The sequence below is a fragment of the Enterobacter sp. BIDMC93 genome (assembly GCF_001037805.1).
In the GTDB taxonomy this organism is placed as follows: Bacteria; Pseudomonadota; Gammaproteobacteria; order Enterobacterales; family Enterobacteriaceae; genus Enterobacter; species Enterobacter hormaechei_C.
Map to the genome: position 1 here is coordinate 759,391 of NZ_KQ089962.1, position 57,671 is coordinate 817,061.

The window sequence follows — 57,671 nt, forward strand, 5'->3', positions numbered from 1 at the left end:
CTATCGTGGATGCGCTCAAGGCGCAGAAGAAAGATCCGAGCGGTCCGTACGTCTGGATCACCTACGCGGCCGTGCAGTCTCTGGCCACCGCGCTGGACCGTACCGGCAGTAAAGAGCCGCTGGATCTGGTGAAAGATTTAAAAGCACACGGGGCGAACACCGTGATTGGGCCGCTGAACTGGGATGAGAAAGGCGATCTGAAGGGATTTGAGTTTGGTGTCTTTAAGTGGCACGCCGACGGGTCTTCCTCGGTCGCCAAATAATCATCCCACCGCCCGGCTCACCGGGCGGGTATAAAAAGGTTTTCTTATGTCCGAGCAGTTTCTCTACTTCTTGCAGCAGATGTTTAACGGCGTCACGCTGGGAAGCACCTACGCGCTGATCGCCATCGGCTACACGATGGTTTACGGCATTATCGGCATGATCAACTTCGCCCACGGCGAGGTGTACATGATCGGTAGCTACGTCTCCTTTATGATTATCGCCGCGCTGATGATGATGGGCATCGACAGCAGCTGGCTGCTGGTGGCCGCCGGGTTTGTCGGCGCGATTGTGATCGCCAGCGCCTACGGCTGGAGTATTGAACGGGTGGCCTACCGGCCGGTGCGCAGCTCCAAACGCCTGATCGCGCTAATCTCCGCCATCGGTATGTCCATTTTCCTGCAAAACTACGTCAGCCTGACCGAAGGTTCACGCGACGTGGCGCTGCCAAGCCTGTTTAACGGCCAGTGGATTGTAGGGGCCAGCGAAAACTTCTCTGCCACCATCACCACCATGCAGCTGGTTATCTGGGTTGTGACCTTTATTGCCATGCTGGCCCTGACCCTGTTCATCCGCTACTCCCGCATGGGACGCGCCTGCCGCGCCTGCGCGGAAGATCTGAAGATGGCGAGCCTGCTCGGGATTAACACCGACCGCGTGATTGCCCTGACCTTCGTGATCGGCGCAGCGATGGCGGCGGTGGCTGGCGTGTTGCTCGGCCAGTTCTACGGCGTAATCAACCCGTACATCGGCTTTATGGCCGGGATGAAAGCCTTCACCGCGGCGGTACTGGGCGGCATCGGCAGCATTCCGGGCGCGATGATCGGCGGCCTGATCCTGGGCGTGGCCGAAGCGCTCTCCTCGGCGTACCTGAGCACCGAATATAAAGATGTGGTGTCGTTTGCCCTGCTGATTCTGGTGCTGCTGGTCATGCCTACCGGTATTCTGGGCCGTCCGGAGGTAGAGAAAGTATGAAACCGATGCATTTTGCGATGGCGCTGCTCTCTGCCGCCATGTTCTTCGTCCTGGCGGGCGTCTTTATGGGCGTCCAGTTAGGACTGGACGGCACGAAGCTGGTGGTGGATACCGCTCCCGACATCCGCTGGCAGTGGGTGTTTATCGGCACCGCGGTGGTGTTCTTGTTCCAGCTGTTGCGTCCGCTGTTCCAGAAGACGCTGAAAAACGTCTCCGGGCCGAAATTCGTCCTGCCGGCGATCGACGGTACAACGGTGAAACAGAAGCTGTTCCTGGTGGCGCTGCTGGTGGCTGCCGTAGCGTGGCCGTTTATGGTCTCGCGCGGGACGGTGGATATTGCCACCCTGACCATGATCTACGTGATTCTGGGGCTCGGTCTGAACGTGGTGGTGGGGCTGTCTGGCCTGCTGGTGCTGGGCTACGGCGGGTTCTACGCCATCGGCGCTTACACCTTCGCGCTGCTGAACCACTATTACGGCCTCGGCTTCTGGACCTGTCTGCCGCTGGCGGGGCTGGTCTCTGCCGCGGCGGGCTTCCTGCTCGGCTTCCCGGTGCTGCGCCTGCGCGGTGACTATCTGGCGATTGTGACCTTAGGCTTCGGCGAAATCGTCCGTATTCTGCTGCTCAACAATACCGAAGTGACCGGCGGTCCGAACGGCATCAGCCAGATCCCGAAACCGACCTTCTTCGGCCTGGAGTTCAGCCGTACCGCCCGTGAAGGCGGCTGGGATACCTTCAGCAATTTCTTTGGCATCAAGTACGATCCGTCCGACCGCGTGATCTGGCTCTATCTGGTGGCGCTGCTGCTGGTGGTGATTACCCTGTTCGTGATCAACCGTCTGCTGCGCATGCCGCTGGGCCGCGCCTGGGAAGCGCTGCGCGAAGATGAAATCGCCTGCCGCTCCCTGGGCCTGAACCCGACCCGCATCAAGCTGACCGCATTTACCATCAGCGCCGCGTTTGCCGGTTTCGCCGGGACGCTGTTTGCCGCACGTCAGGGCTTCGTCAGCCCGGAATCGTTCACCTTTGCCGAATCCGCCTTTGTGCTGGCGATTGTGGTGCTCGGCGGAATGGGCTCGCAGTTCGCCGTGATCCTCGCGGCTATCCTGCTGGTGGTCTCCCGCGAGCTGATGCGCGACTTTAACGAATACAGCATGTTAATGCTGGGTGGTTTGATGGTGCTGATGATGATCTGGCGTCCGCAGGGTCTGCTGCCGATGACCCGTCCACAGCTGAAGCTGAAACGCACACAGGCGAAAGGAGAGCAGGCATGAAGCCTTTATTATCCGTTAACGGCCTGATGATGCGCTTTGGCGGCCTGCTGGCGGTCAACAATGTGAATCTGGATCTGCACAAGAAAGAGATTGTCTCCCTGATTGGCCCGAACGGCGCGGGAAAAACCACGGTCTTTAACTGTTTGACCGGCTTCTACAAGCCGACGGGCGGCACCATCATGCTGCGCGACCAGCACCTTGAAGGGCTGCCGGGCCAGCAGATTGCCCGCATGGGCGTGGTGCGCACCTTCCAGCACGTGCGCCTGTTCCGCGAGATGACGGTGATTGAGAACCTGCTGGTGGCACAGCATCAGCAGCTGAAAACCGGGCTGTTCTCCGGCCTGCTGAAAACCCCGGCCTTTCGCCGCACGCAGGAGGAGGCGCTCGACCGCGCCGCGACCTGGCTCGACCGTATCGGCCTGCTCCAGCACGCCAACCGCCAGGCGAGCAACCTCGCTTACGGGGATCAGCGTCGCCTTGAGATCGTGCGCTGCATGGTGACCCAGCCGGAGATCCTGATGCTCGACGAACCAGCGGCAGGTCTCAATCCGAAAGAGACCAAAGAGCTGGACGAGCTGATTGCCGAGCTGCGCGACCATCACGACACCACCATCCTGCTGATTGAGCATGACATGAAGCTGGTGATGGGCATTTCGGACCGTATCTACGTGGTAAACCAGGGCACGCCGCTGGCAAACGGCACGCCGGAAGAGATCCGCAACAACCCGGACGTGATCCGCGCATACCTTGGTGAGGCATAAGATGGAAAAAGCGATGTTAACGTTCGACAAGGTCAACGCGCACTACGGCAAGATCCAGGCGCTGCACGACGTCAGCCTGCACATCAATCAGGGCGAAATCGTCACCCTGATTGGCGCCAACGGCGCGGGTAAAACCACGCTGCTCGGCACCCTGTGCGGCGACCCGCGCGCCACCAGCGGGCGGATTGTGTTTGACGGCAAAGATATTACCGACTGGCAGACGGCTAAGATCATGCGTGAAGCGGTGGCGATTGTCCCGGAAGGGCGCCGCGTATTCTCCCGCATGACGGTGGAAGAGAACCTGGCGATGGGCGGTTTCTTCGCCCATCGGGATGAATTCCAGACCCGCATCAAGTGGGTGTACGAACTCTTCCCGCGCCTGTGGGAGCGTCGTATTCAGCGAGCGGGCACCATGTCCGGCGGCGAGCAGCAGATGCTGGCGATTGGCCGCGCGCTGATGAGCCAGCCGCGCCTGCTGCTGCTGGACGAGCCGTCGCTTGGTCTTGCGCCGATCATTATCCAGCAGATCTTCGACACCATCGAGCAGTTGCGTAAAGAGGGGATGACCATCTTCCTCGTCGAGCAGAACGCCAACCAGGCGCTGAAGCTCGCCGACCGTGGCTACGTGCTGGAGAACGGGCGCGTGGTGCTCTCCGATACCGGTGACGCGCTGCTGGCGAACGAGGCGGTGCGGAGTGCGTACCTGGGCGGCTGAGCCGTCTGTATTGCCCGGTGGCGCTTACGCTTACCGGGCCTACGGATACCATGTAGGCCGGGTAAGGCGCAGCCGCCACCCGGCTTTTTTCATATTAACCCCCTTCACACAACCATCATCCCCCTGACGCCTGGCTGTCACTTATCTGTAAACAAACAGTTATTTTTCTGTCATTCGAGCATGTCATGTTACCTCGCGAGCATAAAACGCGTGATATCGCGCATCCGGCACAATAAGAGAGATGACAATGACATCGTTACGACACACAGCTTTGGGTCTGGCACTGGGTCTGGCACTGGGTCTGGCTTTTGCGACGAACGCAATGGCTGTGATCACCATTCCGTTCTGGCATTCCATGGAAGGGGAGTTGGGTAAAGAGGTTGACTCCCTGGCGCAGCGTTTCAACGACACCCACCCGGATTACAAAATTGTGCCGGTGTACAAAGGCAACTACGAGCAGAGCCTGAGCGCGGGCATCGCCGCCTTCCGTACCGGTAACGCGCCTGCGCTGTTACAGGTTTATGAAGTGGGCACCGCCACCATGATGGCCTCCAAAGCCATCAAGCCGGTGTACGAGGTGTTCAAAGAGGCGGGCATTAACTTTGACGAATCCCAGTTCGTACCGACCGTAGCGGGTTACTACACCGATTCCAAAACCGGCCACCTGCTTTCTCAGCCGTTTAACAGCTCCACGCCGGTGCTGTATTACAACAAAGACGCCTTCAAAAAAGCCGGTTTAGATCCGGAGCAGCCGCCAAAAACCTGGCAGGATCTGGCGGAGTACACCGCGAAGCTGAAAGCGGCGGGGATGAAGTGCGGCTACGCCAGCGGCTGGCAGGGCTGGATCCAGATTGAAAACTTCAGCGCCTGGCACGGGCTGCCGGTTGCCACCCAAAATAACGGCTTCGACGGTACCGACGCGGTGCTGGAGTTCAACAAGCCGGAGCAGGTGAAGCACATCGCGCTGCTGGAAGCACTCGACAAGAAGGGCGACTTCAGCTACTTCGGGCGTAAAGACGAATCCACCGAGAAGTTCTACAACGGCGACTGTGCCATTACTACCGCCTCGTCCGGCTCGCTGGCGGATATACGTCACTATGCCAAATTCAACTACGGCGTGGGCATGATGCCGTACGACGCTGACGTTAAAGGCGCGCCGCAAAACGCTATCATCGGCGGGGCGAGCCTGTGGGTGATGCAGGGTAAAGACAACGGCACCTACAAAGGCGTGGCCGAGTTCCTCGACTTCCTGGCGAAGCCGGAAAACGCCGCCGAGTGGCACCAGAAGACCGGCTATCTGCCGATCACCAAAGCCGCGTACGACCTGACCCGCGAGCAGGGCTTCTACAGCAAGAACCCGGGCGCAGACATCGCGACGCGCCAGATGCTGAACAAGCCGCCGTTGCCGTTCACCAAGGGCCTGCGTCTGGGCAACATGCCGCAGATCCGCACCATCGTCGATGAAGAACTGGAAAGCGTGTGGACCGGAAAGAAAACGCCACAGCAGGCGCTGGACTCTGCGGTAGAGCGCGGGAATCAGCTGCTGCGCCGCTTTGAGCAGTCGACCAAATCGTAAAAAAATGCCCGGTGGCGCTGCGCTTACCGGGCCTACGACGTGCCCCATGTAGGCCGGGTAAGGCGTAGCCGCCACCCGGCATTGTTCAGGAACCTAATCTCAATGTCCTCATCCCGTCCGGTGTTCCGTTCCCGCTGGCTGCCGTACCTGTTGGTCGCACCGCAGCTGGTCATCACCGTTATCTTCTTTATCTGGCCTGCGGGCGAAGCGCTGTGGTACTCGGTACAAAGCGTCGATCCGTTCGGGCTTTCCAGCCAGTTTGTCGGGCTGGACAACTTTACCGCGCTGTTCCACGACAGCTACTACCTGGACTCCTTCTGGACGACGATCAAATTCAGTGCGCTGGTCACCGTGAGCGGTCTTGTCGCGTCGCTGTTTTTCGCCGCGCTGGTGGATTACGTGGTGCGCGGCAGCCGTCTGTATCAGACCCTGATGCTGCTGCCCTACGCCGTGGCTCCTGCCGTGGCCGCCGTGCTGTGGATCTTCCTGTTTAACCCAGGGCGCGGGCTGATTACCCACTTCCTGGGCGAGTTTGGCTACGACTGGAACCACGCTCAGAAAAGCGGTCAGGCGATGTTCCTGGTGGTGTTCGCCTCGGTGTGGAAGCAGATCAGCTATAACTTCCTGTTTTTCTTTGCCGCGCTACAGTCTATCCCGCGTTCGCTGGTGGAGGCCGCCGCCATCGACGGCGCAGGGCCGGTGCGCCGCTTCTTCCGCCTGTCGCTGCCGCTGATCGCCCCGGTGAGTTTCTTCCTGCTGGTGGTTAACCTCGTGTACGCCTTCTTCGATACCTTCCCGGTGATCGACGCGGCGACCGCAGGCGGTCCGGTGCAGGCGACAACGACGCTGATCTACAAGATCTACCGCGAAGGCTTTGCGGGGTTGGATCTCTCCGCTTCTGCCGCGCAGTCGGTGGTGCTGATGTTCCTCGTCATCATCCTCACGGTGGTGCAGTTCCGCTATGTCGAAAGTAAGGTGCGCTACCAATGATTGAGAACCGTCGCGGGCTGACGATTTTCAGCCATACCATGCTGATTTTAGGGATTATCGTCATCCTGTTCCCACTGTACGTGGCCTTCGTCGCCGCCACGCTGGACACCAAAGCGGTGTTCGACACGCCGATGACGCTGATCCCAGGCGGGCATCTTTTCGAGAACATGAAGACCATCTGGACCCAGGGCGTGGGCGCCAACAGCGCGCCGTTCTGGCTGATGATGCTCAACAGCTTCATCATGGCGTTTGGCATCACCGTCGGCAAAATTACGGTGTCGATGCTCTCAGCGTTCGCCATCGTCTGGTTCCGCTTTCCGCTGCGTAACCTGTTTTTCTGGATGATTTTCATCACCCTGATGCTGCCGGTAGAGGTGCGTATCTTCCCGACGGTGGAAGTGATCGCCAACCTGAAGATGCTCGATAGCTACGCGGGCTTAACCCTGCCGCTGATGGCCTCGGCGACCGCCACCTTCCTGTTCCGCCAGTTCTTTATGACTCTGCCGGACGAGCTGATTGAAGCCGCGCGCATCGACGGGGCCTCGCCGATGCGCTTCTTCCGCGACATCGTGCTGCCGCTGTCGAAAACCAACCTCGCGGCGCTGTTTGTGATCACCTTTATCTACGGCTGGAACCAGTATCTGTGGCCGTTGCTGATCGTTCAGGACGTCAACCTCGGCACCGCCGTGGCAGGCATCAAAGGCATGATCGCCACCGGCGAAGGCACCACCCTCTGGAACCAGGTGATGGCGGCGATGCTGCTCACCCTTATCCCACCCGTAGTCATTGTTTTAGCCATGCAGCGCGCGTTTGTCCGCGGCCTGGTCGATAGCGAGAAATAAGATGGCAGGTTTAAAATTACAGGCAGTTACCAAAAGCTGGGACGGTAAAACCCAGGTCATTCAGCCGCTGACGCTCGACGTGGCGGACGGGGAATTTATCGTGATGGTCGGCCCGTCCGGCTGCGGAAAATCCACCCTGCTGCGTATGGTGGCCGGGCTGGAGCGCGTAACGTCCGGGGATATCTGGATTGACCGCCAGCGCGTCACCGAGATGGAGCCCAAAGATCGCGGCATCGCGATGGTGTTCCAGAACTATGCCCTCTATCCGCACATGAGCGTGGAAGAGAACATGGCCTGGGGGCTGAAAATTCGCGGTATGGGCAAAGGTCATATCGACGAGCGCGTAAAAGAAGCCGCGCGCATTCTGGAACTTGACGGCCTGCTTAAGCGCCGCCCGCGCGAGCTCTCCGGCGGCCAGCGTCAGCGCGTGGCGATGGGGCGCGCCATCGTGCGCGACCCGGCGGTATTCCTGTTCGACGAACCGCTGTCAAACCTCGACGCCAAACTGCGCGTGCAGATGCGCCTTGAGCTACAGCAGCTGCATCGCCGCCTGAAAACCACGTCCCTCTATGTGACTCACGATCAGGTTGAAGCCATGACCCTCGCCCAGCGCGTGATGGTGATGAACAAAGGCATCGCCGAGCAGATTGGCACCCCGGTGGAGGTCTACGAAAAACCGGCCAGCCGTTTTGTGGCGAGCTTTATCGGCAGCCCGGCGATGAACCTGCTGGACGGGCGGATCAATGCGGCGGGAACCCACTTCGAGCTGGAAAGCGGGATGGCGTTGCCGATCAACTGGTACTATCGTGGCTACGCCGGGCGTAAGATGACGCTCGGTATCCGCCCGGAGCATATTGGTTTGACGTCTCAGGCGGACGGCGGCGTGCCGCTGGTGATGGATACGCTGGAGATGCTGGGCGCAGACAACCTGGCGCACGGGCGCTGGGGCGAGCAAAAGCTGGTGGTGCGCCTGCCGCATCAGGAGCGCCCGATGGCAGGCAGCACGCTGTGGCTGCATATGCCGGAAAATCACCTGCACTTATTTGACGGTGAAACAGGACAACGAGTATGAGCAACTGGCCTTACCCCCACATCGTCGCCCACCGGGGCGGCGGTAAACTGGCGCCGGAAAACACCCTGGCGGCAATTGACGTTGGCGCGCGCTACGGCCACACGATGATCGAATTCGACGCCAAGCTGTCGAAGGACGGCGAAATTTTCCTGCTGCACGACGACAACCTCGAACGCACCAGCAACGGCTGGGGCGTGGCAGGTGAACTGCCGTGGCGTGACCTGCTGAAGGTGGACGCCGGCAGCTGGTACAGCGGCGAATTTAAAGGCGAACCGCTGCCGCTGCTGGCGGAAGTGGCGGACCGCTGTCGTCAACACGGCATGATGGCCAACATCGAAATCAAACCGACCACCGGCACCGGGCCGCTGACGGGTAAAGTGATTGCCCTCGCCGCGCGCGAGCTGTGGGAAGGGATGACCCCGCCGCTGTTGTCGTCGTTTGACATCGACGCGCTGGAAGCCGCACAGGCTGCCGTACCGGAGTTGCCGCGCGGGCTGCTGCTGGATGAGTGGCGAGAAGACTGGCGCGCGCTGACGACTGGCTTAGGCTGCGTGTCGATCCACCTCAACCATAAGCTGCTGGATGAAGTGCGCGTGACGCTGTTGAAGGAGGCCGGTCTGCATATCCTGGTGTATACCGTCAATAAACCCCAGCGTGCAGCCGAGCTGCTGCGCTGGGGCGTGGACAGCATCTGTACCGATGCGATTGACCAGATCGGGCCGAACTTTATTTATTAAGCATACTGCCGTTCTGCTGGGTCGGCAGCATTTGCTGCTGACCGCTGCTTTGCGACACCCCGCCCCCTAACATCCCACCGTTTGAGTTTGGCAGCGGCTGCTCCCGCATCTGGCCCTGCTGCACGCGCTGGGTGTTGGTATTCATCTGGTTTTGCAGGTGCTGCTGCTGCACCTGGGTCTGCGTCTTTAACTGCTGATTGAGCATCCCTTTCTGCTGCTGTTGCTGGCTCATCATCTCCGTCTGCATACGCTGCTGGCTCGGAATGACGTAGCCCGGCTGGTTCGGGTTGTTCAGGGTGTTGATTGGCTGTGCGAGCGCGGCGAACGGAAGCAGCGCGGTCAGGATCAGTAATCGTTTCATGGTTATCTCCTCCTTTGAGGCTTCTCTTAAGTTTACCCTGATTCCGGCATAACGATGATTTTTTAAGAGTTGTGAACCAGGCTTAAGCGGGGAATATGGACCCCTTCACCTGGAGAACAATAATGATGAAACCAACCTTTTTGCGCTGGGTCGCCATCGCTGCGCTGATGGCAGGCGGCACATTTACCGTAGCGGCCAACCCGCCCGCCGCTCCACCGGTCTCTTACGGCGTGGAGGAGGATGTTTTTCACCCCGTGCGGGCGACGCACGGCATGGTGGCCTCGGTTGACGCGCTGGCAACGCAGGTGGGCGTCGATATTCTTAAGCAGGGCGGTAACGCGGTGGATGCGGCGGTCGCGGTGGGATATGCGCTGGCGGTGACGCATCCACAGGCGGGGAACCTGGGCGGCGGCGGGTTTATGATGCTGCGCACCAAAGACGGTAAAACCACGGCCATCGACTTCCGTGAGATGGCGCCGAATCAGGCCTCCCGCGATATGTTCCTCGACGATCAGGGCAATCCGGACAGTAAAAAATCTCTGACCTCGCACCTTGCCTCCGGCACGCCGGGCACCGTTGCGGGGTTCTCGCTGGCGCTGGAAAAATACGGCACGCTGCCTCTGAATAAAGTGGTGCAGCCTGCCATCAAGCTGGCGCGCGACGGCTTCGTCGTCAACGACGCGCTGGCGGACGACCTCAAAACCTACGGCAGCGAAGTTATTCCCAATCATGAGAACAGCAAGGCTATCTTCTGGAAAGACGGCGAGCCGCTGAAGAAGGGCGATAAGCTGGTGCAGAAGAATCTCGCAAAAAGTCTCGAACTGATTGCTGAAAACGGTCCGGACGCCTTCTATAAGGGGCCGATTGCCGATCAGATTGCCGATGAGATGCAGAAGAACGGCGGGCTGATCACCAAAGCGGATCTGGCGGAATATAAGGCGGTGGAGCGCGAGCCGATCAGCGGCACCTATCGCGGCTACGAGGTCTTCTCCATGCCGCCGCCGTCCTCCGGGGGGATTCACATCGTGCAGATCCTCAATATTCTGGAAAACTTCGATATGCACAAGTTCGGCTTCGGTAGCGCCGATGCCATGCAGGTGATGGCGGAGGCGGAGAAGCGCGCCTACGCTGACCGCTCGGAATACCTTGGCGATCCGGACTTCGTGAAGGTGCCGTGGCAGGCGCTGACCAACAAAGCCTATGCCAAATCGATTGCCGACGAGATCGACATCAACAAGGCGAAGCCGTCGAGCGAGATCCGCCCCGGCAAGCTGGCGCCGTATGAAAGTAACCAGACCACCCATTTCTCGGTGGTGGATAAAGACGGTAACGCGGTGGCGGTGACCTACACGCTTAACACCACTTTCGGCACCGGGATTGTGGCGGGCAACAGCGGTATTTTGCTGAACAACGAGATGGATGACTTCTCTGCCAAACCGGGCGTGCCGAACGTCTACGGCCTGGTCGGCGGCGATGCGAATGCGGTCGGGCCGAAGAAGCGCCCGCTGTCGTCCATGTCGCCCACCATCGTGGTGAAAGACGGCAAAACCTGGCTGGTGACCGGCAGCCCTGGCGGGAGCCGGATTATCACAACCGTGCTGCAAATGGTGGTGAACAGTATCGACTTTGGGATGAACGTCGCTGAAGCGACCAATGCGCCGCGTTTCCACCACCAGTGGCTGCCGGACGAGCTGCGCGTGGAGAAGGGCTTTAGCCCGGACACCCTCAAGCTGCTTGAGCTGCGCGGGCAGAAGGTGGCGGTGAAGGAGGCGATGGGCAGCACCCAGAGCATTATGGTCGGGCCGGACGGGGCGCTGTTTGGCGCATCGGACCCGCGTTCGGTGGATGATTTAACGGCGGGGTATTGATTTTTTTGCCCGGTGGCGCTGCGCTTACCGGGCCTACAACGGCACGAACGTAGGCCGGGTAAGGCGAAGCCGCCACCCGGCAACAAACTACTTCATACGCGCCATATAATACGCATCCACATACTCGCCGTTGCGCAGGGCGTAGCGCCTGCCGGTGCCTTCAATCTCAAACCCGTGCTTTTTGTACACCGCGATTGCCGGTTCGTTATCCACAAACACCGTTAACTCGATGCGGTCGACGCGCAGCCAGTTGTCGCACATATCGATCATGGTGCGAATCAGTGCGCTGGCCACGCCGCGGTTATGCCACTGCGCGCCAACGCAGATACCGAAATCTGCAACGTGGCTGCGGCGTGGTCGCTGGGCGACATCAATGGTGAGGTGGCCGACCACGATATCATCAATGCAGGCAACCAGCTGTTTAATGCCCGGCTGTTCGCCTAGCCGCATTTGCCACATTTCCATTGAAGGATGAGGAACCTGTAGCGTGTTGTGGTACACCTCCGGCTGGGCGTGGATCTGACGAATGGCGTCGTAATCTTTCGGTTCAGCGTGGCGTATCACTATCTCACTCATTCCTTGTTCCTCAGTCAGTTAAAAGTCCCTTCCAACATCAGTGACTTTAAAAGTTGAGTCAATCGCTATTTTTTGCAAAAAGTGTTGGACAAGTGCGAATGAGAATGATTATTATTGCTCTGCATTCAGGAAGACCTCCTACGGGAACCTGAAAGCACGACATTGCTCACATTGCTTCCAGTATTACTTTAGCCAGCTTCTCGCTGGCTTTTTTTTTGTTATGGTTAGACTCAGTAACCTTCCAAAAGGACTGAGCCATGACACTACATTGTGCATTTATTGGATTTGGCAAAAGCACCACGCGTTACCACCTTCCGTATGTTCTTAACCGAAAAGAGACCTGGCACGTGGCCCATATCTATCGCCGCCGCGCGAAGCCAGAAGAGCAGTCTCCGCAGTATTCCCATATTCATTTCACCAGCGATCTTGATGAGGTGCTTAACGACCCGCAGGTGAAGCTGGTGGTGGTCTGTACCCACGCCGACAGCCACTTTGACTACGCGAAACGCGCGCTGGAAGCAGGTAAAAACGTGCTGGTGGAAAAGCCGTTCACCCCGACCATCGCCGAAGCGAAGGAGCTGTTCGCGCTGGCGAAAAGCAAAGGGCTGACCGTCACGCCGTACCAGAACCGTCGCTTTGACAGCTGCTTCCTGACGGCAAAAAAGGCAATTGAAAGCGGCAAACTCGGCGAGATCGTGGAAATCGAAAGCCACTTCGATTACTACCGCCCGGTGGCGGAAACCCAGCCCGGACTGCCGCAGGACGGATCTTTCTACGGTCTCGGTGTGCACACCATGGACCAGATCATCTCCTTGTTTGGCCGCCCGGACCACGTGGCGTATGACATCCGCAGCCTGCGCAATAAGGCCAACCCGGACGATACCTTTGAAGCGCAGCTGTTCTACGGCGACCTGAAAGCCATCGTAAAAACCAGCCATCTGGTGAAAATCGACTACCCGAAATTTATCGTTCACGGCAAGAAAGGCTCCTTTATCAAGTACGGTATTGACCAACAGGAGACCAGCCTGAAGGCCAATATCATGCCGGGTGAACCGGGCTTTGCGGCAGATGATTCCGTGGGCGTGCTGGAGTACGTGAACGACGAGGGCCTGACGGTCAGGGAAGAGCTGAAGCCGGAAACGGGCGACTATGGACGCGTCTACGATGCGCTGTATGACACCCTCGCCACCGGCGCGCCGAATTATGTCAAGGAATCTGACGTTCTGACCAACCTGGAAATCCTTGAACGGGCCTTTGAGCAGGCTTCTCCTGCCACGGTAACCCTCGCAAAATAAGCAAAAATGGCTCCTCTGCGCTTGTTCTAAATTTTTGAACAGAGGAGTCAATTTTCACCCTCTATGATCCCAGGGCGTTTGCGTCCACACTTACTCCATCGAAACGAACTGAGGGTGAAAACAATGATCTACTTACGCAAAGCAAACGAACGTGGTCACGCGAATCATGGCTGGCTGGACTCATGGCATTCATTCTCGTTTGCCGACTACTACGACCCGAACTTTATGGGCTTCTCCGCACTGCGCGTGATTAACGACGACGTGATTGATGCAGGCCAGGGCTTCGGTACCCACCCGCACAAAGACATGGAAATCTTGACCTATGTGCTGGAAGGGGCGGTTGAGCACCAGGACAGCATGGGCAACAAAGAGCAGGTTCCGGCGGGCGAGTTCCAGATTATGAGCGCGGGTACCGGGGTGCGTCACTCTGAGTACAACCCGAGCAAAACGGAAAAACTGCACCTGTATCAAATCTGGATCATTCCAGAAGAGACCGGCATCACGCCACGCTACGAGCAGCGCCGCTTCGACGCGAAACAGGGCAAACAGCTGGTGCTGTCCCCGGATGCGCGTGAAGGTTCCCTGAAAGTGCATCAGGATATGGAGCTGTACCGCTGGGCGCTGGCGAAAGATGAACAGTCTGTACACCAGATTGCCGCTAACCGCCGCGTGTGGATCCAGGTGGTGAAAGGTGAAGTGTCCATCAACGGCACCAAAGCGACAACCGCCGATGGCCTGGCAGTCTGGGATGAGCAGGCGCTCTCCGTGCATGCCGACAGCGAAAGTGAAATTCTGCTGTTTGACCTGCCGCCGGTCTAAATAATTTCTCAACCTTCCCTTTAAACGGGGAAGGTTGAGCTTTGTCCGTGATAAACTGAGCAAATCTCTCACTTCAAGATTTCTCAGGACGATGAAAAAGAAACGCCCCGTACTTCAGGATGTCGCCGATCGCGTCGGTGTGACCAAAATGACGGTCAGCCGTTTTTTACGTAACCCGGAACAGGTTTCCGTGGCGTTGCGTGGCAAGATTGCCGCCGCCCTTGATGAACTGGGTTATATCCCCAACCGCGCGCCCGATATTCTCTCCAATGCGACCAGCCGTGCGGTGGGCGTCCTGCTTCCTTCCTTAACCAACCAGGTATTCGCCGAAGTGCTGCGTGGCATTGAAAGCGTCACCGATGCGTTTGGCTATCAGACCATGCTCGCCCACTACGGGTACAAGCCGGAACTGGAAGAGGAACGTCTTGAATCGATGCTTTCCTGGAACATCGACGGCCTGATTTTAACGGAACGTACTCACACCCCGCGCACGCTGAAAATGATTGAAGTGGCAGGCATTCCGGTGGTGGAACTGATGGACAGCCAGTCGCCGTGCCTCGACATCGCCGTGGGGTTCGATAACTTTGAAGCGGCGCGTCAGATGACGGCGGCGATCATCGCCCGCGGTCATCGCCATGTGGCCTATCTGGGTGCGCGTCTGGATGAACGTACTATCATCAAACAGAAGGGATACGAGCAGGCGATGCTCGACGCCGGTTTAACCCCGTACAGCGTGATGGTGGAGCAATCTTCTTCTTACACGTCGGGTATTGAGCTGATGCGTCAGGCGCGACGCGAGTATCCGCAACTGGACGGTATTTTCTGCACCAACGATGACCTTGCGGTCGGCGCCGCGTTTGAGTGCCAGCGTCTGGGTTTAAAAATCCCGGATGATATGGCGATTGCCGGCTTCCACGGCCACGACATTGGCCAGGTGATGGAGCCGCGTCTGGCGAGCGTCCTGACCCCGCGTGAACGCATGGGCCGCATTGGCGCAGAACGCCTGCTGGCGCGCATTCGTGGTGAGGCAGTTACCCCGAAAATGTTAGATTTAGGTTTCACCTTGTCACCGGGTGGATCTATTTAATCCGACAAATTTGAAGTAGCTCACACTTATTCACTTCGCGCACGTTTGGATATTGCTTCTCATATGCCCCGGCAGGACAATGTTACCGATAACTGTTACCCGTAACAATTGACTGAGGGACACCCTTTGAGCACGACTAATCACGATCACCACGTTTACGTCCTGATGGGCGTGTCCGGTAGCGGTAAATCTGCCGTGGCGAGCGAAGTGGCGCATCAACTCCAGGCTGCGTTTCTTGATGGTGACTTCCTCCATCCGCGCAGCAACATCATGAAAATGGCTTCCGGCGAGCCGCTGAACGACGACGACCGCAAACCATGGTTGCAGGCGCTGAATGACGCCGCGTTCGCGATGCAGCGCACCAATAAAGTCTCCCTGATCGTCTGTTCCGCACTGAAAAAAACCTATCGCGACCTGCTGCGCGACGGCAACCCGAACCTCTCTTTCATCTACCTGAAAGGTGATTTCGGGGTGATTGAAAGCCGCCTGAAGGCGCGTAAAGGCCACTTCTTCAAAACCCAAATGCTGGTAACGCAGTTCGAAGCGTTGCAGGAGCCGGGAGCTGACGAACAGGATGTCTTAGTGGTTGATATCGATCAGCCGCTGGAAGGTGTTGTTGCCAGCACCATCGAGGTTATTAATAAAAGGCAGTAAGTTTTGAGTACATTAACGCTAGTTTTGACAGCAGTGGGTTCCGTATTGCTGCTGCTGTTTTTAGTGATGAAGGCGCGTATGCACGCCTTTGTGGCTTTGATGGTGGTTTCTATTGGTGCCGGTCTCTTTTCCGGCATGCCGCTCGACAAAATCGCGGCGACGATGGAAAAAGGGATGGGCGGCACGCTCGGCTTCCTGGCCATTGTGGTGGCGCTGGGCGCGATGTTTGGCAAGATTTTGCACGAGACGGGCGCGGTCGATCAGATTGCGGTCAAGATGCTGAAATCCTTCGGGCACAGCCGTGCGCACTACGCGATTGGTCTGGCCGGTCTGATTTGCGCGCTGCCGCTGTTCTTTGAAGTGGCCGTTGTGCTGCTGATTAGCGTGGCGTTCTCCATGGCGCGGCATACTGGTACCAACCTCGTGAAGCTGGTCATTCCGCTGTTTGCGGGCGTGGCGGCGGCGGCGGCGTTCCTGCTGCCGGGGCCTGCGCCGATGCTGCTGGCCTCCCAGATGCATGCTGACTTTGGCTGGATGATCCTGATTGGCCTGTGCGCGGCAATTCCGGGGATGATTATCGCTGGTCCGCTGTGGGGCAACTTCATCAGCCGTTACGTTGAGCTGCACATTCCGGATGACATCTCCGAGCCGCACCTGGGCGAGGGCAAAATGCCGTCCTTCGGCTTCAGCCTGTCGCTGATCCTGCTGCCGCTGGTGCTGGTGGGCCTGAAAACCATCGCTGCGCGCTTTGTGCCGGTGGGGTCAACCGCTTACGAATGGTTCGAATTTATTGGTCATCCGTTCACCGCGATCCTGGTGGCGTGTCTGGTAGCAATTTACGGCCTGGCGATGCGTCAGGGCATGCCGAAAGACCGCGTGATGGAGATCTGTGGTGCCGCGCTGCAACCGGCGGGGATTATCCTGCTGGTGATCGGGGCGGGCGGCGTGTTTAAGCAGGTGCTGGTGGATTCCGGCGTTGGTCCGGCGCTGGGCGAAGCGCTGACCGGGATGGGGCTGCCGATTGCGGTCACCTGTTTCGTGCTGGCCGCGGCGGTACGTATCATTCAGGGCTCCGCGACCGTAGCGTGCTTAACCGCCGTGGGTCTGGTAATGCCGGTGATTGAACAGCTGAACTACTCCGGTGCGCAGATGGCGGCGCTCTCTATCTGTATCGCGGGTGGCTCGATTGTGGTTTCTCACGTTAACGACGCGGGCTTCTGGCTGTTCGGTAAATTTACCGGCGCAACCGAAGCGCAAACCCTGAAAACCTGGACGCTGATGGAAACCATCCTCGGCACGACGGGTGCGGTTGTCGGGATGATTGCGTTTACGCTGCTGAGCTAATCCCTGTTTTCTCCCTCTCCCTGTGGGAGAGGGCTGGGGTGAGGGCATCAGGCCGCAGAGGGCGTATTTTGTCGGGTGGCGGCTTCGCCTTACCCGACCTACAAAAACCTCAGGTCCCGTAGGCCGGGTAAGCGTAAGCGCCACCCGGCTTTTTTACAGCGGCACGATGCCTTCCTTTGTGCGCAACCAGCGCGGCGCTTTCAGCGTATCACTGTAAAACCCCACTAAATCCTGCAACAAATCTCCTGCGACTCTTTCATCGCTCGCCGAGAGCGTTCGAGCCAACAGCATTTGCGTTAGCAACTGGCAATACCGTCCTAACTGATCCACTTCCGGCTCGAAGACCGGCACGTCCAGCGGCAGGTCATCCACCGTCAGGCTGGCTTTTAGATATTCCGGAACAGGTTCAAGCAGCGTGGGCTGGAGCAGGGCGAGGCAGGCGGAAAGCCGTCCGCATAGCGCCATCTTTTGTGCTGAATCGTCACATTCAACCAGCACGTCTACGAATCGCTCGCAGTTGTCTGCCAGTTCGGTGAAATCGGTAGTGTGATCGAACGGGGTAGTAAATAAAGTGTGAGAAAAGTTAGGGGGAGTAGTCATAAGACAGCCTCTAATGAGTTGAGTTGACCATCTTTGGAGGGACCAACCTCACTGGTGATGGACTGAACGGAGTTGGTCCTACCGGCCTCATCAGCTACCGGCGCGCCTTGCGGCGCCACCGTCCAGCCCACCATTGAAGTGTAACTGACTGCGCGATAAAAAGAGATTCATCGCGGATGAGGATAACAGGGGACCAACCCTGACGCCTGATTTTGCAGGCGCGGCAAGAAGATACTGCGTTGGGGGCGGAGTGGCAAGAGAGGCTCTGGAAGGCGGCTCGCAAAACGAAATATTATTTTAGGGTGCGGCCTGATGCCCTCACCCCGGCCCTCTCCCACGGGGAGAGGGGGCAAATACTAAAAACGGCAATCTAAGATTACCGTTTTGCTTTTACCTACCCTTTCATCCATGCCCGGATCCCGTCCAGGAACATCTGCGTCGCCATCATCACCAGAATCAGCCCCATCAGGCGCTCCAGCGCGTTCACCCCTTTCTCACCCAGCAGGCGCAGGAACAGCGACGACTGCAACAGGATAATAAACGTCCCGCCCCAGGCGATCAGCAGGGCAATCACCAGATGGCTCATCTGATTTGGATACTGATGCGACAGCAGCATCAGCGTCGCCAGAATCGTTGGCCCGGCGACCAGCGGAATTGCCAGCGGCACGATAAACGGTTCTTCACCCGCAGGCAGGCCGCTGCTGCTGCCCTCCGCGCTCGGGAAAATCATCTTAATAGCAATCAGGAACAAAATGATCCCGCCGGAAATGGAGACCGTTTCGGCGCGTAAGTTCAGGAAAGCGAGGATTTTTTCACCGGCGAACAGGAAGATAAACATCACCAGCAGGGCGATGAGCAGCTCGCGGATCATGATCGCCCGGCGGCGCTTCGGCTCGGTATGCTTCAGCACCGACATGAAGATCGGCAGATTACCGAGCGGATCCATAATCAGGATCAATAAAACCGCTGCGGAAATGATTTCACTCATCTTAAATTATCCCTGATACTTATTGTGGTCATTGCGATGATTAGCACTTTTTCTGATTGCCGGGCAATCATCGATTAATTTCGCTTGCGACTTTGGCAGCATTTTGTAATGTGAAGCATATCCCAGTTCAATACTGGCTTGCACAATCAGCACACACCCCTTGCAGGAAAAAAATGCTATGAAAAAAGTTGGTTTTATCGGCTGGCGCGGTATGGTCGGCTCTGTACTCATGCAACGCATGGTTGAAGAGCGCGATTTCGACGCCATCCGCCCGGTCTTCTTCTCCACTTCCCAGCTCGGCCAGGCTGCACCGTCCTTTGGGGGTACCACAGGCACGTTGCAGGATGCTTACGATCTGGAAGCGCTGAAGGCACTCGACATTATTGTGACCTGCCAGGGCGGCGATTATACCAACGAAATCTATCCGAAGCTGCGTGAAAGCGGCTGGCAGGGCTACTGGATTGATGCGGCCTCTTCGCTTCGCATGAAAGACGATGCCATCATTATTCTTGACCCGGTTAACCAGGGCGTCATCACTGACGGCCTGAACAACGGCGTGAAAACCTTTGTTGGCGGTAACTGCACCGTCAGCCTGATGCTGATGTCCCTCGGCGGCCTGTTCGCACAGGATCTGGTGGAGTGGGGCTCCGTGGCGACCTACCAGGCGGCCTCCGGCGGCGGCGCGCGTCATATGCGTGAGCTGCTGACCCAGATGGGCCAGCTGCACCAGAGCGTCGCTGCCGAGCTGGCAGACCCGGCGTCCGCCATCCTCGACATCGAGCGTAAAGTCACTCAGCTCACCCGCAGCGGCGAGCTGCCGGTGGATAACTTTGGCGTACCGCTGGCCGGTGGCCTGATCCCGTGGATCGACAAACAGCTGGATAACGGCCAGACCCGCGAAGAGTGGAAGGGCCAGGCTGAGACCAACAAAATCCTCGGCACCGCGAACACCATTCCGGTTGACGGTCTGTGCGTGCGTATCGGCGCGCTGCGCTGCCACAGCCAGGCCTTTACCATTAAACTGAAAAAAGATGTGTCTATTCCGACCGTGGAAGAGCTGCTGGCCGCACACAACCCGTGGGCGAAAGTGGTGCCAAACGATCGCGATATCACCATGCGCGAACTGACCCCGGCAGCCGTTACCGGCACGCTGACCACCCCGGTTGGTCGTCTGCGCAAGCTGAACATGGGGCCGGAGTACCTCTCCGCATTCACCGTTGGCGATCAGCTGCTGTGGGGTGCAGCCGAGCCGCTGCGCCGCATGCTGCGCCAGCTGGCGTAATAATTTGTTAAACACGGGGGGTGATTGTCACCCCCTTTTTTTGCGTACTACATGGAGTAAAACGCAGATGTCTTATTTTTTATCAGGAGGACCCACGACGTTGGCTATGCTTTAAGGAAGATTTATTTCTCACCTGAGGGTAGGGCGGAGCAGAGAGGATTAACTGCACCGTTTAGGTCACATTAAAAGTCGTCCCGGAGCGCGTAAAAAGGGCGACATAAAAAAACAGGATGAACACCATGTCCGATCGTATTTCGAGAGACGTGATTAATGCGCTTATTGCGGGTCACTTTGCCGACCCCTTTTCTGTGCTAGGGATGCACCGTACAGAGGCCGGACTGGAAGTTCGGGCGCTGTTACCGGATGCAACAGAAGTGTGGGTTATCGAACCCAAAACCGGCCGCAAGGTGGGTAATCTGGAATGCCTCGACTCGCGTGGCTTCTTCTCGGGCGTCATGCCCCGCCGTAAAAATCCTTTTCGTTATCAGCTTGCCGTTATCTGGCACGGTCAGCAAAACCTCATTGACGATCCCTATAGCTTCGGCCCGCTCTTAAAAGAGATGGACGCCTGGCTGCTGTCCGAAGGGACCCATTTACGCCCTTACGAAACGCTGGGTGCCCATGCGGATACCATGGACGGTATCACCGGCACGCGTTTTGCCGTATGGGCGCCAAACGCCCAGCGCGTCTCCGTCGTCGGGCAGTTCAACTACTGGGACGGTCGTCGTCACCCCATGCGCCTGCGCCGGGAAACCGGCATCTGGGAGCTGTTTATCCCCGGCGCGCACAACGGTCAGCTCTACAAATTCGAGATGATCGATGCCAACGGCAAGCTGCGCATTAAATCCGACCCGTACGCCTTTGAGGCAGAACTACGCCCGAATACCGCCTCGCTGATTTGCGGCCTGCCGGAGAAGGTTGTCCAGAGTGAGGAGCGCAAGCAGGCCAACCGCTTTGATGCGCCAATCTCCGTCTATGAAGTGCATCTCGGCTCGTGGCGTCGCCACACCGATAACAACTTCTGGCTGAGCTATCGCGAGCTGGCGGACCAGCTGGTGCCGTACGCCAAATGGATGGGCTTTACCCATCTGGAGCTGCTGCCGATCAACGAACACCCATTTGACGGCAGCTGGGGCTATCAGCCAACCGGGTTGTATGCGCCCACGCGCCGCTTCGGCACGCGCGATGACTTCCGCTATTTCATCGATGCCGCGCACGCCGCCGGGCTGAACGTGATCCTCGACTGGGTGCCGGGCCACTTCCCGTCGGATGATTTTGCGCTGGCAGAGTTCGACGGCACAAAGCTGTACGAGCACAGCGACCCGCGCGAAGGCTATCACCAGGACTGGAATACGCTGATCTATAACTACGGTCGCCGTGAGGTATCGAACTACCTGGTCGGGAACGCGCTGTACTGGATCGAACGTTTCGGCATTGACGCCCTGCGCGTGGATGCGGTGGCGTCGATGATCTACCGCGACTACAGCCGCAAAGAGGGGGAGTGGATCCCGAACGAGTATGGTGGCCGTGAAAACCTCGAAGCGATTGAGTTTCTGCGCAACACCAACCGCATTATCGGCGAGCAGGTGGAAGGCGCCGTGACCATGGCGGAAGAGTCCACCGACTTCCCGGGCGTTTCCCGTCCACCGGCAATGGGTGGTCTGGGCTTCTGGTACAAATGGAACCTCGGCTGGATGCACGACACGCTCGACTACATGAAGCTCGACCCGGTTTATCGTCAGTATCACCACGATAAGCTCACCTTCGGGTTGCTCTATAACTACACCGAAAACTTCATGCTGCCGCTGTCGCACGATGAAGTGGTGCACGGCAAGAAATCCATTCTCGACCGCATGCCGGGCGACCCATGGCAGAAGTTTGCCAACCTGCGCGCTTACTACGGCTGGCTGTTTGCTTTCCCGGGTAAAAAGCTGCTGTTTATGGGCAACGAGTTCGCTCAGGGCCGCGAATGGAACCACGATAGCAGCCTTGACTGGCATCTGCTGGAAGGTGCGGACAACTGGCACCACGGCGTACAGCGTCTGGTCCGTGACCTGAACCTGACCTATCGCCATCACAAAGCGCTGCACGAGCTGGACTTCGATCCGTACGGCTTTGAGTGGCTGGTGGTGGACGACCACGAGCGCTCGGTGTTTGTCTTTGTGCGCCGCGACAAGGCGGGTAACGAGGTCATTGTCGCCAGCAACTTCACGCCGGTGCCGCGCGAACACTACCGCTTCGGCATTAACCAGCCGGGTAAATGGCGCGAAATTCTCAATACCGACTCCATGCACTACCACGGCAGCAACGCGGGTAACGGTGGCCTGGTGCAGAGCGATGCCATTGAAAGCCACGGCCGTCCGAACTCCCTGAGCCTGACGCTGCCGCCGCTTGGCACAATCTGGCTGGTGCGGGAGGGTGAATGACGCAGCTTACGGCAGGTAAACCCGAACCGCTCGGGGCGAGTTTTGACGGAAAGGGGGTGAACTTCACGCTCTTTTCCGCCCATGCGGAGCGGGTGGAACTCTGTGTGTTTGACGGGGAAGGTAACGAGCACCGTTACGATTTACCGGCGCGCACGGGGGATACCTGGCATGGCTACCTGGCCGGAGGACGGCCGGGGATGCACTACGGTTTTCGCGTACACGGCCCCTGGGAGCCCTCTCAGGGGCACTGGTTTAACCCGGCGAAGCTGCTGATTGACCCGTGCGCGCACCGCGTGGACGGTGAGTTTAAAGATGACTCGCTGTTCCACGTTGGCTACGGCGAACCTGACCACCGCGACAGCGCGCCCGTCGCGCCCAAAAGCGTGGTGGTGCACGATCTCTACGACTGGGAAGACGATGCCCCGCCGCGCACGCCGTGGGGCAACACCGTTATTTATGAAGCCCACGTTAAAGGGCTGACATATCTGCACCCGTCAATCCCTAAAGAGATGCGCGGCACCTACAAAGCGCTTGGGCATCCGACGATGGTCGCGTACCTGAAGCACTTAGGGATCACCGCGCTGGAGCTGTTGCCCGTGGCGCATTTCGCCAGCGAGCCGCGGCTACAGCGTCTTGGGTTAAGCAACTACTGGGGCTACAACCCGCTGGCGATGTTCGCCCTCGACCCGCGCTACGCGGTGCAGCCGGAGAAGGCACGGGATGAGTTTCGCGATGCGGTGAAGGCGCTTCACGCGGCGGGTATCGAGGTCATTCTGGACGTGGTGCTGAACCACAGTGCGGAAAGCGATCTTGACGGCCCGACGCTCTCACAGCGCGGAATCGATAACCGTAGCTATTATTGGATCAGGGACGACGGCGATTACGAGAACTGGACCGGGTGCGGTAACACCCTCAACCTCAGTCATCCGGCCGTTACGCATTACGCGTACGAGTGCCTGAAATACTGGGTTGAGACGTTCCACGTGGACGGTTTTCGCTTCGACCTGGCGCCGGTGATGGGGCGCACCCCGGCGTTCAGCCAGCAGGCGCCGCTGTTTGAGGCCATCAAAAACTGCCCGGTGCTCTCAAAGGTTAAGCTGATCGCGGAGCCCTGGGACATCGGAGAGGGCGGTTATCAGGTGGGGAATTTCCCGCCGCTGTTTGCCGAGTGGAACGACCACTTCCGCGATGCCATCCGCCGCTTCTGGCTGACGCGCGATCTGTCGCTGGGGGAGTTTGCCGGTCGCTTTGCCGGCTCCAGCGATCTCTTCAAGCGTGACGGCAAACGTCCGTCGGCCACCATTAACCTGCTGACGGCACACGACGGTTTTACGCTGCGCGACTGCGTTTGTTTCAATCAGAAACACAATGAGGCAAACGGCGAGGAGAATCGCGATGGGACTAACAATAACCATAGCTTCAACCATGGTATAGAAGGGTTAGGCGGAAGTCTGGATGTGATCGAGCGGCGACGCGCCAGCGTTCATGCGCTGCTGACGACGCTTTTGTTGTCGCAGGGCACGCCGATGCTGCTGGCGGGCGATGAGCACGGCCACAGCCAGCACGGCAACAACAACGCCTATTGCCAGGACAACACCCTGACCTGGCTCGACTGGGGAGAAGCGAATAGCGGGCTGACCCATTTCACCGCGGCGCTGATCCATCTTCGCCAGCGCATCCCCGCGCTCACCGCCGACCGCTGGTGGGAAGAGGGCGACGGAAACGTTCGCTGGCTGAATAAAGACGCGCAACCGTTAAGCGCGCAAGAGTGGCAACACGGCATACCCTGTCTGCAAATCCTGCTTTCGGATGCGTGGCTGGTGACGCTGAACGCGACGGATGACGTTGCAGAGATTGTTTTACCTGACGGGGAATGGCGAGCCATTCCTCCCTTTGCCGGAGCGGATAATCCGGTTGTTATGGCTGTCTGGCACGGGCCTGCGCACGGAGTGTGCGTATTCCAAAGATGATAAAAAAGGAGTTAGTCATGGTTAGATTAGAGAAGAACGATCCGTTAATGTTGGCGCGCCAGCTACCATTAAAAACAGTTGCCCTGATACTCGCGGGCGGGCGTGGTACCCGTCTGAAAGATTTGACCATCAAGCGCGCCAAACCGGCCGTTCACTTTGGTGGTAAGTTCCGTATTATCGATTTTGCACTTTCCAACTGCCTGAACTCAGGCATTCGCCGCATTGGCGTCATTACGCAGTATCAGTCGCACACGCTGGTGCAGCACATCCAGCGCGGCTGGTCATTCTTCAGCGAAGAGATGAACGAGTTTGTCGATCTGCTCCCGGCGCAGCAGCGCGTTCACGGGGAGAACTGGTACCGCGGCACGGCGGATGCGGTGACCCAGAACCTCGACATCATTCGCCGTTACAACGCGGAATACATCGTCATCCTCGCCGGAGACCACATCTACAAGCAAGATTACTCCCACATGCTGATCGACCACGTTGAAAAAGGGGCGCGCTGCACCGTGGCGTGTCTGCCGGTGCCTGTTGCGGAAGCAACCGCGTTTGGCGTGATGCATGTAGATGGCGACGACAAGATTATCGACTTTGTCGAAAAACCGGCGAACCCGCCAACCATGCCGGGAGACGACACCAAATCGCTCGCCAGCATGGGGATCTATGTCTTTGATGCCGATTATCTTTATGAACTGCTGGAAGAGGACGACAAAGACGAAAACTCCAGCCACGACTTCGGTAAAGATATCATTCCGAAAATTACCAAAGCTGGCATGGCGTATGCACATCCCTTCCCGCTGTCCTGCGTGCAGTCCGATCCGAATGCGGAGCCTTACTGGCGCGATGTGGGAACGCTGGAAGCGTACTGGAAAGCCAACCTCGATCTGGCGTCCGTCACGCCTGAGCTAGATATGTACGACCAGAACTGGCCGATTCGCACGCATATGGAATCGTTGCCGCCGGCGAAGTTCGTTCAGGATCGCTCCGGCAGCCACGGCATGACGCTCAACTCGCTGGTCTCTGGCGGTTGCATTATCTCCGGTTCGGTGGTGGTGCAGTCCGTGCTGTTCCCGCGCGTGCGTATAAACTCATTCTGTAATATCGATTCGGCAGTTCTGCTGCCGGATGTCTGGGTAGGACGCTCATGTCGTCTGCGTCGCTGCGTTATCGATCGTGCCTGCATCATTCCCGAAGGGATGGTGATTGGGGAAAACGCGGAAGAAGATGCGCGTCGTTTCTACCGTTCGGAAGAGGGGATCGTGTTAGTAACACGGGAAATGTTGCGGAAGCTGCAAATCAAACAGGAGCGATGATGCAGGTTTTACACGTATGTTCTGAGATGTTCCCGTTGTTAAAAACGGGCGGCCTGGCGGATGTTCTTGGTGCATTACCAGCGGCGCAAATCGCCGGAGGGGTGGATACCCGCGTGTTGTTGCCCGCTTTTCCGGATATCCGGCGCGGTATTCCCGATGCAAAGGTTGTTACCCGTCGCGAGACCTTCGCGGGACGTATCACCCTGCTGTTTGGACATTACAATGGCGTAGGGATTTACCTGATTGATGCCCCGCATTTATACGATCGACCCGGCAGCCCGTATCACGATACCAACCTGTACGCCTATACCGATAACGTGATGCGCTTTGCCCTGCTCGGCTGGGTGGGGGCGGAAATGGCCGTCGGACTGGATCCGTTCTGGCGTCCGAACGTGGTGCACGCGCATGACTGGCATGCGGGGCTGGCTCCTGCGTATCTGGCGGCGAAGGGGCACCCGGCCAAATCGGTGTTTACGGTGCACAACCTGGCGTATCAGGGCATGTATTACGCGCATCATATGAATGACATCGATCTGCCATGGTCGTTCTTTAACATGCACGGACTGGAGTTTAACGGACAGATTTCGTTCCTGAAGGCGGGTCTGTACTACGCCGACCACATCACGGCGGTCAGCCCAACCTACGCGCGGGAAATTACCCAGCCGGAGTTCGGTTACGGTATGGAAGGGCTGCTGCAACAGCGCCACCGTGAAGGTCGCCTGTCGGGCATTCTGAACGGCGTGGATGAACAGATCTGGAATCCGGAAACGGACCTCCTGCTGGCGGCGCGCTATGGTCGCGACTCCGTGGAGGACAAAGCGGAGAACAAGCGCCAGCTACAGATTGCGATGGGGCTGAAGGTCAACGACAAGGTGCCGCTGTTTGCGGTGGTCAGCCGCCTGACCAGCCAGAAAGGGCTGGATCTGGTGCTGGAAGCGCTGCCGGGATTACTGGAGCAGGGCGGCCAGCTGGCGCTGCTCGGCGCGGGCGACCCGGTATTGCAGGAAGGTTTCCTTGCGGCCGCGGCGGAACATCCGGGGCAGGTGGGCGTGCAGATTGGCTATCACGAAGCGTTCTCGCACCGCATCATGGGCGGCGCGGACGTGATTCTGGTGCCGAGCCGCTTCGAGCCCTGCGGCCTGACGCAGCTCTATGGTCTGAAATACGGCACGTTGCCGCTGGTACGCCGCACGGGCGGGCTGGCGGATACGGTGTCTGACAGCTCCCTGGAAAACCTGGCGGACGGTATCGCCAGCGGGTTTGTTTTCGAGGACAGTAATGCCTGGTCGCTGCTTCGGGCGATCCGGCGTGCTTTCGTCTTGTGGTCCCGTCCATCCCTGTGGCGTTACGTACAACGTCAGGCGATGTCCATGGACTTTGGCTGGCACGTTGCGGCGCAGTCCTACCGCGACCTTTATCAACGCTTGATGTAACGAGGCGAAGTTACTGATATGAATGCTCCATTTAGCTACTCTTCCCCCACGCTCAGCGTTGAGGCTTTGAAACACTCCATCGCCTATAAGCTGATGTTTACCATTGGGAAAGATCCCGTTATTGCCAACAAACATGAGTGGCTGAACGCCACGCTGTTTGCGGTGCGTGACCGTATGGTCGAACGCTGGCTGCGCTCCAACCGCGCCCAGCTTTCGCAGGAGACGCGACAGGTGTATTACCTGTCGATGGAGTTTCTGATTGGTCGCACCCTCTCCAATGCGCTGTTATCGCTCGGGATTTATGACGACGTCAAAAACGCACTGGAAGAGATGGGGCTGGATTTAGAAGAGCTGATTGACGAAGAGAACGACCCGGGGCTGGGTAACGGTGGTCTCGGGCGTCTTGCCGCCTGTTTCCTCGATTCACTGGCGACGCTGGCGCTGCCGGGGCGCGGCTACGGTATTCGCTACGACTACGGTATGTTCAAGCAGAATATCGTGGATGGTCGTCAGAAAGAGTCTCCAGACTACTGGCTGGAGTACGGTAACCCGTGGGAGTTCAAGCGCCACAACACGCGCTACAAGGTGCGTTTTGGCGGGCGTATTCAGCAGGAAGGGAAAAAATCCCGCTGGGTGGAAACCGAGGAGATCCTCGCCGTGGCCTATGACCAGATCATCCCCGGCTACGACACCGATGCGACCAATACGCTGCGCCTGTGGAACGCGCAGGCCAGTAGCGAGATCAACCTGGGTAAATTCAACCAGGGTGACTACTTCGCGGCGGTGGAAGATAAAAACCACTCCGAGAATGTGTCACGCGTCCTGTATCCGGATGACTCGACCTACTCAGGCCGCGAGCTGCGCCTGCGTCAGGAGTATTTCCTCGTCTCGGCAACGATTCAGGATATCCTTAGCCGTCACTATCAGCTGCACAAAACCTATGCGAATCTGGCGGAAAAAACCGCCATTCACCTCAACGATACCCATCCGGTGCTGTCGATCCCTGAGCTGATGCGCCTGCTGATTGACGAGCATAAGTTCAGCTGGGATGACGCGTTTGAAGTAACCTGCCAGGTGTTCTCGTACACCAACCATACGCTGATGAGCGAAGCGCTGGAGACGTGGCCGGTGGATATGCTCGGCAAAATTCTGCCGCGCCATCTGCAAATCATCTTCGAGATCAACGACTACTTCCTCAAGACCTTGCAGGAGCAGTACCCGAACGATACCGGTCTGCTGAGCCGCGCCTCGATCATTGATGAATCCAACGGGCGTCGCGTACGCATGGCCTGGCTGGCGGTGGTGATCAGCCACAAGGTGAACGGCGTGTCAGAGCTGCACTCGAACCTGATGGTGCAGTCCCTGTTTGCGGACTTTGCGAAGATCTTCCCGACGCGTTTCTGCAACGTGACCAACGGCGTCACCCCGCGCCGCTGGCTGGCGCTGGCGAACCAGCCGCTCTCCGATGTTCTGGATGAGAACATTGGGCGCACCTGGCGCACGGATTTGAGCCAGCTGAGCGAGCTGGAGCAGCACATTGATTTCCCGACGGTGAATAAAGCGGTACGGGAAGCCAAGCTGCTGAACAAGAAGCGTCTGGCGGTCTGGCTGGCGATGCATCTGAACGTGGTGGCGAACCCGAAAGCGCTGTTCGACGTGCAGATCAAACGTATCCACGAGTACAAGCGTCAGCTGATGAATGTCCTGCACGTTATTACCCACTACAACCGCATTAAGGCTGACCCGACGGCGGAGTGGGTGCCGCGCGTGAAAATCTTTGCCGGTAAGGCGGCGTCCGCGTACTACATGGCGAAGCACATCATTCATCTCATCAACGATGTGGCGAAGGTGGTGAATCACGATCCGGACATTGGCGATAAGCTGAAGGTCGTGTTTATCCCGAACTACAGCGTAAGCCTGGCGCAGCTGATTATTCCGGCGGCGGATCTCTCTGAGCAGATTTCCACGGCGGGGACGGAAGCATCCGGCACCAGTAACATGAAGTTTGCCCTGAACGGCGCGCTGACTATCGGCACGCTGGACGGCGCAAATGTCGAAATGCTGGAGCATGTGGGCGCGGAGAATATCTTTATTTTCGGGAATACGGCGGAAGAGGTGGAGGCGCTGCGCAAGCAGGGCTACTCGCCGCGTGAGTATTATGAAGAGGATGAAGAGTTACGCCAGGTGCTGACGCAAATCGCCACCGGCGTGTTTAACCCTGAGGAGCCCGGACGCTATCGCGATCTGGTGGACTCGCTGATTAACTTTGGCGATCACTATCAGGTGCTGGCGGATTACCGCAGCTACGTGGATTGTCAGGATAAGGTGGACGAACTGTACCGTCAGCAGGAGAAGTGGACCAGCGCCGCGATGCATAACATCGCCAACATGGGATACTTCTCGTCGGACAGGACCATCAAAGAGTATGCCGAGAATATCTGGCATATTGATCCGGTGCGGTTGTAAAAACAAAGCCCGGTGGCGCTGCGCTTACCGGGCCTACGGGATCGAGTAGGCCGGTTAAGGCGGAGCCGCCACCCGGCTTTTTTTCAATTACGACGCCAACGACAATTCACGCTTTCCCGCATGTTGTTGCAACCATTGCGCCACGCGAGACTGCTGCTCGGCATTCAGCCACATCCCTTCTTTAGTACGACGCCAGATAGCATCGTCCAGACGGCGCACCCATTCGTGTTCCACCAGATAGCGCAGTTCCGCTTCGTACAGCTCATGGCCAAAATGCTCGCCCAGATCGGCAATCTCTTTCGCCTCGCCGAGGAACAGTTCGGTGTTGCTGCCGTAGGTGCGGGCATAGTGGCGCGCCATTCCTTCGGTAATGAACGGGAAGCGGCGACGCAGCTTCGCGGCGTAATCGTCGCGGTTATCGCCGATATCGCCGCCAGGCAGCACGGCGCCTTTCGTCCACGCCGGGCCGATGCCTTTGTAATACGGCGCCAGTTTCTCCAGCGCGTGCTCCGCCAGTTTACGGTAGGTGGTGAGCTTACCGCCAAATACCGACAGCAGGGGCGCCTGACCGTCCACGTCATGAATATCAAGCGTATAGTCACGGGTGATGGCCTGCGGTGAGTCAGACTCGTCATCACACAGCGGACGCACGCCGGAGTAGGTCCAGACCACGTCATCGCGCGCCAGCTGTTTCTTAAAGTGCGCGTTGTACACTTTCAACAGGTAGCTGACTTCACTCTCGTCGATCTCAACGTTTTTCGGATCGCCTTTGTACTCCACGTCGGTGGTGCCGATGATGGAGAACTCGTCCATCCACGGGATCACAAACACAATGCGCTTGTCTTCGTTTTGCAGGATATAAGCCTGTTTCTGGGTATGCACGCGCGGCACCACAATGTGGCTGCCCTTGATCAGGCGGATGCCGTACGGAGAAGGCAGGTGCATACCGTCATCGAAGAACTGTTTTACCCACGGGCCGGTGGCATTCACCAGGCCGCGCGCTTTCCAGCTAAACTTCTCACCGGTATCCACGTCTTCCGCTTCCACAATCCATAGGCCGTTTTCGCGGCGTGCGGCGGTCGCGCGGGTACGGGTTTTCACCTCGCCGCCTTTCTTCTCGACCATCTGCGCGTTAGCCAGCACCAGACGCGCATCGTCCACCCAGCAGTCGGAATATTCGAAACCGCGCACGATTTCAGGCTTAAGAACCGACTCTGAGCCAAAACGCAAACCAGTCGAACCCGGCAGGCTGGTGCGTTTACCCAGATGATCGTACATAAACAGACCAATGCGGATCATCCACGCCGGACGCAGATGCGGGCGATGAGGCAGACGGAAACGCATCGGGATCGCCAGATGCGGAGCCATTTTCAGCAGTACTTCGCGTTCAGCCAGCGCTTCGCTGACCAGGCGAAATTCGTAGTGTTCCAGGTAGCGCAGGCCACCGTGGATCAGCTTGGAGCTGGCGGACGACGTCGCGCAGGCGAGATCGTTAGCTTCCAGCATCAGCACGGATAAACCGCGTCCTGCGGCATCAACCGCAATACCGGCACCGTTGATGCCACCGCCTATCACAATCAGATCTTTGGTTTCCATAACACCCTCATGCACTTTCGTTAAAGCTCAAAAATGTTCGATATCGCTCATAATAGCAAAGGAACGCGCTTTTGGTAACATCAAAAAAACAATTTAGAGTGATATGGATAACATAATGGCGTTTACCCGCCGCCAGGACGTACACTACGGGGTAAAATGGTGCGGTCTGATGCCCTCACCCCAGCCCTCTCCCACGGGGAGAGGGTGATCCGTTTCCCTCTCCCTCCGGGAGAGGGTAGGGTGAGGGGAAAACCGCACCACACCTGAATATAAGATGAGAACACCATGGAACAGTTTGAATGTATTAACGTAGAAGAAGCCCATCAGAAGATGCACCAGGGACAAGCGGTGCTGGTGGATATCCGCGATCCGCAGAGCTTTGCGATGGGCCACACGCCGGGCGCGTTCCATCTCACCAACGACACGCTGGGCGCGTTTATGCGCGATAACGACTTCGATACCCCGGTGATGGTGATGTGCTATCACGGCAACAGTAGTAAAGGCGCGGCGCAGTATCTGCTCCAGCAGGGTTACGACGCGGTATACAGCGTCGATGGCGGCTTCGATGCCTGGCATCGTCATTTCCCGGCAGAAGTTGAATACGCGTTTGAGCGCTGATCCCGCTATACTGTCCCCTTTTGTGTGGAAATAAGCGACCGCTGCCCATGTTGATGATCACCTCTTTTAGCAACCCGCGCGTCGCCCAGGCGTTTGTCGACTATATGGCGACGCAGGGCATTATCCTGACTATTCAGCAGCATACACAGACGGATGTCTGGCTGGCAGACGAAAGCCAGGCCGGCCGCGTGAACGACGAGCTTGCGCGTTTTCTGGAAAACCCGGGCGACCCGCGTTATCTGGCGGCAAGCTGGCAATCCGGCCAGACCGGCAGTGGCCTGCACTATCAACGTTTTCCGTTTCTCGCCACCCTCCGCGAGCGCGCAGGGCCGTTTACGCTGCTTTTGATGGCAGCCTGCATCATCGTCTTCATTATTATGAGCGTGGTGGGCGACCAGAGCGTGATGATTGCCCTCGCATGGCCGTACGATCCCTCCCTGCAATTTGACGTCTGGCGCTACTTCACGCATGCGCTGATGCACTTCTCTGTGATGCATATCCTCTTTAACCTGCTGTGGTGGTGGTATCTCGGCGGGGCGGTGGAGAAGCGGCTCGGCAGCGGCAAGCTGATTGTGATCACCCTTATCAGCGCCCTGTTAAGCGGCTACGTGCAGCACAAATTCAGCGGTCCATGGTTTGGCGGGTTATCCGGCGTGGTGTACGCCCTGATGGGTTACGCCTGGCTCAGAGGCGAGCGCGACCCGGATAGCGGCATCTATTTACAACGTGGATTAATAACCTTTGCGTTAATATGGCTTATTGCCGGATGGTTTGATCTGTTTGGTATGTCTATCGCCAATGGTGCGCACGTTACCGGCCTGGCGGTTGGGCTGGCGATGGCGCTGGCCGATACGCTCCATGCGCGAAAACGAACATAATTCCCAGGGATATTTCATGAAACAAACACAACGTCATGACGCCATTATCGAACTGGTAAAAAAACAGGGATACGTCAGTACTGAAGAGCTGGTGGAGCAGTTTGCCGTCAGCCCGCAAACCATCCGTCGTGACCTCAACGACCTGGCCGATCAGAACCGTATTCTGCGTCACCACGGCGGCGCCGCACTGCCGTCCAGCTCGGTGAACACCTCATGGCATGACCGTAAGGCGACGCAAACGGCAGAGAAAGAGCGTATCGCCCGTAAAGTGGCGAGCCAGATCCCGAACGGCGCGACGCTGTTTATTGATATCGGCACCACGCCGGAAGCGGTCGCCCATGCGCTGCTGAACCACGAGAACCTGCGCGTGGTGACCAACAACCTGAACGTGGCCAACACGTTGATGCAGAAAGACGATTTCCGCATCATCCTCGCGGGCGGCGAACTGCGCAGCCGCGACGGGGGCATTATCGGCGAAGCGACGCTCGATTTTATCTCTCAGTTCCGCCTCGACTTCGGCATTCTGGGGATCAGCGGCATCGACAGCGACGGCTCGCTGCTGGAGTTTGATTACCACGAGGTGCGCACCAAGCGCGCGATCATTGAAAACTCACGTCACGTGATGCTGGTGGTGGACCACTCCAAATTTGGCCGTAACGCGATGGTCAACATGGGCAGCATCAGCATGGTGGATGCGGTTTACACCGACGTAATGCCACCGGCGGGCGTGATGCAGGTAATTAAGGATAACAATTTGCAGCTGGAATTGTGCTAGCGGTTGTGTCGGGTGGCGCTGCGCTTACCCGACCTACAAAATTTTCTCCCTCTCCCTGTGGGAGAGGGCCGGGGTGAGGGCATCAGACCGCAGAGGATCTACACTCCATATCCCATCATCTTCAACAGCTGCTGCGCATGCTGCACCGCATCCTGTCGGTGCGCTACGCCCAGCTTCTGATACAGATTGCGAATGTGCGTTTTGATGGTGGTCGCCGCCACCGCCAGCTCACCGGCAATCTGCTCGTTGCTGTAGCCGGAATAGATCAGCCCCAGCACCTGCCATTCACGCTGGGTGAGCGGGCTGGTGCGGATAAGCTCCGGCACTTCCGGATGGTTCAGCAGACGTTCAACAAAGTTCTCATCGAAGTGCGCAAACTTGTGGCGGTGGTGCTGGTTAATCTCGCGCAGAATGCGCTGGGCGCGATGCTGATCGAGTTCTGGCAGCGTGTTGAGCTGAATCAGCTGGCGCAGCTGCTGGGCCATCACTTCACCCTCAATCACAAAGTGGCTGATAAACCCGGTGCGGTTCGCCAGCTGTAACGCTTCCAGCAGTACGCGCTGGGCATCGTTTTTGCGGCCCGCCTGCCAGTAAAGCTGGTTTAACAGCAGCAGGTTGCGGTTTAAATCGCTCATCAGGCGCAGGCTGCGGGCGTTTTCGTTTAACTCTTCCAGCACAATCTCGGCAGGCTCAAAGTCACCCAGCAGGATCTGCACGCGAGCGATGTTGCGCCACTGGCTTTGCAGGAAGTGGTTATTGGCAAATTCCGGTTTAGGCGTATGACGCAGCCAGTTGGCGGCGGACTTTTTATCGCCGGTCATCTGCCAGTAAATCACCCGGACCTTATCGGCGTTGGATACCCAGTCGCTATGGTACTGCCCGTTGCCGAGCAGGTTTTCCAGGCGGTTAAGATGGTTGCGGGCATTATCCAGGTCGCCGCGCGCCAGCGAGCACTGCACCAGCAGAGCCAGACACTGGAGCTGCTGCTGCGGCTGGAAGCTTGAAAGAACATTCAGACCCTGGCGGGCACAGCTTTCTGCTTCATCCAGACGCGACCATGCCCACAGCAGCTGAGCGCGAATACGCAACAGGAACTCGTGCATCGGCAGCTGTTCCAGATGTTGTTCACGGATCAGCTGGAACGCTTTCTCCTGATTTTCCCAGGCGGCTTGCAGGAATCCCTGAGCAAATAAAATCTCGCTTTGCTGGATCAGGCTCCAGAGGGCGTAATGCCAGACATCGTGGCGGCGCGCCATCTGTTCGGTTTGCTGCATGAGTGAAAGCGAACGCGTGAGATCGCCCTTACAGTGCAGCACTTCGCCGTGTACCGAGGTGGCGACAATACGGCTGTAAAAATTCGCCAGCGGCAGCTCATCCAGCGCGACCATCGCCAGCCGTTCGGCTTCCTCAGGGTCACCGTCGTTAATCGCCACCTGCGCACGCAGGGCGTTAAATTCGCCATGCAGGGTGGTATCCATCTCGCTTTCCATCTCCTGTTCGGCGCGCGCCAGCAGGGTGTTCACTTCGCTGTAGCGATGCTGGCTCTGCATCAGCCAGGCCTGGAGCAGCACCAGACGCGGATTCTCCAGCAGGCTTTCCCACGGCAGCGCTTTTAACGACTCTTCCAGCAGCGTCAGTTCACTGTGGTTGAACAGTCCCCACGCGTGGTTGAGCAGAATATCGCGCAGCATACCGGCATCCCCGGCGGCCAGCGCATGGTGGATAGCCTCGCTCGGGAAACCTTGCGCCATCCAGCTTTCGGCGGCGGCGCGGTGAATGTCAGGCAGCTCTGCGGCCAGTTCCCACTGGCAACGCTGGCGCAGGAAGCTGCCAAACAGCGGATGGTAGCTAAACCATTCGCCGGGATCGTCCATGCGCGTCAGGAACAGACCCTGACGTTCAATCTCTTCGAGCTGAAGCTGCCCGTTTTCAATGCCGGTGACGCGTACAATCAGCGCATCGTTCATGGAACGCAGCAGGGAGCTTTTCAGCAGGAAATGGCGGGTGGAGAGGTCAACGCTGTCGAGTACCTCATCCACCAGATAATCCGACAGGTGGCTGGCGTTGATGCCCGCCAGGCGGCGTGCGGACTGATGCGTCGGGCTGTTGTTTTGCCGCGCGGAGAGGGCAATCAGCTGAAGCGCCGTGGCCCAGCCGGCAACGTCATCGCACAGGCGGCTGCTTTCCGACGCCTCAATCGGAGACGTCAGGCGGCAGTCAAAGAACTGCTTCGCTTCCTGATGGGTAAAGGCCAGCTGCTGACTGCCGATTTCCAGCAGCTGATCGCGCACGCGCAGGTTGGCAATGCCCAACTGCGGAAGGTTACGCGACAGGACAACCAGCGTCAGGTTTTCCGGCTGATGGCGCAGGAAGAAACGCATGGACTCGTGAATAACCGGGTTGGTGATCAGATGATAATCATCAATCACCACATACAGCGGGCGATGCCATTCGGCCAGCTCGATAAACAGCTGGGAGAAAAGAGAGGACAGGCTGGCGTACTGGCGCTTTTGCACCATCACCTCGCTGGTGACGCAGTGTCCGTTGGTTGCCTGCTGAATCGCGGCAATTAAATAGCTGGCAAAACGCTCCTGCTGGTTATCCCCTTCATCAAGGGAGTACCAGCCAAGATCGCTTTTACCTGCCGCCCATTGCGAAATGAGCGTTGTTTTTCCATAACCCGCAGGACTCGTAACCAGCGCCAGTCGGAAATTATGCGCACCGGAAAGTTTAGCCAGCAGGCGCTCGCGGACCACAGTATGGTCAAGACGAACCGGGCGACTTAATTTGGACGGAATCAACATAGTTTTCACTTCACTGTGGGGAACGAGAGAATTTATTTTTTTTGCGCTTCGTAATTAATATCTATAAGTTCGGCCAATAGAGGAACTATTGCAAGTTATGTCTGGGTTTGGAGGCTCTGAATTTGCACTCTGTCACAAAACATTCTCATCACTGATGGAACTTTCCGTAAATGGCTGGATGCCGCGCTGCTTCTGGCTTGTCTGCATAAGTCGCGGTTGCGCTGAAACTGGTTTCAGAAAGAGATAATGACGCTGAAGTTAATTAACTTCGGGGAAAGTTGCATCGGCTTAATAGGGGTGCTGAATAATCCCGACGCGCGGAAATATTATTCTACGTAAGTAATCATTTCAGCGATGATTAATTTCCTCCGAAACTGCATTTCATTTCTTTGACGCTCTTCCGGGATCGCTTTTTCAGCGAAGCGCACACTCACACAGTGGCCTCGATCACACTTTTATGCTCATCCCCGCTACTCCTCCCTGTCTAATCCCCGACAGGAGGAGGAAGAGGCACAATGAGCCAGGCACACTAGCGTTAAATGTTTTTACTCTCTACAGGATGCCGATTCCCTATGTCACAGCCTACTTTCAACAAAGCTCAATTTCAGGCTGCCCTGACGCGTCAGTGGCAGCGTTTTGGCCTTCATGCTGCAAACGAAATGACGCCTCACCAGTGGTGGCAGGCGGTGAGCGGGGCGCTCGCAGAGCAGCTGGACGCTCAGCCTGTGACGAAGCCCGTGAAAGGCCAGCGTCACGTCAACTACATTTCAATGGAGTTCCTGATTGGCCGTCTGACGGGTAACAATCTGCTGAACCTTGGCTGGTATCAGGAGGTCGGTGACGTGCTGAAAGAACACGACATCAACCTGACCGATCTGCTGGAAGAAGAGATTGATCCGGCGCTGGGTAACGGCGGTCTGGGACGTCTGGCAGCCTGCTTCCTGGATTCCATGGCAACCGTGGGCCAGTCGGCGATTGGCTATGGCCTGAACTATCAGTACGGCCTGTTTCGTCAGTCATTTGCCGATGGCCATCAGATGGAAGCGCCGGATGACTGGCACCGCAATACCTATCCGTGGTTCCGCCACAACGCGCAGCTGGATGTGCAGGTCGGGATTGGCGGGAAAGTCACAAAGCAGGGGCTCTGGGAACCGGCGTTCACCATTACCGGTGAAGCCTGGGACCTGCCGGTACTCGGCTACCGTAACGGCGTGGCGCAGCCGCTGCGCCTGTGGCAGGCGAAACACGCGCATCCGTTTAACCTGACCAAATTCAACGACGGTGATTTCCTGCGCGCCGAGCAGCAGGGGATCGACGCCGAGAAGCTGACCAAAGTCCTCTACCCGAACGATAATCATCTGGCGGGTAAAAAGCTGCGTCTGATGCAGCAGTACTTCCAGTGCGCCTGCTCCGTGGCGGACATTCTGCGTCGCCACCACCTGGCGGGCCGCAAGCTGGCTCAGCTGCCGGACTTCGAAGTTATTCAGCTTAACGACACGCATCCGACCATTGCCATCCCGGAACTGCTGCGCGTGCTGATCGACGAGCATCAGCTGAGCTGGGACGACGCCTGGGCCATCACCAGCCGCACCTTCGCCTACACCAACCACACCCTGATGCCGGAAGCGCTCGAGTGCTGGGATGAGAAGCTGGTGAAAACGCTGCTGCCGCGCCATATGCAGATCATCAACAAGATTAACGACCAGTTCAAAACGCTGGTGGAGAAAACCTGGCCGGGCGATAAGGCCGTCTGGGCGAAGCTGGCCGTTGTGCACGACAAGCAGGTGCGCATGGCGAACATGTGCGTGGTCAGCGGCTTTGCGGTGAACGGCGTGGCCGCGCTGCACTCGGATCTGGTGGTGAAAGATCTCTTCCCGGAATACCACCAGCTGTGGCCGACTAAGTTCCATAACGTGACCAACGGCATCACGCCGCGCCGCTGGATCAAGCAGTGCAACCCGCTGCTGGCCGGTCTGCTGGACAAGACCCTGAAGAAAGAGTGGGCCAACGACCTGGACCAGCTCATCAACCTGGAAAAACAGGCCGACAACGCGAAGTTCCGCGAGCAGTACCGCGCGATCAAGCTGGAGAACAAGGTTCGCCTGGCGGCGTTCGTGAAAGTGCGTACCGGGATTGAGATCAACCCGAACGCGATTTTCGACATCCAGATCAAACGCCTGCACGAGTACAAACGCCAGCACCTGAATCTGCTGCACATTCTGGCGCTGTACAAAGAGATCCGCGAGAACCCGCAGGCCGACCGCGTCCCGCGCGTGTTCCTGTTCGGTGCGAAAGCGGCGCCGGGCTACTACCTGGCGAAAAACATTATCCTTGCCATTAATAAAGTGGCGGCGGCGATCAATAGCGATCCGAAAGTGGGCGACAAGCTGAAGGTGGTGTTCCTGCCGGACTACTGCGTTTCTGCGGCTGAAATGCTGATCCCGGCGGCGGATATTTCCGAGCAGATCTCTACCGCCGGTAAAGAAGCGTCCGGTACCGGCAACATGAAGCTGGCCCTGAACGGCGCGCTGACCGTCGGCACGCTGGACGGTGCGAACGTCGAAATTGCCGAGAAGGTCGGCGAAGAGAACATCTTTATCTTCGGCCATACTGTTGAAGAAGTGAAAGCCATCAAAGCCAAAGGGTACGACCCGGTGAAATGGCGTAAAAAAGACAAAGTGCTGGATGCGGTGCTCAAAGAGCTGGAAAGCGGGAAGTACAGCGACGGCGACAAGCACGCGTTTGACCAGATGCTGCACAGCATGGACAAACAGGGCGGCGACCCGTACCTGGTGATGGCTGACTTCTCGGCTTACGTTGAAGCGCAGAAGCAGGTCGACGTGCTGTATCGCGACCAGGATGCCTGGACCCGCGCGTGTATCCTGAACACCGCGCGCTGCGGTATGTTCAGCTCTGACCGCTCAATCCGTGATTATCAGGCTCGTATCTGGCAGGCAAAACGCTAAGGAAGCGCGATGGAGAGTAAACGTCTGGACAGTGCCGCGCAGGCGGCGGGAATTAGCCTCAGTTACATCAATGCGCACGGCAAACCGCAGTCTATTGGTGCGGACACCAAAAGACGTTTGCTGGATGCCATGCACAAAACCGACGCGAAAGCGTCGGGTGCGCCGGTGCCGAACGTCAAGGTCTTTACCGCGGGCAAAAAGATGCCGCTGGCGGTGGAAGGGCGCGGCGAGTTCAGCTGGCTGCTCACCACCGAAGAGGGGCATCAGCACAAAGGCCATGCCACCGGCGGCAAAACCCTTAACCTTCCGGCGAAGCTGCCGGAGGGCTACCACACGCTTACGCTTACCCGGGACGACCAGCGTTTTCACTGTCGGGTGATTGTGGCGCCAAAGCGCTGCTATGAGCCGCAGGCGCTGCGTGAAGGCAAAAAGCTGTGGGGCGCCTGCGTGCAGCTCTATACCCTGCGTTCGGACAGCAACTGGGGCATTGGCGATTTCGGCGACCTGAAAAAGATGCTGGCATCTGTTGGTGAGCGCGGCGGCGCGTTCATCGGCCTCAACCCGATCCACGCCCTCTATCCGGCGAATCCGGAAAGCGCCAGCCCGTACAGCCCGTCTTCCCGTCGCTGGCTGAACGTGATTTACATCGACGTTAACGCGTTAGACGATTTCAAAAACAGCAAAGAGGCGCAGGCGTGGTGGAAGCTTGAAACCACGCAACAGCTGCTGAAACAAGCCCGCGATGCGGACTGGGTTGATTACGCCTCCGTTACCGCGCTGAAAATGGCGGCTCTGCGTCTGGCCTGGAAGGGCTTTGCGAAGCGTGACGACGAGCAGATGGCAGCCTTTCGCCAGTTTGTGATGCAGGAAGGCGAGAGCCTTTACTGGCAGGCAGCGTTTGATGCGCTGCATGCGTATCAGGTTCAGGAGGACGAGATGCGCTGGGGCTGGCCGGTGTGGCCGGAAGCCTATCAGTCCGTTGATACCCCGGAAGTGAAGGCATTCTGTGAGACGCATGCCGACGAGGTGGATTTCTATCTCTGGTTGCAGTGGCTGGCGTACAGCCAGTTTGCCGCCTGCTGGCAGGTGAGCCAGGGCTATAACATGCCGATCGGGTTGTATCGCGATCTGGCCGTCGGCGTGGCGGAAGGCGGGGCGGAAACCTGGTGTGACCGTGAACTTTACTGCCTGAAAGCTTCTGTGGGGGCGCCGCCGGATATTCTGGGCCCGCTTGGTCAGAACTGGGGCTTACCGCCGATGGATCCGCACGTGATGGCGGCGCGTGCCTACGAGCCGTTTATCGACCTGCTGCGCGCTAACATGAAGAACTGCGGTGCGTTGCGTATCGACCACGTGATGTCCGTGCTGCGCCTGTGGTGGATCCCGTACGGTGAAACGGCTGACCACGGGGCGTACGTGCAGTATCCGGTGGACGATCTGCTCTCAATCCTCGCGCTGGAGAGTAAACGTCATCAGTGCATGGTGATTGGCGAAGATCTCGGTACCGTGCCGGTGGAAATTGTCAGCAAGCTCCGCGACAGCGGGGTTTACTCCTACAAAGTGCTCTATTTTGAAAACGACCATGAGAAAACCTTCCGCGCGCCGAAAGCGTACCCTGAACAGTCAATGGCAGTCGCGACGACGCATGATCTTCCTACGCTCAGAGGCTACTGGGAAAGCGGCGACCTGACGCTCGGCAAAACGCTGGGTCTCTACCCGGATGAAGAGGTTCTGCGTGGGCTGTATCAGGATCGCGAGCTGGCGAAGCAGGGGCTGCTGGATGCGCTGCATAAGCATGGCTGTCTGCCGAAGCGCGCCGGGCATAAGGCGTCGCTGATGTCGATGACGCCAACGCTTAACCGTGGCTTACAGCGCTATATTGCCGACAGCAACAGCGCGTTGCTCGGTCTGCAACCGGAAGACTGGATTGATATGGCGGAGCCGGTAAACATCCCCGGCACCAGCTATCAGTACAAAAACTGGCGTCGCAAGCTGTCCACAACGCTTGAAGCGATGTTTGCCGATGACGGGGTGAACAGGTTGATTAAGGATTTGGATAAACGGCGAAAAGCAGCCGCGAAGAAGTGATAAAAAACCCGCCAGTGGCGGGTTTTTTATTGCCCGGTGGCGCTAACGCTTACCGGGCCTACGTGCATTAAGTAGGTCGGGTAAGGCATAGCCGCCACCCGACTTAATACATCAAACCACCATATTCAACAGCAGCACCCCGATCAGACCGCACACCGAAATGATGGTTTCCAGCGCGGACCAGGACTTGATGGTTTCACCGATGGTCAGGTTGAAGTACTCCTTGAACAGCCAGAAGCCCGGATCGTTCACGTGGGAGAAAATCACGCTCCCGGAACCAACCGCGATAACCATCAGCTCAGGGCTGACGCCCGTGGTCGCAATCAGCGGCGCAACGATACCGCCCGCGGTAATCGCCGCAACGGTCGCAGAGCCCAGCGCGATACGCAACACCGCGGCAATAGACCATGCCATCAGCAGCGGGGAGACGTTGGTTTCATGCATCATGGCCGCGATGTATTTATCCACGCCGCTGTCGACCAGCACCTGCTTGAACGCGCCGCCACCGCCGATGATCAGCAGCATCATGGCAATGATTTTGATGGAAGAAGTCAGCGTGTCGTTGATCTGATCCATGGAACGGCCACGGTTAAGACCGAAGGTGAACATGGCGATCAGGACCGCAATCAGCGTCGCCATCACCGGGTCGCCCAGGAACTCCGCAACGGACAGGAACGCGTGACCTTTCGGCAGAACCATCTCTGCTATGGCACGCATCGCCATCAGGATCACCGGTACCAGTGAGGTCCAGACGCTGACGCCAAAGCCTGGCATCTCTTCTTCAGTAAAGGTTTTGGCGCTATACAGCCCTTCCGGGATAGGCTTATCAATGCCTTTCAGGAAGCGCGCATACACCGGGCCTGCCAGAATCACCGTCGGGATCGCCAGAATCGTACCAAACAGCAGGGTTTTACCCATATCGGCATGGAAGATGGTGGCGATAGCCGTTGGGCCCGGGTGCGGCGGCAGGAAACCGTGGGTGACGGACAGCGCCGCAGCCATCGGCACACCCACGAACAGCAGCGGGATGTTGGCGGCAGCGGCGATGGTGAACACCAGCGGCAGCATCAGCACGAAGCCCACTTCATAGAACAGCGCGAAACCGACGGTAAAACCGGTTAAAACCACCGCCCATTGAATGTTCTTCTTACCAAATTTGTCGATCAGCGTGGTGGCAATACGCTGTGCGCCACCGCAGTCCGCGAGCATTTTACCGAGCATGGCGCCGAAGCCCATGATCAGCGCCAGGCTGCCGAGCGTACCGCCGACACCGGCTTTAATGGAGCTGATAACTTTAACCAGCGGCATTCCCTGCATCAGACCGACTGCAAGTGCCACCAGAACCAGAGCGATAAATCCGTTCATTTTGAAGCGGATCATCAAGAGCAGTAATAACACAACACCGATAGCGACGATGACTAATGGCATGATTGACCTGGCCTTTGAATTGTTATGGGTAACGTCATTGTTTCAACGACAAATTCCGGTTGTCCCAACTGGGAACAGAGTGTTAACGGCACTCATACTGATGCCTGCGAAAACGTTAAGTTTAGTCGGCTGTTATAAGGGTGTTGAGTGCCCACGAGAATGATACGGGTAACATGATGTGATTGAGAATCACCCAGGCAGGTAAAATTTAAATTATGAGACGCAGGTCAACATACAGAGGGGGAGGCAAGAAAAAGTAGGCCCGGTAAGCGCAGCGCCACCGGGCAATACAGACGGGTACTGAATCAGTAGTAAGAGTGCTCGCCGCGCTGGTGCTCGGTCAGATCGCGCACGCCTTTCAGTTCCGGGAATTCGTTCAGCAGCTGCTTCTCGATCCCTTCTTTCAGGGTTACATCAACCATGGAGCAGCCGTTACAGCCGCCGCCGAATTGCAGGATCGCCAGACCATCTTCGGTGATTTCCATCAGGGAAACACGTCCCCCGTGGCCGGCCAGCTGCGGGTTGATCTGCGATTGCAGCAGATATTCCACACGCTCCATCAGCGGGGCATCGTCAGAGACTTTACGCATCTTCGCGTTTGGCGCCTTCAGCGTCAGCTGAGAACCCAGCTGGTCAGTGACGAAATCAATCTCCGCATCTTCAAGATACGGCGCGCTCAGCTCATCAACGTACGCGGTGAGCTGTTCAAATTTAAGGGCAGTGTCAGTTGCTTCCACAGCATCCGGAGGACAATAAGAGACACCACATTCTGCATTCGGAGTGCCTGGATTGATCACAAACACGCGGATCTGCGTCCCTTCTTCCTGATTTGCCAGCAGTTTGGCAAAGTGCGCTTGTGCAGAATCGGAAATACGGATCATAGCTTTGGCCTAATAGTTGACTAAATTACCTGGGTATAATCATACGCCCATTGAAGAAGGGCTACAAGGTACGGCACAGACACCATACCTGAACTGACGCGGCGCCGCTTTGCAAAAGCAGTCGGGAAAGTTCAGCCACGGTACTGCCCGTGGTGACGACATCATCCACAATCGCGATATGGAGGCCGTTGACCGGCAATTCAAGGCGAAAGGCGTTTTTCAGGTTCCTTTTGCGCGACCGGGCGTTGAGCCGGTGCTGAACGGCAGTGGCATGAGTACGTTTCAGCGCAGAGGCTGGGTACCGGCAACCCAGCCAGTGGGCGAGCGGACGGCACAGCAGGTCGCTCTGATTGTATCCCCGCCGCCAGTGCCGACGCTGAAACAGTGGCACGTTCACAAGCGTGTCGACCGGCGGCAGCCCGCGCGTTCTTCGCGCCTGTAATACCGCCAGTAACAACAGGCGTGCCAGGGGCTGCGCCAGTGCAGTCTGGCTGGAAAACTTAAACGTCTGAACCAGACGACTCAGCGGCAAAACGTAATCATCCACCGCCACCAGCGCGCTCCACGGCGGCGCTTTTTTCAGGCAACGGCCGCAGGGGAGCGTCTGGCTTACGGCAGGCAAGCCGCATTGCGGACAGCCCTTCAGGTAACCCAGCGCTCGCGTGCAAACGGAACAGACGCCCCACGCGCTCATCGCAAGTGGCATTCGGCATAGCCAGCACAAGCCGGGCACTGTTAGCATACGCAACCTCCATGTGAAAAAAGAGAATGTTAACTGATGAAGACGCTGTGGTGGCAGACCGTTGGGACGGGAAATTGTCATCTTGTGCTGCTGCACGGATGGGGACTGAACGCCGAAGTGTGGCGTTGCATAAGTGAGGAACTGGCCTCGCAATTCACGGTACACCTGGTGGATCTACCGGGCTATGGCCGCAGCCACGGCTACGGCGCGATGACGCTCGACGACATGGCGGAGCAGGTTCTGGAAGCGGCGCCGCAAAAAGCCGTCTGGCTCGGCTGGAGCCTGGGCGGGCTGGTGGCAAGCCAGATTGCGCTGCACCATCCTGCACGGGTCCAGGCGCTGGTGACCGTGGCCTCATCACCCTGTTTCAGCGCCCGCGAGGCGTGGCCGGGCATCAAACCTGAGGTGCTGGCCGGGTTCCAGCATCAGCTGAGCGAAGACTTCCAGCGGACGGTGGAGCGTTTCCTGGCATTACAGACGATGGGAACAGAAACCGCCCGTCAGGATGCGCGGACGCTGAAGCAGACGGTGCTTTCTCTGCCGATGCCGGAGGTTGAGGTGCTGAACGGAGGGCTGGAAATCCTGAAAACGGCCGATCTGCGCGAGCCGCTGGCGTCGTTAACGGTGCCGCATCTGCGTATTTATGGCTATCTGGATGGACTGGTTCCGCGCAAGGTGGTTCCGCTGCTGGATGCGCTGTGGCCGGAGAGTAAATCAATGGTGGTTGCCAAAGCGGCACATGCGCCGTTCATCTCTCATCCTGCTGAGTTTTGTTCGGCGCTGTCCGGTTTTATCAGCGAAGCGTCCACCACTCCCTGAGACAGGCTTTACCTTCAGGACAACTCTTACAACTGCCGGACAGACAACCGTCCGGCTCTTCCTGAATGCGCACGGCTTTCCCCATGGCCTCCAGCCTTTCCAGCATGGCATCGATCATCGGCTGCGGCGTATGCAGGCTGAGGCTGAGCTGCTTCGCCTCCATTCGTCCCTGTAACGCCAGTAAGTCACGAACCTGAATCAACGATGCCATCTTTTTTCCCCTCAGTGACAGTCGCCCGCAGGGCTACTACAGCACGTCGTCGGGGTTTTACGCGTCGCCAGCAGGTTTACGTCAACGCGGCTACGCGCCCGGCGCAGCAGGCCAATCACCATTACGTTAAACAGGATCACCGCGAGGATACAGACCAGGCTGTAGCGCGGATGCTGGCTGTAATTGACGGCCTGATAAAACACGGTCGCCAGCGAGTAGGCAATGTTCAGCCCCCACAGGATGGAGAAGCCCATCCAGCCGCGGCTGGACTCACGGGCAATGGCGCCCATGACCGAGATGCACGGAATATAGAGCAGGACGAAGATCAGGTAGCTGTAGGCCGCCGACGCGCTGCCAAATTTCTGGCCCATCACGCCCATTGCTCCGGTCGCCATTTCGCCGTCGCCTTTGCTGGCTTCAATCGGGTTCGCCAGTACGCTCAGGCTGAAGGTGTCTTTCAGGCTCTGCCAGGTCTCTTCCACCGCGCCAAGCAGTTCATCGCCGAGGTTGAACGCTGCCGGATTAAACTCCTCTTCCTGGATGTTTTCCGCGGTGTAAAGCGTGTTCAGGGTGCCGACAACCACCTCTTTTGCCATCGCGCCGGTGAACAGGCCCACGGTTGCCTGCCAGTTGTCTTCCTGAACGCCAATCGGTTTGAAGACCGGCGTAATGATCCGGCTGACGGAGGCCAGGGCAGAGTCATTAATGTTGTCCGCGGCCTGGCCGCTCAGAGTGAAGCTGTTCAGGGCGCTCAGGAAAATGCTGACCACCACAATCACCTTACCGGCGCGCAGAACGAAGCCCTTCAGGCGCTGCCATGTCTGAATAATCAGGCTTTTCAGATGCGGAACGTGATAAACCGGCAGTTCCATCACGAACGGCGACGCTTCGCCACGCATGATGGTGTGCTTCAGCATCAGGCCGGTGAGAATAGCCATCACGATACCCAGCACATACAGGGAAAAGACGGCCAGCGCTCCTTCCTGACCAAAGAACGCCGCGGCAAAGACCGCGAAGATCGCCAGCCGCGCGCCGCAGGACATGAACGGCGCCATCATGATGGTCATCAGGCGTTCGCGCGGGGCATCCAGCGTACGCGCGCCCATGACTGACGGCACGTTACAGCCAAAGCCGACAATCAGCGGCACGAAGGATTTGCCCGGCAGCCCCAGCGCCTGCATCAGGCGGTCCATCACGAAGGCGGCGCGCGCCATGTAACCGGAATCCTCAAGGAAGGAGAGGAACAGGTACATCATGCCGATCTGCGGCACCAGCGGCAGGACGGTGTTGATCCCGCCGCCGATCCCCTGCGCAAGGAAGATGGTCAACCATTCAGGGAAGTGGAGGGTGTAGCCCAGCCACTGAATACCGTGCACGAAGATAGCGACAGAGCCGCCATCAAAGATAGGTTGCAATGCACCGCCGATGTTAATGGCGAGCAGGAACATCACGTACATCACCAGTAAAAAGATCGGCAAACCAAGGAAACGGTTGAGCACAATCTTATCCACGGCGGCGGTGAAGCGGCTGGGTTCAGCGGTTAATGCATTGCTGACCACGTCACAGATAGCGGCGATGGCCTGATAGCGCGCATCCGCAATGTGCAGAGCGGGATCGTCCAGCTCGTCGCTCAGGCGAGCCTGTGCGACATCCAGCTTATCCGCCGCATCGCCTGCGTAGGCGCGGCTGTAGATATCGCCTTCCAGCATTTGCAGGCCAAGCCACAGACGTTGTCTGGCGGGCATGCTGTTGTCCATCTCCTGCGCCAGCTGCCCGGCTTCGCGCAGCAGCGGCTGGGCGTAGTGCACCAGTTCGACGTCGGCATTGCCCGTGTGGCGGTCTATCGCCAGCTTCAGGGCGTCAATGCCGCGAGCGCGGGTGGAAACCAGCGGAACCACCGGGCAGCCCAGACGGGCGGAGAGGGCATCGACGTCGATGCGCAGCTTTTGCTTCTCCGCGATGTCGAGCATGTTAAGCGCCACGATACAGGGAATACCCAGCTCCAGCAGCTGTAACGTGAGATACAGATTTCGTTCGAGGTTGGAGGCATCCACCACGTTGATAAGCAGATCCGCGTCGCCGCTCAGAATATAGTGGCAGGCAATTTGCTCATCGAGAGAGGTCTGGGATGAAATCGTGGTGAGGGAATAGGTCCCCGGTAAATCAACCAGCGTGACCTGATTATCTGTCGTGGTGAACTGGCCTTCTTTGCGTTCAACCGTCACGCCTGCCCAATTTCCCACACGCTGGCGTGCGCCAGTTAACTGATTAAATAAGGTTGTCTTGCCGGAATTAGGATTGCCAATTAAGCCAATAGTTAATTTTTTCATTGTAGTAGACTCACTGAAACCGCTGGCTTGTTAACGGGATAAAGATTCAATTTCAATTAATGCGAGATCTTTTTTACGCAGAACCAGATTAACGCGTCGGGTTTCGATATGAACTGGATCGCCCAACGGCGCAACGCGCACAACCTGGAATGATGAGCCGGGTAGCATGCCCAGTGACAGGAGCTTCTGCCGATAGGCCGGGCTTATCTCACGGGTAAAACCGATAATTTTCCACGCACTGTCTGGAGTGAATTGCATAGCGCCTGATTCCACGATAGGTTAAATAATCTACACTGCGATGATAATGAGAATAGTTTTTATCAGCAATAATAAAAATGTGACGGGATGTTGTTAATCGTATTAATTTGCGGTCTGCTTGACCTTGCTCAATATTTTCGAAATTGAGGTGAAAATAAAAAGAGGGCTATTTGTTAATGAGGTGATAATTCGTGGTTTAAATATGGATACAACATATTTATTTTAATTCCCTGCGGCCTGCTTGCCGGGCGGCACTGCGTTTGCCCGGCCTACAAAACCGTAGGCCCGGTAAGCGTCGCGCCACCGGGCATTTACAGCATTAGCGTTTCTTACCCATCGCCGCTGCCAGCGCATCCATCATCGCGCTGTTGCCCGCCGGCTGTGCGTCACGTCCGCGTGGCTTCGCGGCTTTCGCTGCCGGACGCTGCTGTTCACGGCCACCGCCATTACCGCCACGGCGCGCGTTAGTGTCGCCCGGCTGCTCGTCCAGACGCATGGTCAGGGCAATACGCTTGCGCTGGAGATCCACTTCCAGCACTTTCACCTTCACGATGTCGCCCGCTTTGACCACGGTGTGCGGATCTTCAACGAACTTGTCGGCGAGGGAAGAGATATGCACCAGACCATCCTGATGTACGCCGATATCCACAAACGCGCCAAAGTTGGTGACGTTGGTTACCGCCCCCTCCAGCACCATGCCCGGCAGCAGGTCGTTCATGGTTTCTACGCCCTCAGCAAAGGTCGCGGTTTTAAACTCAGGGCGCGGATCGCGGCCCGGTTTTTCCAGCTCTTTGATGATGTCAGTGACCGTCGGCACGCCGAACTGTTCGTCGGTGAAATCCACCGCTTTCAGGTTACGCAGCGCGCTGCTGTCGCCCATCAGGTCTTTCAGCGCTTGCCGGGTGGCGGCCAGGATGCGCTCAACAACAGGGTACGCTTCCGGGTGAACGGTAGAGGCATCCAGCGGGTTATCGCCGTGGTTGATGCGCAGGAAGCCCGCACACTGCTCAAACGCTTTCGGCCCCAGACGGCTCACCTTCAGCAACTGCTGGCGGTTCTGGAACTGACCGTTCTCATCACGCCAGGCGACGATATTCTGCGCCATCATACGGGTCAGGCCCGCCACGCGGGTCAGCAGGGGAACGGAAGCGGTGTTCAGGTCCACGCCGACGGCGTTAACGCAGTCTTCCACTACCGCATCCAGCTTACGCGCCAGCTGCGTCTGGCTCACGTCGTGCTGATACTGGCCCACGCCGATGGATTTCGGGTCAATCTTCACCAGCTCCGCCAGCGGATCCTGCAAACGACGGGCGATAGAGACCGCGCCGCGCAGGGAAACGTCCAGATCCGGGAACTCCTGCGCTGCCAGTTCCGATGCGGAATAGACAGATGCCCCCGCTTCACTGACGATCACTTTCTGCGCCGTCACTTTCGGGAACTGCTTCTGCACGTCGAGATAGAAACGTTCAGTTTCTCGGGACGCCGTACCGTTACCGATGGCAACCAGCTCAACGTTGTACTTCTCGCACAGCGCGGCGACGACGACAGCCGCTTTCGCTGCCTGGCCGGTGTGCGGGTAAATGGTGTCGGTGGCAACCAGCTTGCCGGTGCCGTCAACCACGGCCACCTTCACGCCGGTACGCAGACCCGGATCGAGACCCATGGTGGCGCGCAGGCCAGCTGGCGCCGCCATCAGCAGGTCGTGCAGGTTACGGGCGAAGACGTTGATCGCTTCGTCTTCGGCGCGCTCGCGCACGGTGCCCATCAGCTCGGTTTCGAGGTGCATCAGCACCTTGATGCGCCAGGTCCAGCTCACCACGCCTTTGCGCCAGCTGTCCGCCGGGGCGTTGTTCAGGCGCAGGCCCAGATGGTCGATAATGATCTGCTCGCAGTGGCTCTCTTTTGGCGGCTCGTCAAACTGTGGATCGGCATTCAGGGAGAGTTGCAGCACGCCTTCGTTACGGCCGCGGAACATCGCCAGCGCGCGGTGAGACGGCGCGGTAGAAATGGGTTCGTGGTGATCGAAGTAGTCGCGGAATTTCGCGCCTTCTTCCTCTTTGCCGGACACCACGGTGGAGACGATATGCGCGTTCTTCCACAGGTAATCACGCACTTTGGCCAGCAGCGCCGCGTCTTCGGCGAAGCGCTCCATCAGAATGTAGCGCGCGCCGTCCAGCGCGGCTTTGGTGTCTGCTACGCCTTTATCGGCGTCGATAAATTTGGCGGCTTCGGTTTCCGGATCGTGGGACGGTTCGTTCCACAGCAGATCGGCCAGTGGCTCAAGGCCGGCTTCGATCGCAATTTGCCCGCGCGTGCGGCGCTTCGGTTTGTACGGCAGATAGAGGTCTTCGAGCTCGGTTTTACTCAGGGTACCGTTAATGGCTTTTTCCAGGTCACTGGTCAGCTTGCCCTGCTCGCCGATAGATTTGAGGATCGCCTGACGTCGGTCTTCCAGCTCGCGAAGATAGCCCAGACGGGTCTCCAGGTTTCGCAGCTGCGTGTCATCCAGACCGCCGGTGACTTCCTTACGATAACGTGCAATAAACGGCACGGTGTTCCCTTCATCAAGCAGGCGAACGGCAGCTTCTACCTGTTCGGCTCTGGCCTGAAGTTCACCCGCAATAATGCGGCAGAGCGACTCTTTCATCATGGTCAGTTCATCTTGTGGATCGAAAATCAGGGGGATAGTTATACGGGCTGACACCAAAAAATGCCAGCCGGGGAGGGCGCTCTCGGACTATTTAACATACTCGATTTCGTTGACGTACCAGCTTGCTTCACCCGCAGGCGTCTGGACAACGGCTAAATCGCCTACCTCTTTTTTCAGCAGGGCGCGGGCCATGGGTGAGTCGATAGAAATGTAATCCTTACGACCGAAAATTTCATCGTAGCCGACGATACGAAAACGCAGGGTGTCGCCGCTGTCGTTTTCAATTTCGACCCACGCGCCGAAGAAGACTTTACCTTCCTGCTGCGGGGAATAATCGACAATTTTGAGATTCTCGAGGCACTTCGTCAGGTAGCGTACCCGGCGATCGATTTCGCGCAGCCGCTTTTTATTGTACTGGTAGTCCGCATTCTCGCTGCGGTCGCCCAGGCTTGCTGCCCAGGTGACTTTTTTGGTCACTTCCGGACGCTCTTCGCGCCACAGGTAATCCATCTCTTTTTTGAGTTTCTCGTACCCTTCACGGGTGATCAGAGGCGTTTTCATGGTGCAGCCTTTAATGCCGGTTAACTGTCTTTGCGCACAATACGTAGCGCACAGTGTAACAGACAAGATTAATAATGATTTATGTGATGAAATGAACAGATAAGCTGCTGTTAAATATGCTTTGTAACAATTTCGTCTAGAATTTATACCAGAATTTGCTGGTCGAACCCGTGCACTTTTTTAGAATACGCTGTTCCAGGCTTATCCGAACCTTTGGGAGTACACACAATGCAAGAGAACTACAAAATTCTGGTCGTAGATGACGACATGCGCCTGCGTGCGCTGCTGGAACGTTATCTGACCGAGCAGGGCTTCCAGGTTCGTAGCGTCGCGAACGCGGAACAGATGGATCGTCTGCTGACGCGTGAATCTTTCCACCTGATGGTGTTGGACCTGATGCTGCCTGGCGAAGACGGGCTCTCTATTTGCCGCCGTCTGCGCAGCCAGAGCAACCCGATGCCGATCATCATGGTGACGGCGAAGGGTGAAGAAGTTGACCGCATTGTCGGCCTTGAGATTGGCGCTGATGACTACATTCCAAAGCCGTTTAACCCGCGTGAACTGCTGGCGCGTATTCGCGCCGTGCTGCGTCGTCAGGCGAACGAGCTGCCGGGCGCGCCATCTCAGGAAGAGGCCGTCATTGCATTCGGTAAGTTCAAGCTGAACCTCGGCACCCGTGAAATGTTCCGTGAAGATGAGCCAATGCCGCTCACCAGCGGCGAGTTCGCGGTGCTGAAAGCGCTGGTCAGTCACCCGCGTGAGCCGCTCTCCCGTGACAAGCTGATGAACCTGGCGCGTGGTCGTGAATACTCCGCGATGGAGCGTTCTATCGACGTGCAGATCTCTCGTCTGCGCCGCATGGTGGAAGAAGATCCGGCGCATCCTCGTTATATTCAGACCGTGTGGGGTCTAGGCTACGTGTTTGTTCCGGACGGCTCTAAAGCATGAGGCGAATGCGCTTCTCGCCGCGAAGTTCGTTTGCCCGCACGCTGTTATTGATCGTCACCCTGCTGTTTGTCAGCCTGGTGACGACCTACCTGGTGGTGCTGAACTTTGCAATCCTGCCGAGCCTTCAGCAGTTTAATAAGGTGCTGGCATACGAAGTGCGTATGCTGATGACCGACAAACTGCAACTGGAGGACGGCACGCAGTTGGTTGTTCCCCCGGCGTTCCGTCGGGAAATCTACCGTGAGCTGGGCATTTCTCTCTACTCGAACGAAGCGGCGGAAGATGCCGGCCTGCGCTGGGCGCAGCACTATGAATTCCTTAGCCAGCAGATGGCGCAGCAGCTTGGCGGCCCGACGGAAGTGCGCGTTGAGGTCAATAAAAGCTCGCCGGTTGTCTGGCTGAAAACCTGGCTGTCACCCAACATCTGGGTGCGCGTTCCGCTCACCGAGATTCATCAGGGCGACTTCTCGCCGCTGTTCCGATACACCCTGGCGATCATGCTGCTGGCCATCGGTGGCGCATGGCTGTTTATTCGTATCCAGAACCGACCGCTGGTCGACCTGGAGCATGCGGCATTGCAGGTCGGTAAAGGTATTATCCCACCGCCGCTACGTGAGTATGGCGCATCGGAAGTGCGCTCGGTAACGCGTGCGTTTAACCACATGGCGGCAGGCGTTAAACAGCTGGCGGACGACCGTACGCTGCTGATGGCGGGGGTCAGCCATGACCTTCGCACCCCGCTGACGCGTATCCGGCTGGCAACAGAGATGATGGGCGAGCAGGATGGTTATCTTGCAGAGTCCATCAACAAGGATATCGAAGAGTGTAACGCTATCATCGAGCAGTTTATCGACTACCTGCGCACCGGGCAGGAGATGCCGATGGAGATGGCGGATCTGAATGCGGTTCTGGGCGAAGTGGTTGCCGCCGAAAGCGGCTACGAACGTGAAATTGCGACCGACCTTCAGGCAGGTGAGATTCAGGTACGTATGCACCCGCTCTCCATTAAACGCGCGGTGGCGAATATGGTGGTTAACGCGGCGCGGTACGGCAACGGCTGGATCAAAGTCAGCAGCGGTACGGAACTCAACCGCGCCTGGTTCCAGGTGGAAGACGATGGTCCGGGCATTAAGCCTGAGCAGCGTAAGCACCTGTTCCAGCCATTTGTGCGCGGCGACAGCGCGCGCAGCACCAGCGGAACCGGCTTAGGCCTGGCGATTGTGCAGCGTATTGTTGATAACCATAACGGACTGCTGGAAATTGGCACCAGCGAGCGGGGCGGTTTGAGCATTCGTGCGTGGTTACCGGTGCCGGTTTTACGGGGGCAGGTGAAAGAGAGTTAAAAAAGGGGGGGGGCCTGATGCCCTCACCCCGGCCCTCTCCCACGGGGAGAGGGAGAAAACATTAAAAAAGGCAACTTTCGTTGCCTTTTTGCTTTTACCTTGGTCCCGCACTCACCAGCGCAGCACCGGCCGGGGTGTCGGTATACTTCTCGAAGTTTTCGATAAACAGTTTCGCCAGCGATTTAGCCTTCTCACGCCACTGTTCCGGTGAACCGTAGGTGTTACGCGGATCCAGGATACGCGTATCCACGCCCGGCAGCGCTGTTGGGATCGCCAGATCGAACATCGGCAGCGTAAAGGTCTCAGCGTTATCCAGCGAACCATCCAGAATCGCGTCGATGATGGCGCGTGTATCTTTGATGGAGATACGTTTGCCCGTACCGTTCCAGCCGGTGTTCACCAGGTACGCCTGGGCGCCGGATGCCTGCATGCGTTTCACCAGCACTTCCGCGTACTGCGTTGGGTGCAGCGACAGGAACGCCGCGCCGAAGCAGGCGGAGAAGGTTGGGGTTGGCTCGGTCACACCGCGCTCGGTACCCGCCAGTTTAGCGGTAAAGCCGGAGAGGAAATGGTACTGCGTCTGGCTGGCGGTCAGGCGGGAAACCGGTGGCAGCACGCCGAACGCATCCGCGGTCAGGAAAATCACCTTCGTGGCATGACCCGCCTTCGATACCGGCTTGACGATGTTCTCGATGTGGTAGATCGGGTAAGAGACGCGGGTGTTTTCCGTTTTCGAGGCATCGTCGAAGTCGATAGAACCATCGGCACGCACGGTGACGTTTTCCAGCAGCGCATCGCGGCGAATCGCGTGGTAGATATCCGGCTCTGCCTCTTCCGACAGGCGAATGGTCTTCGCGTAGCAGCCGCCTTCAAAGTTAAACACGCCGTCATCATCCCAGCCGTGTTCATCGTCGCCAATCAGACGACGTTTTGGATCGGTGGACAGCGTTGTTTTACCGGTGCCGGAAAGGCCGAAGAACACTGCTACATCGCCTTTTTCCCCGACGTTCGCCGAGCAGTGCATGGAGGCGATACCGCGCAACGGCAGCAGGTAGTTCATGACCGAGAACATCCCTTTCTTCATTTCGCCGCCGTACCAGGTACCGCCGATCAGCTGGATACGCTCGGTCAGGTTGAAGGCGATGAAGTTTTCGGAGTTCAGACCCTGCTCTTTCCACTGCGGGTTGGTGCATTTCGCGCCGTTCATCACGATAAAGTCAGGGGTGAAGTCTTGCAGTTCTTCATCGGTCGGACGAATGAACATATTCTTCACGAAATGCGCCTGCCAGGCCACTTCAGTAATGAACCGTACGGAGAGACGGGTGTCGGCGTTAGCGCCGCAGAACGCATCAATAATAAACAGACGCTTGCCGGAAAGCTGATGGGTGACAAGTCCTTTCAGATGCTGCCAGGTTTCCGGGGAGAGCGGTTTGTTATCGTTCTTCCCTTTGCCCTTATCAGCCCACCACAGCGTATCGCGGGTGGTGTCGTCTCGGACGATATACTTATCTTTCGGCGAACGACCGGTAAAAATACCCGTATCGACGGCGATAGCACCAAGGTTCGTCAACACACCGCGCTCGTATCCTTCCAGTGCCGGATTGAGCTCTTCCTGATACAGCGTATCGTAATCGGGGTTGTAGACCACTTCCTGGACGTCGTGAATACCATAAGCCTTGAGATCTTGCGGGGTTAAACCATTAACACGCATATCACTGCTCCTTAGCCAATATGTACTGCCTGAAATTGTAGGGTTTTTCTGGGGATGTTAACCGCGACGGGGCTCATAGATTTACGTATCTGGTCAAAACCCTTACTAACGGAAAACGCTGCGACTCCAGTCACAGGGCGGGCAGATTATCGCAGGAATCGCTTTTTGGTTGGGGAAAATGTTCTTAAAAGGTTAATCTCTGGTGAATTTATCCAGAAGAATGTGAATGTAATCGCATACATGTAAGAAAATTACGTAAGGGTTACATTGGGAAAACGATTCAGGTCTCTTGGGTCAGCTATTTTCAGAGTTTGAGGTGGGGGCCAGAGTTTTGCTTTGATGAGACAATAGATTTTTCATGAACAAGGGATGAGAAATGGAAAACCGTGAGACGTTATCCCCTTCAACGCGCGTAGCCGTCGTGCTGGCGGGGGCTTTACAGGGCGTAATTTGCTATGTAATCACGTGGTATATCGAGTACGCAAAATTGCCATCGGATACGCTGTGGCTGATGTGTGTAGTACCTGCCACCGTGGTAATGACAACCACGTTGTCGCTTGCCATGACGTCATTCAGAAAGCCATTATTGTGGCTGTCACTCGGGATGATTGGCGCGGCAGTCGCGGGGATGGGCGGCTGGCTTAAGTGGAGCGTTGCGGGGCTGGATAACTGGGATACCAGAAATGCGGTGCTCCTTTTCGGTTTTCATCTGCTCCTGATGACGCTTCTCCTGTTGCCATGGCTTCAGCGACGCCTTGAAACCGCACCGACGGACGCTTTCTACCGCGATTTCAACGATAAAAACTGGCATAACGCGCTGACATTTCTTCTTGTTTTTGTCTCGAATGGGCTGTTCTGGCTGGTGCTTTTCCTCTGGGCTGAGCTTTTTAAACTCATTGGCATCTCTTTTTTTGATCGGCTTTTCTTTAATTCTGACTGGTTTATTTCAGTGGCGATTGGCGTGGTTTCAGTCAGCGCGGCAGTACTTGCGCGTATGCAGGTTCGGCTGATTCTGGCATTGCAAAATCTCCTTACGCTTATCGCGACAGGTTTGCTTCCACTGATGGCTGCGCTGGCGCTGCTCTTTATAGGCATATTGCCCTTCGTTGGCTTAGAGGCTGTTTCAGCACGGATCTCGGCTGCGGGCTTACTGACGACGCTGGCGCTGTTGCTGTTATTGCTGGTGACTGTCGTATGGCACCCACAACGTCAAAAGCTGCCTTACTTCTCTCCCCTGCGAGGAATGATTCATCTTGCCGTGATTATCGCTCCTGCGTATCCCGTCCTGGCGGGCTGGGCGCTCTGGCTGCGCATCGCACAGTATGGCTGGTCACCGGAGCGTCTGTACGGTGTGCTGATTACGATAGTGGCGCTGGTCTGGACGGTAGGATTCTGTCTTAGCGTACTTTTTTACCGTCGGGATCCACAAAGGCTCCAGGCTCATATCACTCCGGCTACCGGATTACTGGCGCTGATCTTCCTGGTGTTGGTCCATACACCGGTGCTTGATCCCTGGCGTATCAGCGTTGAAAGCCATATGGCGCGTTATCAGGATGGCAGAATAAACGCAGACCAGGTAAGCCTGTATATGCTCAGCAATACCGGACGAAAGGGGCGAGAGGCGATGCAAATGCTGCAAAATGATCCACAGTTTATCTCAAACCCAAAACGCCAGCGTGAAATAAATGGTCTTCTCTCCGGGAACGCTGGCGGAGCAGGTAAGATGACCGCCGTGATGCTGGAAAAACAGATCCAGCTCGCACCGGGAATGGCTCGTCCTGATAAGGCATTGTGGCAAGCCATGCTCAGCAATCAGTATCGCTTTGAGAGCTGCGATAGCGCCCAGAGTAACTGTTTACTCATGCCGCTGGATCTTAACAGCGACGGCAAGCCGGAAGCCGTGCTATTTCAATTTACCGATCGCACTATCGTGGCTTACACACAAACCAACACGGGCTGGAGGATCGCCGGGGACGCGTGGAAAATGCCGGAGGCATTGACCAGAGAAGAACTTGACCGCGCATTAAGGCAGAGGAAAGTGAAATCTGTCGTGAAACCCTGGGCGGATATTGAGATTTTTGGGGAGCGTGTCGATATGAGTTACGACAGTTACAATAATGCGCAGTGGCGTTAGTGCTTTTTCTTGCCGGGTGGCGCTACGCTTACCCGGCCTACAATTAGCAATCATATCAAAAAATTGCACAATTCATTGTAGGCCCGTGCAAGCATAGCGCCGCCGGGCAACAGGCTCAGAGCTTAGTGAACCTGCGGGTCCGCCGGAGAGGCGTTATTGCGGATCTCCGCGATATCCATGGAATTGAACACGTAGTGCGTACCGCAGTAATCACAGTGCATATCGATCTCACCGTCTTCCGCCAT

At 57.4% G+C, this 57,671-nt stretch carries 47 protein-coding genes (2 of these 47 only partly in view); 31 read left to right on the forward strand and 16 right to left on the reverse strand.

Annotated features, from left to right (window positions below; translation table 11 throughout):
• The 10 genes from livK to ugpQ all read left to right on the forward strand — a co-directional run.
• Positions 1-263: the 3' portion of a high-affinity branched-chain amino acid ABC transporter substrate-binding protein LivK gene (livK, locus tag SK58_RS03505; RefSeq protein WP_023295547.1), read on the forward strand. 847 nt of this gene lie to the left of the window's left edge; only the last 263 of its 1,110 coding nucleotides appear in the window; its start codon lies off the left edge, out of view; it ends in the stop codon at positions 261-263.
• Positions 264-309: 46 nt separating this feature from the next.
• The gene (gene livH / locus SK58_RS03510) at positions 310-1,236 is read left to right on the forward strand and encodes a high-affinity branched-chain amino acid ABC transporter permease LivH (RefSeq protein WP_015571470.1); all 927 of its coding nucleotides are present in this window, start codon (positions 310-312) and stop codon (positions 1,234-1,236) included.
• The gene (locus tag SK58_RS03515) at positions 1,233-2,510 is read left to right on the forward strand and encodes a high-affinity branched-chain amino acid ABC transporter permease LivM (protein WP_003861542.1); all 1,278 of its coding nucleotides are present in this window, start codon (positions 1,233-1,235) and stop codon (positions 2,508-2,510) included. Before livH ends, SK58_RS03515 begins: the two co-directional genes overlap by 4 nt.
• Positions 2,507-3,271: a high-affinity branched-chain amino acid ABC transporter ATP-binding protein LivG gene (gene livG / locus SK58_RS03520; protein ID WP_003861544.1), complete on the forward strand. Its 765-nt coding sequence runs from the start codon at positions 2,507-2,509 to the stop codon at positions 3,269-3,271. The genes SK58_RS03515 and livG overlap by 4 nt, the downstream gene beginning before the upstream one ends.
• Before the next feature lies 1 nt (position 3,272).
• Complete coding sequence (gene livF, locus SK58_RS03525; RefSeq protein WP_015571469.1) at positions 3,273-3,986, forward strand: high-affinity branched-chain amino acid ABC transporter ATP-binding protein LivF; 714 nt, start codon at positions 3,273-3,275, stop codon at positions 3,984-3,986.
• A 247-nt stretch (positions 3,987-4,233) separates the two neighbouring features.
• Positions 4,234-5,562 (forward strand): sn-glycerol-3-phosphate ABC transporter substrate-binding protein UgpB, encoded by a 1,329-nt coding sequence (ugpB, locus tag SK58_RS03530; RefSeq protein WP_048219384.1) that lies wholly within the window; start codon positions 4,234-4,236, stop codon positions 5,560-5,562.
• A gap of 102 nt (positions 5,563-5,664) precedes the next feature.
• Positions 5,665-6,552, forward strand: a complete 888-nt coding sequence (ugpA, locus tag SK58_RS03535; RefSeq protein ID WP_047726259.1) for a sn-glycerol-3-phosphate ABC transporter permease UgpA — start codon at positions 5,665-5,667, stop codon at positions 6,550-6,552.
• Positions 6,549-7,394, forward strand: a complete 846-nt coding sequence (gene ugpE, locus SK58_RS03540) for a sn-glycerol-3-phosphate ABC transporter permease UgpE (protein ID WP_015571468.1) — start codon at positions 6,549-6,551, stop codon at positions 7,392-7,394. Before ugpA ends, ugpE begins: the two co-directional genes overlap by 4 nt.
• Before the next feature lies 1 nt (position 7,395).
• Positions 7,396-8,466 carry a sn-glycerol-3-phosphate import ATP-binding protein UgpC gene (locus SK58_RS03545; protein ID WP_047716452.1) on the forward strand — a complete coding sequence of 357 codons (1,071 nt, stop codon included), beginning with the start codon at positions 7,396-7,398 and terminating at the stop codon, positions 8,464-8,466.
• Positions 8,463-9,203: a glycerophosphodiester phosphodiesterase gene (gene ugpQ, locus SK58_RS03550; RefSeq protein WP_047736907.1), complete on the forward strand. Its 741-nt coding sequence runs from the start codon at positions 8,463-8,465 to the stop codon at positions 9,201-9,203. The genes SK58_RS03545 and ugpQ overlap by 4 nt, the downstream gene beginning before the upstream one ends.
• On the opposite strand, the gene SK58_RS03555 is transcribed toward ugpQ, so the two are convergent.
• On the reverse strand, positions 9,193-9,564 hold the full coding sequence (locus SK58_RS03555; RefSeq protein WP_023295542.1) for a DUF2756 family protein: 372 nt from the start codon (positions 9,562-9,564) through the stop codon (positions 9,193-9,195). The two genes, ugpQ and SK58_RS03555, sit on opposite strands and share 11 nt — an antisense overlap.
• 122 nt (positions 9,565-9,686) lie before the next feature.
• On the opposite strand from SK58_RS03555, the gene ggt reads away from it, so the two are divergent.
• Positions 9,687-11,432, forward strand: coding sequence for a gamma-glutamyltransferase (gene ggt, locus SK58_RS03560; protein WP_072159598.1), 1,746 nt, complete (start codon positions 9,687-9,689; stop codon positions 11,430-11,432).
• Positions 11,433-11,519: 87 nt separating this feature from the next.
• Here the strand turns inward: ggt and yhhY are convergent, their stop codons facing one another.
• Positions 11,520-12,008, reverse strand: coding sequence for an N-acetyltransferase (yhhY, locus tag SK58_RS03565; protein WP_015571463.1), 489 nt, complete (start codon positions 12,006-12,008; stop codon positions 11,520-11,522).
• Positions 12,009-12,265: 257 nt separating this feature from the next.
• On the opposite strand from yhhY, the gene SK58_RS03570 reads away from it, so the two are divergent.
• The 5 genes from SK58_RS03570 (at position 12,266) to gntU (ending at position 17,207) form a co-directional block, all read left to right on the forward strand.
• The gene (locus SK58_RS03570) at positions 12,266-13,303 is read left to right on the forward strand and encodes an oxidoreductase (protein WP_045333876.1); all 1,038 of its coding nucleotides are present in this window, start codon (positions 12,266-12,268) and stop codon (positions 13,301-13,303) included.
• 123 nt (positions 13,304-13,426) lie between these two features.
• Positions 13,427-14,122 carry a pirin family protein gene (locus tag SK58_RS03575; protein WP_003861565.1) on the forward strand — a complete coding sequence of 232 codons (696 nt, stop codon included), beginning with the start codon at positions 13,427-13,429 and terminating at the stop codon, positions 14,120-14,122.
• 91 nt (positions 14,123-14,213) lie between these two features.
• Positions 14,214-15,209 (forward strand): gluconate operon transcriptional repressor GntR, encoded by a 996-nt coding sequence (gene gntR / locus SK58_RS03580; protein ID WP_003861567.1) that lies wholly within the window; start codon positions 14,214-14,216, stop codon positions 15,207-15,209.
• 126 nt (positions 15,210-15,335) lie between these two features.
• The gene (gntK, locus tag SK58_RS03585) at positions 15,336-15,863 is read left to right on the forward strand and encodes a gluconokinase (protein WP_003861569.1); all 528 of its coding nucleotides are present in this window, start codon (positions 15,336-15,338) and stop codon (positions 15,861-15,863) included.
• 3 nt (positions 15,864-15,866) lie between these two features.
• Entirely contained in the window at positions 15,867-17,207 is a 1,341-nt protein-coding gene (gene gntU, locus SK58_RS03590) for a gluconate transporter (RefSeq protein ID WP_017693851.1), read from the forward strand.
• A gap of 153 nt (positions 17,208-17,360) precedes the next feature.
• Here gntU and SK58_RS03595 read toward each other — a convergent pair whose 3' ends face one another.
• Together SK58_RS03595 and yhgN are read right to left on the reverse strand one after the other, a co-directional pair.
• Entirely contained in the window at positions 17,361-17,807 is a 447-nt protein-coding gene (locus SK58_RS03595) for a hypothetical protein (RefSeq protein ID WP_032655370.1), read from the reverse strand.
• A gap of 394 nt (positions 17,808-18,201) precedes the next feature.
• Positions 18,202-18,795, reverse strand: coding sequence for an NAAT family transporter YhgN (gene yhgN, locus SK58_RS03600; protein WP_003861574.1), 594 nt, complete (start codon positions 18,793-18,795; stop codon positions 18,202-18,204).
• A 178-nt stretch (positions 18,796-18,973) separates the two neighbouring features.
• Between yhgN and asd the strand changes: the two genes are divergently transcribed.
• The 6 genes from asd to glgP all read left to right on the forward strand — a co-directional run bounded on the left by asd (position 18,974) and on the right by glgP (position 29,685).
• Positions 18,974-20,077 (forward strand): aspartate-semialdehyde dehydrogenase, encoded by a 1,104-nt coding sequence (gene asd / locus SK58_RS03610; RefSeq protein WP_048219387.1) that lies wholly within the window; start codon positions 18,974-18,976, stop codon positions 20,075-20,077.
• A gap of 239 nt (positions 20,078-20,316) precedes the next feature.
• The gene (glgB, locus tag SK58_RS03615; RefSeq protein ID WP_017384137.1) at positions 20,317-22,503 is read left to right on the forward strand and encodes a 1,4-alpha-glucan branching enzyme; all 2,187 of its coding nucleotides are present in this window, start codon (positions 20,317-20,319) and stop codon (positions 22,501-22,503) included.
• Positions 22,500-24,473 (forward strand): glycogen debranching protein GlgX, encoded by a 1,974-nt coding sequence (gene glgX / locus SK58_RS03620; RefSeq protein ID WP_017384138.1) that lies wholly within the window; start codon positions 22,500-22,502, stop codon positions 24,471-24,473. Before glgB ends, glgX begins: the two co-directional genes overlap by 4 nt.
• 17 nt (positions 24,474-24,490) lie before the next feature.
• A complete protein-coding gene (gene glgC / locus SK58_RS03625) occupies positions 24,491-25,786 on the forward strand; it encodes a glucose-1-phosphate adenylyltransferase (RefSeq protein ID WP_023295538.1) in 1,296 nt (431 codons plus the stop codon).
• Positions 25,786-27,219 carry a glycogen synthase GlgA gene (gene glgA, locus SK58_RS03630; RefSeq protein WP_017384140.1) on the forward strand — a complete coding sequence of 478 codons (1,434 nt, stop codon included), beginning with the start codon at positions 25,786-25,788 and terminating at the stop codon, positions 27,217-27,219. Before glgC ends, glgA begins: the two co-directional genes overlap by 1 nt.
• Before the next feature lie 18 nt (positions 27,220-27,237).
• Positions 27,238-29,685 carry a glycogen phosphorylase gene (glgP, locus tag SK58_RS03635; protein ID WP_032103634.1) on the forward strand — a complete coding sequence of 816 codons (2,448 nt, stop codon included), beginning with the start codon at positions 27,238-27,240 and terminating at the stop codon, positions 29,683-29,685.
• An 87-nt stretch (positions 29,686-29,772) separates the two neighbouring features.
• Here glgP and glpD read toward each other — a convergent pair whose 3' ends face one another.
• Positions 29,773-31,281: a glycerol-3-phosphate dehydrogenase gene (gene glpD, locus SK58_RS03640; RefSeq protein WP_015571453.1), complete on the reverse strand. Its 1,509-nt coding sequence runs from the start codon at positions 31,279-31,281 to the stop codon at positions 29,773-29,775.
• 285 nt (positions 31,282-31,566) lie between these two features.
• Between glpD and glpE the strand changes: the two genes are divergently transcribed.
• Genes glpE through SK58_RS03660 form a run of 3 tightly spaced genes read left to right on the forward strand, consistent with a single transcriptional unit; the run spans position 31,567 to position 33,552 of the window.
• Complete coding sequence (gene glpE, locus SK58_RS03650; RefSeq protein ID WP_048219390.1) at positions 31,567-31,899, forward strand: thiosulfate sulfurtransferase GlpE; 333 nt, start codon at positions 31,567-31,569, stop codon at positions 31,897-31,899.
• Between the two features lie 47 nt (positions 31,900-31,946).
• Positions 31,947-32,777, forward strand: a complete 831-nt coding sequence (glpG, locus tag SK58_RS03655; RefSeq protein WP_015571451.1) for a rhomboid family intramembrane serine protease GlpG — start codon at positions 31,947-31,949, stop codon at positions 32,775-32,777.
• A 16-nt stretch (positions 32,778-32,793) separates the two neighbouring features.
• Positions 32,794-33,552 carry a DeoR/GlpR family transcriptional regulator gene (locus SK58_RS03660; protein WP_017384141.1) on the forward strand — a complete coding sequence of 253 codons (759 nt, stop codon included), beginning with the start codon at positions 32,794-32,796 and terminating at the stop codon, positions 33,550-33,552.
• A 98-nt stretch (positions 33,553-33,650) separates the two neighbouring features.
• Here the strand turns inward: SK58_RS03660 and malT are convergent, their stop codons facing one another.
• Positions 33,651-36,356: an HTH-type transcriptional regulator MalT gene (gene malT, locus SK58_RS03665; protein ID WP_015571449.1), complete on the reverse strand. Its 2,706-nt coding sequence runs from the start codon at positions 36,354-36,356 to the stop codon at positions 33,651-33,653.
• 572 nt (positions 36,357-36,928) lie between these two features.
• Here malT and malP point away from each other — a divergent pair.
• The gene (gene malP / locus SK58_RS03670; protein WP_017384143.1) at positions 36,929-39,322 is read left to right on the forward strand and encodes a maltodextrin phosphorylase; all 2,394 of its coding nucleotides are present in this window, start codon (positions 36,929-36,931) and stop codon (positions 39,320-39,322) included.
• Positions 39,323-39,331: 9 nt separating this feature from the next.
• Positions 39,332-41,410, forward strand: coding sequence for a 4-alpha-glucanotransferase (malQ, locus tag SK58_RS03675; protein ID WP_017384144.1), 2,079 nt, complete (start codon positions 39,332-39,334; stop codon positions 41,408-41,410).
• Between the two features lie 111 nt (positions 41,411-41,521).
• On the opposite strand, the gene gntT is transcribed toward malQ, so the two are convergent.
• The 3 genes from gntT to gntX all read right to left on the reverse strand — a co-directional run bounded on the left by gntT (position 41,522) and on the right by gntX (position 44,461).
• Complete coding sequence (gene gntT / locus SK58_RS03680; protein WP_047728578.1) at positions 41,522-42,838, reverse strand: gluconate transporter; 1,317 nt, start codon at positions 42,836-42,838, stop codon at positions 41,522-41,524.
• Positions 42,839-43,143: 305 nt separating this feature from the next.
• Entirely contained in the window at positions 43,144-43,719 is a 576-nt protein-coding gene (gene nfuA, locus SK58_RS03685) for a Fe-S biogenesis protein NfuA (RefSeq protein WP_003861601.1), read from the reverse strand.
• Positions 43,720-43,780: 61 nt separating this feature from the next.
• Positions 43,781-44,461 (reverse strand): DNA utilization protein GntX, encoded by a 681-nt coding sequence (gntX, locus tag SK58_RS03690; RefSeq protein WP_045348073.1) that lies wholly within the window; start codon positions 44,459-44,461, stop codon positions 43,781-43,783.
• A gap of 36 nt (positions 44,462-44,497) precedes the next feature.
• On the opposite strand from gntX, the gene bioH reads away from it, so the two are divergent.
• Complete coding sequence (gene bioH, locus SK58_RS03695; RefSeq protein ID WP_048219392.1) at positions 44,498-45,280, forward strand: pimeloyl-ACP methyl ester esterase BioH; 783 nt, start codon at positions 44,498-44,500, stop codon at positions 45,278-45,280.
• Here bioH and feoC read toward each other — a convergent pair.
• From feoC to greB, 5 genes are all read right to left on the reverse strand, one after another.
• Positions 45,255-45,491, reverse strand: coding sequence for a [Fe-S]-dependent transcriptional repressor FeoC (feoC, locus tag SK58_RS03700; RefSeq protein WP_017384148.1), 237 nt, complete (start codon positions 45,489-45,491; stop codon positions 45,255-45,257). The two genes, bioH and feoC, sit on opposite strands and share 26 nt — an antisense overlap.
• Positions 45,492-45,502: 11 nt before the next feature.
• Positions 45,503-47,821: a Fe(2+) transporter permease subunit FeoB gene (gene feoB, locus SK58_RS03705; protein ID WP_015571442.1), complete on the reverse strand. Its 2,319-nt coding sequence runs from the start codon at positions 47,819-47,821 to the stop codon at positions 45,503-45,505.
• Positions 47,822-47,851: 30 nt separating this feature from the next.
• A complete protein-coding gene (feoA, locus tag SK58_RS03710; RefSeq protein WP_015571441.1) occupies positions 47,852-48,079 on the reverse strand; it encodes a ferrous iron transporter A in 228 nt (75 codons plus the stop codon).
• Positions 48,080-48,398: 319 nt separating this feature from the next.
• On the reverse strand, positions 48,399-50,729 hold the full coding sequence (locus SK58_RS03715; protein ID WP_015571440.1) for a Tex family protein: 2,331 nt from the start codon (positions 50,727-50,729) through the stop codon (positions 48,399-48,401).
• Between the two features lie 87 nt (positions 50,730-50,816).
• On the reverse strand, positions 50,817-51,290 hold the full coding sequence (greB, locus tag SK58_RS03720) for a transcription elongation factor GreB (RefSeq protein WP_017384149.1): 474 nt from the start codon (positions 51,288-51,290) through the stop codon (positions 50,817-50,819).
• 228 nt (positions 51,291-51,518) lie between these two features.
• Here greB and ompR point away from each other — a divergent pair, with 228 nt between their 5' ends.
• Both ompR and envZ read left to right on the forward strand, forming a co-directional pair.
• Entirely contained in the window at positions 51,519-52,238 is a 720-nt protein-coding gene (gene ompR / locus SK58_RS03725; protein WP_001157751.1) for an osmolarity response regulator transcription factor OmpR, read from the forward strand.
• Positions 52,235-53,581, forward strand: a complete 1,347-nt coding sequence (gene envZ / locus SK58_RS03730) for a two-component system sensor histidine kinase EnvZ (protein WP_003861615.1) — start codon at positions 52,235-52,237, stop codon at positions 53,579-53,581. The genes ompR and envZ overlap by 4 nt, the downstream gene beginning before the upstream one ends.
• Before the next feature lie 94 nt (positions 53,582-53,675).
• Here envZ and pckA read toward each other — a convergent pair whose 3' ends face one another.
• Positions 53,676-55,292: a phosphoenolpyruvate carboxykinase (ATP) gene (gene pckA / locus SK58_RS03735; protein ID WP_048219394.1), complete on the reverse strand. Its 1,617-nt coding sequence runs from the start codon at positions 55,290-55,292 to the stop codon at positions 53,676-53,678.
• A 376-nt stretch (positions 55,293-55,668) separates the two neighbouring features.
• Between pckA and SK58_RS03740 the strand changes: the two genes are divergently transcribed.
• Positions 55,669-57,426 (forward strand): DUF4153 domain-containing protein, encoded by a 1,758-nt coding sequence (locus SK58_RS03740; RefSeq protein ID WP_047733072.1) that lies wholly within the window; start codon positions 55,669-55,671, stop codon positions 57,424-57,426.
• Positions 57,427-57,548: 122 nt separating this feature from the next.
• Here SK58_RS03740 and hslO read toward each other — a convergent pair whose 3' ends face one another.
• Positions 57,549-57,671: the final stretch of an Hsp33 family molecular chaperone HslO gene (gene hslO / locus SK58_RS03745; RefSeq protein ID WP_023304550.1), read on the reverse strand. Its footprint extends 756 nt past the window's final position; 123 of the gene's 879 nt are visible here — the last part of the coding sequence; its start codon lies off the right edge, out of view — the gene reads right to left on this strand; it ends in the stop codon at positions 57,549-57,551.

Excerpts from the sequence above, each read along its gene's own strand:
- livH (WP_015571470.1), top strand. The coding sequence starts at position 310 with ATGTCCGAGCAGTTTCTCTACTTCTTGCAGCAGATGTTTAACGGCGTC.
- SK58_RS03515 (WP_003861542.1), top strand. The coding sequence starts at position 1,233 with ATGAAACCGATGCATTTTGCGATGGCGCTGCTCTCTGCCGCCATGTTC.
- livG (WP_003861544.1), top strand. The coding sequence starts at position 2,507 with ATGAAGCCTTTATTATCCGTTAACGGCCTGATGATGCGCTTTGGCGGC.
- livF (WP_015571469.1), top strand. The coding sequence starts at position 3,273 with ATGGAAAAAGCGATGTTAACGTTCGACAAGGTCAACGCGCACTACGGC.
- ugpB (WP_048219384.1), top strand. The coding sequence starts at position 4,234 with ATGACATCGTTACGACACACAGCTTTGGGTCTGGCACTGGGTCTGGCA.
- ugpA (WP_047726259.1), top strand. The coding sequence starts at position 5,665 with ATGTCCTCATCCCGTCCGGTGTTCCGTTCCCGCTGGCTGCCGTACCTG.
- ugpE (WP_015571468.1), top strand. The coding sequence starts at position 6,549 with ATGATTGAGAACCGTCGCGGGCTGACGATTTTCAGCCATACCATGCTG.
- SK58_RS03545 (WP_047716452.1), top strand. The coding sequence starts at position 7,396 with ATGGCAGGTTTAAAATTACAGGCAGTTACCAAAAGCTGGGACGGTAAA.
- ugpQ (WP_047736907.1), top strand. The coding sequence starts at position 8,463 with ATGAGCAACTGGCCTTACCCCCACATCGTCGCCCACCGGGGCGGCGGT.
- SK58_RS03555 (WP_023295542.1), bottom strand. The coding sequence starts at position 9,564 with ATGAAACGATTACTGATCCTGACCGCGCTGCTTCCGTTCGCCGCGCTC.
- ggt (WP_072159598.1), top strand. The coding sequence starts at position 9,687 with ATGATGAAACCAACCTTTTTGCGCTGGGTCGCCATCGCTGCGCTGATG.
- yhhY (WP_015571463.1), bottom strand. The coding sequence starts at position 12,008 with ATGAGTGAGATAGTGATACGCCACGCTGAACCGAAAGATTACGACGCC.
- SK58_RS03570 (WP_045333876.1), top strand. The coding sequence starts at position 12,266 with ATGACACTACATTGTGCATTTATTGGATTTGGCAAAAGCACCACGCGT.
- SK58_RS03575 (WP_003861565.1), top strand. The coding sequence starts at position 13,427 with ATGATCTACTTACGCAAAGCAAACGAACGTGGTCACGCGAATCATGGC.
- gntR (WP_003861567.1), top strand. The coding sequence starts at position 14,214 with ATGAAAAAGAAACGCCCCGTACTTCAGGATGTCGCCGATCGCGTCGGT.
- SK58_RS03595 (WP_032655370.1), bottom strand. The coding sequence starts at position 17,807 with ATGACTACTCCCCCTAACTTTTCTCACACTTTATTTACTACCCCGTTC.
- yhgN (WP_003861574.1), bottom strand. The coding sequence starts at position 18,795 with ATGAGTGAAATCATTTCCGCAGCGGTTTTATTGATCCTGATTATGGAT.
- asd (WP_048219387.1), top strand. The coding sequence starts at position 18,974 with ATGAAAAAAGTTGGTTTTATCGGCTGGCGCGGTATGGTCGGCTCTGTA.
- glgB (WP_017384137.1), top strand. The coding sequence starts at position 20,317 with ATGTCCGATCGTATTTCGAGAGACGTGATTAATGCGCTTATTGCGGGT.
- glgX (WP_017384138.1), top strand. The coding sequence starts at position 22,500 with ATGACGCAGCTTACGGCAGGTAAACCCGAACCGCTCGGGGCGAGTTTT.
- glgC (WP_023295538.1), top strand. The coding sequence starts at position 24,491 with ATGGTTAGATTAGAGAAGAACGATCCGTTAATGTTGGCGCGCCAGCTA.
- glgA (WP_017384140.1), top strand. The coding sequence starts at position 25,786 with ATGCAGGTTTTACACGTATGTTCTGAGATGTTCCCGTTGTTAAAAACG.
- glgP (WP_032103634.1), top strand. The coding sequence starts at position 27,238 with ATGAATGCTCCATTTAGCTACTCTTCCCCCACGCTCAGCGTTGAGGCT.
- glpD (WP_015571453.1), bottom strand. The coding sequence starts at position 31,281 with ATGGAAACCAAAGATCTGATTGTGATAGGCGGTGGCATCAACGGTGCC.
- glpE (WP_048219390.1), top strand. The coding sequence starts at position 31,567 with ATGGAACAGTTTGAATGTATTAACGTAGAAGAAGCCCATCAGAAGATG.
- glpG (WP_015571451.1), top strand. The coding sequence starts at position 31,947 with ATGTTGATGATCACCTCTTTTAGCAACCCGCGCGTCGCCCAGGCGTTT.
- SK58_RS03660 (WP_017384141.1), top strand. The coding sequence starts at position 32,794 with ATGAAACAAACACAACGTCATGACGCCATTATCGAACTGGTAAAAAAA.
- malT (WP_015571449.1), bottom strand. The coding sequence starts at position 36,356 with ATGTTGATTCCGTCCAAATTAAGTCGCCCGGTTCGTCTTGACCATACT.
- malP (WP_017384143.1), top strand. The coding sequence starts at position 36,929 with ATGTCACAGCCTACTTTCAACAAAGCTCAATTTCAGGCTGCCCTGACG.
- malQ (WP_017384144.1), top strand. The coding sequence starts at position 39,332 with ATGGAGAGTAAACGTCTGGACAGTGCCGCGCAGGCGGCGGGAATTAGC.
- gntT (WP_047728578.1), bottom strand. The coding sequence starts at position 42,838 with ATGCCATTAGTCATCGTCGCTATCGGTGTTGTGTTATTACTGCTCTTG.
- nfuA (WP_003861601.1), bottom strand. The coding sequence starts at position 43,719 with ATGATCCGTATTTCCGATTCTGCACAAGCGCACTTTGCCAAACTGCTG.
- gntX (WP_045348073.1), bottom strand. The coding sequence starts at position 44,461 with ATGCTAACAGTGCCCGGCTTGTGCTGGCTATGCCGAATGCCACTTGCG.
- bioH (WP_048219392.1), top strand. The coding sequence starts at position 44,498 with ATGAAGACGCTGTGGTGGCAGACCGTTGGGACGGGAAATTGTCATCTT.
- feoC (WP_017384148.1), bottom strand. The coding sequence starts at position 45,491 with ATGGCATCGTTGATTCAGGTTCGTGACTTACTGGCGTTACAGGGACGA.
- feoB (WP_015571442.1), bottom strand. The coding sequence starts at position 47,821 with ATGAAAAAATTAACTATTGGCTTAATTGGCAATCCTAATTCCGGCAAG.
- feoA (WP_015571441.1), bottom strand. The coding sequence starts at position 48,079 with ATGCAATTCACTCCAGACAGTGCGTGGAAAATTATCGGTTTTACCCGT.
- SK58_RS03715 (WP_015571440.1), bottom strand. The coding sequence starts at position 50,729 with ATGATGAAAGAGTCGCTCTGCCGCATTATTGCGGGTGAACTTCAGGCC.
- greB (WP_017384149.1), bottom strand. The coding sequence starts at position 51,290 with ATGAAAACGCCTCTGATCACCCGTGAAGGGTACGAGAAACTCAAAAAA.
- ompR (WP_001157751.1), top strand. The coding sequence starts at position 51,519 with ATGCAAGAGAACTACAAAATTCTGGTCGTAGATGACGACATGCGCCTG.
- envZ (WP_003861615.1), top strand. The coding sequence starts at position 52,235 with ATGAGGCGAATGCGCTTCTCGCCGCGAAGTTCGTTTGCCCGCACGCTG.
- pckA (WP_048219394.1), bottom strand. The coding sequence starts at position 55,292 with ATGCGTGTTAATGGTTTAACCCCGCAAGATCTCAAGGCTTATGGTATT.
- SK58_RS03740 (WP_047733072.1), top strand. The coding sequence starts at position 55,669 with ATGGAAAACCGTGAGACGTTATCCCCTTCAACGCGCGTAGCCGTCGTG.